General features: G+C 72.0%; 51 protein-coding genes, 1 other RNA gene and 4 pseudogenes (2 of these 56 cut by a window edge). 37 read left to right on the top strand and 19 right to left on the bottom strand.

The genetic code is table 11. The features are described from left to right. Positions 1-506, bottom strand: the 5' portion of a protein-coding gene (gene npdG / locus OHA19_RS28630; protein ID WP_405712064.1) for an NADPH-dependent F420 reductase. It extends 205 nt beyond the left edge of the window; 506 of the gene's 711 nt are visible here — the first part of the coding sequence; its start codon is at positions 504-506; its stop codon lies off the left edge, out of view. A 177-nt stretch (positions 507-683) separates the two neighbouring features. Here npdG and OHA19_RS28625 point away from each other — a divergent pair, with 177 nt between their 5' ends. Together OHA19_RS28625 and OHA19_RS28620 are read left to right on the top strand one after the other, a co-directional pair. After that, the gene (locus tag OHA19_RS28625) at positions 684-1,286 is read left to right on the top strand and encodes a hypothetical protein (RefSeq protein ID WP_405712066.1); all 603 of its coding nucleotides are present in this window, start codon (positions 684-686) and stop codon (positions 1,284-1,286) included. 81 nt (positions 1,287-1,367) lie between these two features. Further along, positions 1,368-2,702, top strand: a complete 1,335-nt coding sequence (locus OHA19_RS28620; RefSeq protein WP_405712068.1) for an MFS transporter — start codon at positions 1,368-1,370, stop codon at positions 2,700-2,702. A gap of 79 nt (positions 2,703-2,781) precedes the next feature. Here OHA19_RS28620 and OHA19_RS28615 read toward each other — a convergent pair whose 3' ends face one another. Next, positions 2,782-3,015 carry a hypothetical protein gene (locus OHA19_RS28615; protein ID WP_405712071.1) on the bottom strand — a complete coding sequence of 78 codons (234 nt, stop codon included), beginning with the start codon at positions 3,013-3,015 and terminating at the stop codon, positions 2,782-2,784. 58 nt (positions 3,016-3,073) lie between these two features. On the opposite strand from OHA19_RS28615, the gene map reads away from it, so the two are divergent. Together map and OHA19_RS28605 are read left to right on the top strand one after the other, a co-directional pair. Next, a complete protein-coding gene (map, locus tag OHA19_RS28610) occupies positions 3,074-3,931 on the top strand; it encodes a type I methionyl aminopeptidase (RefSeq protein WP_405712074.1) in 858 nt (285 codons plus the stop codon). 239 nt (positions 3,932-4,170) lie between these two features. Then, positions 4,171-4,833 (top strand): heme oxygenase (biliverdin-producing), encoded by a 663-nt coding sequence (locus OHA19_RS28605; RefSeq protein ID WP_405712076.1) that lies wholly within the window; start codon positions 4,171-4,173, stop codon positions 4,831-4,833. A gap of 18 nt (positions 4,834-4,851) precedes the next feature. Here OHA19_RS28605 and OHA19_RS28600 read toward each other — a convergent pair whose 3' ends face one another. Continuing rightward, complete coding sequence (locus OHA19_RS28600) at positions 4,852-5,538, bottom strand: PhzF family phenazine biosynthesis protein (RefSeq protein ID WP_405712078.1); 687 nt, start codon at positions 5,536-5,538, stop codon at positions 4,852-4,854. 78 nt (positions 5,539-5,616) lie between these two features. Next, positions 5,617-5,793, bottom strand: a pseudogene (locus tag OHA19_RS28595) (HtaA domain-containing protein); the annotation flags it as partial. 459 nt (positions 5,794-6,252) lie between these two features. Between OHA19_RS28595 and efeO the strand changes: the two are divergent. From efeO to OHA19_RS28575, 4 genes are read left to right on the top strand one after another with little or no spacing between them, the layout of a single operon-like run. Further along, positions 6,253-7,389 (top strand): iron uptake system protein EfeO, encoded by a 1,137-nt coding sequence (gene efeO / locus OHA19_RS28590; protein ID WP_405752117.1) that lies wholly within the window; start codon positions 6,253-6,255, stop codon positions 7,387-7,389. 19 nt (positions 7,390-7,408) lie between these two features. After that, the gene (efeB, locus tag OHA19_RS28585) at positions 7,409-8,683 is read left to right on the top strand and encodes an iron uptake transporter deferrochelatase/peroxidase subunit (protein ID WP_405752114.1); all 1,275 of its coding nucleotides are present in this window, start codon (positions 7,409-7,411) and stop codon (positions 8,681-8,683) included. A gap of 30 nt (positions 8,684-8,713) precedes the next feature. Further along, complete coding sequence (efeU, locus tag OHA19_RS28580) at positions 8,714-9,685, top strand: iron uptake transporter permease EfeU (protein ID WP_405712083.1); 972 nt, start codon at positions 8,714-8,716, stop codon at positions 9,683-9,685. Beyond that, positions 9,618-10,556: a hypothetical protein gene (locus OHA19_RS28575; protein WP_405712084.1), complete on the top strand. Its 939-nt coding sequence runs from the start codon at positions 9,618-9,620 to the stop codon at positions 10,554-10,556. The genes efeU and OHA19_RS28575 overlap by 68 nt, the downstream gene beginning before the upstream one ends. A 60-nt stretch (positions 10,557-10,616) precedes the next feature. Here the strand turns inward: OHA19_RS28575 and OHA19_RS28570 are convergent, their stop codons facing one another. Beyond that, positions 10,617-11,363 (bottom strand): bifunctional DNA primase/polymerase, encoded by a 747-nt coding sequence (locus tag OHA19_RS28570; protein WP_405712086.1) that lies wholly within the window; start codon positions 11,361-11,363, stop codon positions 10,617-10,619. A gap of 408 nt (positions 11,364-11,771) precedes the next feature. Here OHA19_RS28570 and ddaH point away from each other — a divergent pair, with 408 nt between their 5' ends. Next, positions 11,772-12,641, top strand: a complete 870-nt coding sequence (gene ddaH / locus OHA19_RS28565) for a dimethylargininase (RefSeq protein WP_405712088.1) — start codon at positions 11,772-11,774, stop codon at positions 12,639-12,641. A 15-nt stretch (positions 12,642-12,656) separates the two neighbouring features. Here ddaH and OHA19_RS28560 read toward each other — a convergent pair whose 3' ends face one another. Beyond that, positions 12,657-13,658, bottom strand: coding sequence for a small ribosomal subunit Rsm22 family protein (locus tag OHA19_RS28560; protein WP_405712090.1), 1,002 nt, complete (start codon positions 13,656-13,658; stop codon positions 12,657-12,659). A 195-nt stretch (positions 13,659-13,853) separates the two neighbouring features. Between OHA19_RS28560 and OHA19_RS28555 the strand changes: the two genes are divergently transcribed. Continuing rightward, positions 13,854-15,164, top strand: a complete 1,311-nt coding sequence (locus OHA19_RS28555) for a hypothetical protein (protein WP_405712092.1) — start codon at positions 13,854-13,856, stop codon at positions 15,162-15,164. Positions 15,165-15,268: 104 nt separating this feature from the next. Here the strand turns inward: OHA19_RS28555 and OHA19_RS28550 are convergent, their stop codons facing one another. After that, the gene (locus OHA19_RS28550; protein ID WP_405712094.1) at positions 15,269-16,594 is read right to left on the bottom strand and encodes a multidrug effflux MFS transporter; all 1,326 of its coding nucleotides are present in this window, start codon (positions 16,592-16,594) and stop codon (positions 15,269-15,271) included. Positions 16,595-16,680: 86 nt separating this feature from the next. On the opposite strand from OHA19_RS28550, the gene OHA19_RS28545 reads away from it, so the two are divergent. Further along, on the top strand, positions 16,681-17,685 hold the full coding sequence (locus tag OHA19_RS28545; protein ID WP_405721387.1) for a Gfo/Idh/MocA family protein: 1,005 nt from the start codon (positions 16,681-16,683) through the stop codon (positions 17,683-17,685). Positions 17,686-17,698: 13 nt separating this feature from the next. On the opposite strand, the gene OHA19_RS28540 is transcribed toward OHA19_RS28545, so the two are convergent. Next, complete coding sequence (locus tag OHA19_RS28540; RefSeq protein ID WP_405712096.1) at positions 17,699-19,327, bottom strand: alkaline phosphatase D family protein; 1,629 nt, start codon at positions 19,325-19,327, stop codon at positions 17,699-17,701. 261 nt (positions 19,328-19,588) lie between these two features. On the opposite strand from OHA19_RS28540, the gene OHA19_RS28535 reads away from it, so the two are divergent. The 8 genes and pseudogenes from OHA19_RS28535 (at position 19,589) to OHA19_RS28500 (ending at position 29,264) form a co-directional block, all read left to right on the top strand. Continuing rightward, entirely contained in the window at positions 19,589-20,362 is a 774-nt protein-coding gene (locus tag OHA19_RS28535; RefSeq protein WP_405712099.1) for an SDR family oxidoreductase, read from the top strand. 106 nt (positions 20,363-20,468) lie between these two features. Then, a pseudogene (locus OHA19_RS28530) lies at positions 20,469-20,743 on the top strand (lamin tail domain-containing protein); the annotation flags it as partial. Between the two features lie 81 nt (positions 20,744-20,824). Beyond that, positions 20,825-21,721 carry a PhzF family phenazine biosynthesis protein gene (locus OHA19_RS28525; protein ID WP_405712101.1) on the top strand — a complete coding sequence of 299 codons (897 nt, stop codon included), beginning with the start codon at positions 20,825-20,827 and terminating at the stop codon, positions 21,719-21,721. A gap of 59 nt (positions 21,722-21,780) precedes the next feature. Continuing rightward, positions 21,781-22,212 (top strand): MazG-like family protein, encoded by a 432-nt coding sequence (locus OHA19_RS28520; protein WP_405712103.1) that lies wholly within the window; start codon positions 21,781-21,783, stop codon positions 22,210-22,212. A 107-nt stretch (positions 22,213-22,319) separates the two neighbouring features. Further along, a complete protein-coding gene (locus tag OHA19_RS28515) occupies positions 22,320-23,222 on the top strand; it encodes a glycosyltransferase family 2 protein (protein WP_405712105.1) in 903 nt (300 codons plus the stop codon). Between the two features lie 60 nt (positions 23,223-23,282). Further along, positions 23,283-23,648, top strand: a complete 366-nt coding sequence (locus tag OHA19_RS28510; RefSeq protein WP_405712107.1) for a VOC family protein — start codon at positions 23,283-23,285, stop codon at positions 23,646-23,648. Positions 23,649-23,918: 270 nt separating this feature from the next. After that, a complete protein-coding gene (locus tag OHA19_RS28505; protein ID WP_405752111.1) occupies positions 23,919-26,414 on the top strand; it encodes a SpoIIE family protein phosphatase in 2,496 nt (831 codons plus the stop codon). A 411-nt stretch (positions 26,415-26,825) separates the two neighbouring features. After that, positions 26,826-29,264 (top strand): polysaccharide lyase 8 family protein, encoded by a 2,439-nt coding sequence (locus OHA19_RS28500; protein WP_405752109.1) that lies wholly within the window; start codon positions 26,826-26,828, stop codon positions 29,262-29,264. Between the two features lie 191 nt (positions 29,265-29,455). Here OHA19_RS28500 and OHA19_RS28495 read toward each other — a convergent pair whose 3' ends face one another. Further along, positions 29,456-30,070, bottom strand: coding sequence for a TetR/AcrR family transcriptional regulator (locus OHA19_RS28495; protein WP_405712113.1), 615 nt, complete (start codon positions 30,068-30,070; stop codon positions 29,456-29,458). 120 nt (positions 30,071-30,190) lie between these two features. Between OHA19_RS28495 and OHA19_RS28490 the strand changes: the two genes are divergently transcribed. Next, the gene (locus tag OHA19_RS28490; protein ID WP_405712115.1) at positions 30,191-31,033 is read left to right on the top strand and encodes a class I SAM-dependent methyltransferase; all 843 of its coding nucleotides are present in this window, start codon (positions 30,191-30,193) and stop codon (positions 31,031-31,033) included. 89 nt (positions 31,034-31,122) lie between these two features. Here the strand turns inward: OHA19_RS28490 and OHA19_RS28485 are convergent, their stop codons facing one another. Next, on the bottom strand, positions 31,123-32,589 hold the full coding sequence (locus OHA19_RS28485) for an MFS transporter (protein ID WP_405752106.1): 1,467 nt from the start codon (positions 32,587-32,589) through the stop codon (positions 31,123-31,125). Positions 32,590-32,814: 225 nt separating this feature from the next. Here OHA19_RS28485 and OHA19_RS28480 point away from each other — a divergent pair, with 225 nt between their 5' ends. The 6 genes and pseudogenes from OHA19_RS28480 (at position 32,815) to OHA19_RS28455 (ending at position 36,685) form a co-directional block, all read left to right on the top strand. Further along, positions 32,815-33,732 carry an NADP-dependent oxidoreductase gene (locus OHA19_RS28480; protein ID WP_405721389.1) on the top strand — a complete coding sequence of 306 codons (918 nt, stop codon included), beginning with the start codon at positions 32,815-32,817 and terminating at the stop codon, positions 33,730-33,732. Positions 33,733-33,847: 115 nt separating this feature from the next. After that, positions 33,848-34,048 carry a hypothetical protein gene (locus tag OHA19_RS28475; RefSeq protein ID WP_405712119.1) on the top strand — a complete coding sequence of 67 codons (201 nt, stop codon included), beginning with the start codon at positions 33,848-33,850 and terminating at the stop codon, positions 34,046-34,048. 251 nt (positions 34,049-34,299) lie between these two features. Next, the gene (locus tag OHA19_RS28470) at positions 34,300-34,641 is read left to right on the top strand and encodes an ArsR/SmtB family transcription factor (RefSeq protein ID WP_405712121.1); all 342 of its coding nucleotides are present in this window, start codon (positions 34,300-34,302) and stop codon (positions 34,639-34,641) included. Then, a pseudogene (locus OHA19_RS28465) lies at positions 34,638-35,752 on the top strand (SulP family inorganic anion transporter). Before OHA19_RS28470 ends, OHA19_RS28465 begins: the two are co-directional and overlap by 4 nt. A 50-nt stretch (positions 35,753-35,802) precedes the next feature. Further along, positions 35,803-36,186: an ATP-binding protein gene (locus OHA19_RS28460; protein WP_405721392.1), complete on the top strand. Its 384-nt coding sequence runs from the start codon at positions 35,803-35,805 to the stop codon at positions 36,184-36,186. 145 nt (positions 36,187-36,331) lie between these two features. Further along, positions 36,332-36,685 carry a zinc ribbon domain-containing protein YjdM gene (locus tag OHA19_RS28455; protein WP_405721395.1) on the top strand — a complete coding sequence of 118 codons (354 nt, stop codon included), beginning with the start codon at positions 36,332-36,334 and terminating at the stop codon, positions 36,683-36,685. Positions 36,686-36,720: 35 nt separating this feature from the next. On the opposite strand, the gene OHA19_RS28450 is transcribed toward OHA19_RS28455, so the two are convergent. The 3 genes from OHA19_RS28450 to OHA19_RS28440 form a co-directional block, all read right to left on the bottom strand. Next, positions 36,721-37,506: a MerR family transcriptional regulator gene (locus tag OHA19_RS28450; protein ID WP_405712125.1), complete on the bottom strand. Its 786-nt coding sequence runs from the start codon at positions 37,504-37,506 to the stop codon at positions 36,721-36,723. Between the two features lie 159 nt (positions 37,507-37,665). Then, the gene (locus tag OHA19_RS28445) at positions 37,666-38,748 is read right to left on the bottom strand and encodes a serine hydrolase domain-containing protein (protein WP_405753322.1); all 1,083 of its coding nucleotides are present in this window, start codon (positions 38,746-38,748) and stop codon (positions 37,666-37,668) included. 410 nt (positions 38,749-39,158) lie between these two features. Then, complete coding sequence (locus OHA19_RS28440; protein ID WP_405712127.1) at positions 39,159-39,359, bottom strand: SCO3870 family protein; 201 nt, start codon at positions 39,357-39,359, stop codon at positions 39,159-39,161. Between the two features lie 315 nt (positions 39,360-39,674). On the opposite strand from OHA19_RS28440, the gene OHA19_RS28435 reads away from it, so the two are divergent. The 7 genes from OHA19_RS28435 (at position 39,675) to OHA19_RS28405 (ending at position 47,634) form a co-directional block, all read left to right on the top strand. Further along, positions 39,675-40,880: an aminotransferase class V-fold PLP-dependent enzyme gene (locus OHA19_RS28435; RefSeq protein WP_405752104.1), complete on the top strand. Its 1,206-nt coding sequence runs from the start codon at positions 39,675-39,677 to the stop codon at positions 40,878-40,880. Beyond that, entirely contained in the window at positions 40,865-42,196 is a 1,332-nt protein-coding gene (locus OHA19_RS28430; RefSeq protein WP_405712131.1) for an ABC transporter substrate-binding protein, read from the top strand. Before OHA19_RS28435 ends, OHA19_RS28430 begins: the two co-directional genes overlap by 16 nt. A gap of 5 nt (positions 42,197-42,201) precedes the next feature. Then, entirely contained in the window at positions 42,202-43,158 is a 957-nt protein-coding gene (locus OHA19_RS28425; RefSeq protein WP_405752101.1) for a carbohydrate ABC transporter permease, read from the top strand. Further along, complete coding sequence (locus OHA19_RS28420) at positions 43,155-43,973, top strand: carbohydrate ABC transporter permease (protein ID WP_405752099.1); 819 nt, start codon at positions 43,155-43,157, stop codon at positions 43,971-43,973. Before OHA19_RS28425 ends, OHA19_RS28420 begins: the two co-directional genes overlap by 4 nt. 5 nt (positions 43,974-43,978) lie before the next feature. Further along, positions 43,979-45,901 (top strand): glycoside hydrolase family 36 protein, encoded by a 1,923-nt coding sequence (locus tag OHA19_RS28415; protein ID WP_405752096.1) that lies wholly within the window; start codon positions 43,979-43,981, stop codon positions 45,899-45,901. A 58-nt stretch (positions 45,902-45,959) separates the two neighbouring features. Further along, complete coding sequence (locus OHA19_RS28410; protein WP_405712138.1) at positions 45,960-46,988, top strand: LacI family DNA-binding transcriptional regulator; 1,029 nt, start codon at positions 45,960-45,962, stop codon at positions 46,986-46,988. Positions 46,989-47,106: 118 nt separating this feature from the next. Next, positions 47,107-47,634 (top strand): GNAT family N-acetyltransferase, encoded by a 528-nt coding sequence (locus tag OHA19_RS28405; RefSeq protein WP_405752093.1) that lies wholly within the window; start codon positions 47,107-47,109, stop codon positions 47,632-47,634. Positions 47,635-47,878: 244 nt separating this feature from the next. Here OHA19_RS28405 and rnpB read toward each other — a convergent pair. Further along, an RNA gene (rnpB, locus tag OHA19_RS28400) (RNase P RNA component class A) lies at positions 47,879-48,280 on the bottom strand. A gap of 55 nt (positions 48,281-48,335) precedes the next feature. Further along, positions 48,336-48,904 (bottom strand): annotated as a pseudogene (locus tag OHA19_RS28395) (Uma2 family endonuclease). A gap of 179 nt (positions 48,905-49,083) precedes the next feature. Between OHA19_RS28395 and OHA19_RS28390 the strand changes: the two are divergent. Then, positions 49,084-49,827 carry a MerR family transcriptional regulator gene (locus OHA19_RS28390; protein WP_405712142.1) on the top strand — a complete coding sequence of 248 codons (744 nt, stop codon included), beginning with the start codon at positions 49,084-49,086 and terminating at the stop codon, positions 49,825-49,827. Beyond that, on the top strand, positions 49,824-50,447 hold the full coding sequence (locus tag OHA19_RS28385) for a hypothetical protein (RefSeq protein WP_405712144.1): 624 nt from the start codon (positions 49,824-49,826) through the stop codon (positions 50,445-50,447). Before OHA19_RS28390 ends, OHA19_RS28385 begins: the two co-directional genes overlap by 4 nt. Here OHA19_RS28385 and OHA19_RS28380 read toward each other — a convergent pair. Next, positions 50,392-51,834, bottom strand: a complete 1,443-nt coding sequence (locus OHA19_RS28380) for an RNB domain-containing ribonuclease (RefSeq protein WP_405712145.1) — start codon at positions 51,832-51,834, stop codon at positions 50,392-50,394. The two genes, OHA19_RS28385 and OHA19_RS28380, sit on opposite strands and share 56 nt — an antisense overlap. Before the next feature lie 160 nt (positions 51,835-51,994). Here OHA19_RS28380 and yaaA point away from each other — a divergent pair, with 160 nt between their 5' ends. Together yaaA and eda are read left to right on the top strand one after the other, a co-directional pair. Next, positions 51,995-52,795, top strand: coding sequence for a peroxide stress protein YaaA (yaaA, locus tag OHA19_RS28375; protein ID WP_405712147.1), 801 nt, complete (start codon positions 51,995-51,997; stop codon positions 52,793-52,795). Between the two features lie 97 nt (positions 52,796-52,892). Further along, on the top strand, positions 52,893-53,513 hold the full coding sequence (gene eda / locus OHA19_RS28370; protein ID WP_405712149.1) for a bifunctional 4-hydroxy-2-oxoglutarate aldolase/2-dehydro-3-deoxy-phosphogluconate aldolase: 621 nt from the start codon (positions 52,893-52,895) through the stop codon (positions 53,511-53,513). 106 nt (positions 53,514-53,619) lie between these two features. Here the strand turns inward: eda and OHA19_RS28365 are convergent, their stop codons facing one another. The 3 genes in view from OHA19_RS28365 to OHA19_RS28355 are tightly spaced (each overlapping or abutting the next) and all read right to left on the bottom strand, a layout consistent with a single transcriptional unit that may run on beyond the window. Continuing rightward, a complete protein-coding gene (locus OHA19_RS28365) occupies positions 53,620-54,879 on the bottom strand; it encodes a bifunctional RNase H/acid phosphatase (protein ID WP_405712151.1) in 1,260 nt (419 codons plus the stop codon). Beyond that, the gene (locus tag OHA19_RS28360) at positions 54,879-55,622 is read right to left on the bottom strand and encodes a zinc ribbon domain-containing protein (RefSeq protein WP_405721401.1); all 744 of its coding nucleotides are present in this window, start codon (positions 55,620-55,622) and stop codon (positions 54,879-54,881) included. The genes OHA19_RS28365 and OHA19_RS28360 overlap by 1 nt, the downstream gene beginning before the upstream one ends. Continuing rightward, positions 55,619-55,837, bottom strand: partial view of a Nif3-like dinuclear metal center hexameric protein gene (locus OHA19_RS28355; RefSeq protein ID WP_405712153.1) — the final stretch only. It continues 624 nt past the right edge of the window; the window shows 219 of its 843 coding nt (coding positions 625-843); its start codon lies beyond the right edge, outside the window; the stop codon is at positions 55,619-55,621. The genes OHA19_RS28360 and OHA19_RS28355 overlap by 4 nt, the downstream gene beginning before the upstream one ends.

Here is a 55,837-nt window from a genome sequence, read left to right as displayed (position 1 = left end):
TCCTCGACGGCCTCGTCCTGCAGCAGCACCGCCGAGAGGTGGTGGAAGGCGGCGGTGACCCGGGAGTCCGGCAGCAGGGCGGCGGCCTGCTCGGCGGCGCTGCCCTCCTCCGGCTTCAGCGCGTAGGCGCCCTTCTTGTCGAAGCCGAGCGGGTTGACGCAGTCGATGACGAGCTTGCCCGCGAGCTCGTCCCGCAGCGACTCCAGTGTCTTGGCGTGCCCTTCCCACGGCACGGCGACGATCACGACGTCGCTGCGGCGCGCGCACTCCGCGTTGTCCGCGCCCTCGACACCGTGGCCCAGTTCCCCGGCGGCGCTCTTCGCGCGGTCGGCGGCCCTGGAGCCGATGATCACCCGCTGCCCGGCACGGGCGAACCGGTAGGCGAGGCCGCGCCCCTGGGGGCCCGTGCCGCCGAGCACGCCGACGGTCAGCCCGGAGACGTCGGGAAGGTCCCAGGGATCCTTGGCGGGGGGCTTGGCCGCGCTGTCACTGCCATTCGTAGTCATGGCTCCGACATTACTGCCCGCCACGGAGCGGGACTCGGTGTCGTCCCGAGGACTGTCCCGTGATCCCACCGCACGCCCACCAGGGGCAGGGATCACGGGACAGCCCTCGTTCCCGTACGGCTGGTTCGGGGCCGTTCTCCGGTGCCGGGCACCGGTCCTGGGGCAGGATGCCGGGCCATGGATGCCGTACGCGTCGCCCTGCTCCGTGAAGTGCTCGCCGGGACCGAGTGGCCCGCCGCGACCCGGCGGTTCGCCGGAGCGCTGAGGTCGTCCGTCGTGCCGCACGGCGGCGGTCTGCTGCTGGTGGGGACGGCGGCGTACGAGCCGTGGCATCTGGCGGCCCATCTGGTCGACGAGTCCACCTGGTCCGGGCTGCCGGAGCTGGCCCCCACCCTGGTGCGCCACCGGGTGGAGCCGGGCGGCCCCGCGCATCTGGCCGTCGGCCTGGGCCGGATCGAGGCGGCGGGGCGGGGCGAGACGCTGCTCCTGGTGGCTCCGGAGCGGCCGGGCGCGGGGCTGCTGGAGCGGGTGCACGACGCGCGGCGCGCCGGGGCCACGGTGCTCTCGCTGAGCGACGGCGATCCGGAGGTGCGCGGGCTCGCCCACGAGACGCTCGCGGTGACCGGCGCCGACGACATCGACCTCGACACCGTGCAGCATCTGGTGAGCGCGGCGGCCGGGGAGAACAGCGCACCCGTGCCGCGCGGCCGCCGCAGCTTCCGGGACCGGCTGTCCCGGCTGGCCGACCAGCTGACGGCGCCGCCTCCGGCCCGGTGGTGACGGGCTGCCGGTGACGCCCGGTGCCGGCCGCCGCGGATATTCCGTTGCGGCGGTGCCCACGGCGCCGGAGCATGGCCTTCCGTGACCTCTGCTCCATCGGCCTCCGCTCCGTCCCCGGCCGCCCGGCTGGCCGCTCTGCTGCCCGACCTCACCCCTCTTCGCTCCTCCGCCGACTTCCGGCTGTTGTGGTTCCAGGGTGTGGTGACGTACTTCGGCAGCTTCATGGCGATGATCGCGCTGCCGCTCCAGATCAAGGAGCTGACGGGTTCGCCGCTGGCCGTCGGGGTGATGGGCGCGGTCGAGCTGGTGCCGCTGGTCGTCTTCGGCCTGTACGGCGGGGCGCTCGCGGACGCCGTGGACCGCCGCAAGGTGATCCTGGCCACCGAGGCGGGGCTGGGGCTGCTCGCCGTCGTGCTCCTGGTGAACGCGGCGCTGCCCGGACCGATGCTCTGGCCGCTCTATCTGGTCGCGGCCGGGGTCTCCGCGCTCGCCGGGCTCCAGCGGCCCGCGCTGGACTCGCTGATGGCCCGGATCGTGCCGCACGAGCAGCTGACCGCGGCCGCCGCGCTCAACTCGCTGCGCTGGCAGTTCGGCGCGATCACCGGTCCGGCGGTGGCGGGCCTGGTGGTGGCCTACGCCGGGCACGCCACGGCGTACGCGGTCACCGTGGTCACGTTCGCCGTCTCCGTGGTCCTCTGTCTCCGCCTCACTCCCGCGCCGCCCGCCCGGGACAGCCGAAAGCCCTCGCTGCGCGGCATCGCCGAGGGGGCCCGGTACGCCTGGAGCCGGCCGGTGCTGCTGGGAACGTACGCGGTCGACCTGGCGGCGATGTTCTTCGCCTTCCCGAACACGATCTTCCCGTTCCTCGCGGACGAGCTGGACGCCGACTGGTCGCTGGGCCTGATGTACGCGGCCGGGTCGGTCGGATCGCTGGTGCTGGGGCTGACCAGCGGCTGGACGTCGCGGGTGCGGCGCCATGGACTGTTCGTGGTGTTCGGGGCCGCGGTCTGGGGCCTGGCGATCGCGGCGGCCGGCTGGTTCGGCAACGTGTGGCTGGTGCTGGTCTGCCTGGCGGTGGCGGGCGCGGGCGACATGCTCAGCGGTCTGGGCCGCTCCACGATCTGGAACCAGACGATCCCGGAGGAGCTGCGGGGCCGGCTGGCGGGCATCGAGGTGCTCTCGTACAGCGTCGGCCCGCAGCTGGGTCAGGTGCGGGCCGGCGCGATGGCGGGCTGGACGGGAACCCGGTCGGCGATCTGGAGCGGCGGTGTGGCGTGCGTGGCCTCGGTCGCGCTGCTCACGGCGGCGCTGCCGAAGCTGCTCACCTACGACTCCGAGACGGACGAGGACGCGCTGCGCAGGCGGGAGGCCAGGGAGGCCGGCGAGGTCGGCCCCTCCGCTCCCTCCGCCGCCTGAGAGCCCGGCCGGAGGCCATCGGAGGTCACCCGGCAGGTACCGGGAACGGGCCCCGGGGACGGCGCCCCGGCGCCCCCGGTCAGGCCTGCGGACCGGGCGGGGTGGTGCCCCCGTCGTGCCACTTGGGGTCGTTCTCCCACTCCAGGTTCCGCTCCCGCGCGGTGTCCATCGCGTGCTGCGCCTCCTCACGGGAGGCGTACGGCCCGAACCGGTCCTTGGCCGGGCACTCGGGGCCCTCCTCGACCTTGTGGTGTTCCAGGCAGTAGTACCACTCGCCCGGTTTGCCGACCGTGCGCTTCTTGAACAGGGCCATCATCGGCTCCTTCCCTCGGGGCCATGCTGCCCCAAGCGCGCTGGTTAGACTCGCTGACATGTCTGGCCAGTCGCTGCTCGTACCCGGGGAGATCACTCCCATCCGCTCCGTGCCCGGAAACATCCGGCGCCCCGAATACGTGGGCAAGCCGGCCCCCACCCCGTACACCGGTCCGGAGATCCAGGACACCGACACCATCGAGCGCATGCGCATCGCCGGCCGGATCGCCGCGCAGGCGATGGCCGAGGCCGCGAAGCACATCGCCCCGGGTGTCACGACGGACGAACTCGACCGGGTCGCCCATGAGTTCATGTGCGACCACGGTGCCTACCCGTCGACGCTCGGCTACCGCGGGTTCCCCAAGTCGCTCTGCACCTCGCTCAACGAGGTGATCTGCCACGGCATCCCGGACTCCACGGTGCTGCGCGACGGCGACATCGTGAACCTCGACGTCACGGCGTACATCAACGGTGTGCACGGCGACAACAACGCCACATACCTCTGCGGCGACGTGGACGAGGAGTCCCGGCTGCTCGTGGAGCGCACCGAGGAGTCGCTGAACCGGGCCATCAAGGCGGTCCGGCCGGGCCGGCAGGTCAATGTGATCGGGCGGGTCATCGAGTCCTACGCCAAGCGCTTCGGCTACGGCGTGGTGCGGGACTTCACCGGGCACGGGATCAACTCCTCGTTCCACTCCGGCCTGATCATTCCGCACTACGACAGCCCCCGCGCGACCACCGTGATGCAGCCGGGGATGACGTTCACCATCGAGCCGATGCTGACGCTGGGCAGCCACGACTACGACATGTGGGACGACGGCTGGACCGTGGTGACGAAGGACCGCAGGCGCACCGCCCAGTTCGAGCACACGCTGGTGGTGACGGAGGCGGGCGCCGAGATCCTGACGCTCCCGTAACCGCCCGGACAGCTCCTCCACGAAAGCGGCCGCCCTCCCGGGGCGGCCGCTTTCGCGTACCCCGCATGCGGAACCAGGCGTATCGTTTTTACCGACAGACCGTCGGGAAGTTTTTGACTTAGGTAAGCCTAAGCAGGAAGATCGGAGTTGTCGACAGCACCGCCGCTCCATGCGGTCGCTGCCGATATTTCCTTCTCTTTCCGGACCTCCCGCCCCCTCTCGGTCCCAGGAGGCCCGCCTTGGACGCAACCGCCGCCACGCCCTTCTCGACGCTCATCCGTACCGCGTCGCACGAGCAGCACACCGAGGCGGAGACCTCGACCTTCATGAGCGACCTGCTGGGCGAGCGCCTCGGAGTGGCCGCGTACACGCGCTACACGGAGCAGCTGTGGTTCGTGTACCGGGCCCTGGAGGAGGGCGCGCAGGAATTGCGCGGCGATCCGGTCGCCGGTCCGTTCCTCCGGCCCGAGCTGATGCGCACCGCCGAGCTGGAACGCGATCTGGCCCATCTGCGGGGTGCGGACTGGCGCGAGGGCCTGGAGCCGCTGTCGGCCACGGCCGCGTACGCCGCCCGGGTCGCCGAATGCGCACGCGACTGGCCGGCCGGATACGTGGCGCACCACTACACCCGCTACCTCGGCGACCTCTCCGGCGGCCAGATCATCCGTGACCGGGCGGAGAAGGCCTGGGGCTTCGCGCGCAAGGGTGACGGGGTCCGGTTCTACGTCTTCGAGGAGATATCCAACCCCGCCTCGTTCAAGCGGAGTTACCGCGAGCTGCTGGACGCGGTGGAGGCGGACGACCTGGAGAAGCAGCGGATCGTCGACGAGTGCAAGCGCGCGTTCGCGCTGAACACGGCGGTGTTCCGGGAGCTGGGCGAGGCGTTCCCGCTCAGCGCGTAGCAGCGCCCTCGGCCCGGTTCAGCGGCGGGCCCGGACGGCGGCGAGTGCCACCCGGCCGCCGATCTCCACCGCGCCGTCGGGTGCGGGAGCGGTGAGGATCTGGGAGCCGCACCCCTGCGTGATGTTGAGGGCGCGCCCCAGTTCCGCGCTGAGCAGCAACGCCGCCGCCCCGGTCGCCTCGTCCTCCGTGATGTTGTCGTCGCGCCGGGGGAACGCCCGCGCCCTGACCCGGCCTGCCGCCTCGTCCTCCCAGGCCCAGACGTACAGCCAGCCCTCCCCCGGCGGCGGCCCGGTGAGCGCCTCGACCTCGGCGACGGACCCGTACCGCTCCAGCGTGCGCGGGGGTGCCCACTCGGGGCGGGCGGTGATCCAGGTGAACTCACCGTCCTGGCGGGCGAAGATCTCCCCGACCGGAAGCTCCAGGATCTCCAGATCGAGCAGCCAGGCCGTGCCGACGAGCGGATGCCCGGCGAACGGCAGACGGAGTCCCGGGGTGTAGATGTCGACCTGTCCGCGCTCGGGGTCGTCGACGAACACCGTCTCGCTGAAGCCGAGCCGGCCGGCGAGCGCCTGCCGGGACGCCTCGTCCGGGTAGGCGCGGCCGTCGCGCACCACTCCGAGGGCGTTGCCGTGCCGTCCGTCGGGGCCGCAGAACACGCGCAGTACGTCGATGCCCGCGGGTACGCCGAATTCGATGTCGCTCACGTGGGCATTCAAGCACCGCCCGGGCGGCGGCCGTTCGGCCGGTCCACCCGGGCGGTGTCGCCATGGGCCGCGGACGGGTCAGACGGTACGGCGGCGGCGGGCCGCGACCACGACTCCGGCGCCGGCCGCCACGACCACGCCCGAGGCGGCGAACAGAGCGCCCGCGACGGTCAGCGCGTCGAGCCGCTCACCAGCCTCGTACATGCCGCCGAACGCCTTGGTGCCGTCGGCGGTGAGGGTCGCCGGAACGGCCGAAGGGTGCCGTCCTTGATCTCGCCCGGGGCGGCGGCCGGCTCGTCGGTGGCCGTGACCGAGGGGGACGAGGACGCGGGTCCGGTGGGCTTCGCGCCCGGTCCGGCGGACGGCTCGCCGGTGGGCTCCGTGGAGGGGGGTGCCGGCGGGTTCGGTCGCGGGCTCCCCGGTGGGGTCGGTGGCCGGCGCCGCGACCGCCTTGACCGAGAGGGTGGCCGGGACGAGCGCGTCACCCGGGGCGCCCCTCGTCGTACCGACAAGAGGGACTTGACCATCCCTTGACTATTCCGTGGGACACCCATGGGTGGTCCGTGATCAGCTCGTTCCCGCGCCACCGGGATGAGAGCTGAATCACTGCACGGGTGGGTGTCGCTCAGGTAAGCCTCGGTTAAGTTAGGTCCGCCTCACCTGCCTTTGTCCGGATCTTCTCCCGCTTCCCCTTCGTCCTCCTGTGGAGCCCGTATGCGAGCCGTTCGTTTCTCCGTCGTCACCGCTGCCGCCACGGTGGCCGCTCTGACCGCCGTCACGGGCTGCGCACAGAAAAGCGACGGCAAGGGCGACGGCGCCATCCAGGTCGTCGCGAAGGACGACTCCTGCGAGGTGTCGAAGAAGAAACTCCCGGCCGGTCACATCGAACTGGCCGTGGAGAACAAGGGATCCAAGGTCACCGAGGTCTACGTCCTGTTCCCGGACGACCGCATCGTCGCCGAGCGCGAGAACATCGGCCCCGGCACCAAGGCCAACATCACGGCCGAGATCAAGGCCGGTTCGTACGAGATCGCCTGCAAGCCCGGCATGAAGGGCCACGGCATCCGGCAGAAGCTGGAGATCACCGGCGCCTCCGCGGCCAAGCGCAGCCCCGAGATGGACAAGGCCGTCGCGGAGTACCGCACCTACGTCCAGGCCCAGGCCGACGAGACGCTGCCGAAGGCCAAGAAGTTCACGGACGCCGTCGCCGCCGGTGACATCGAGGCCGCCAAGAAGATCTACGCCGACTCCCGCCTCGGCTGGGAGCGCACCGAGCCGGTCGCCGAGTCCTTCGGTGACATCGACCCGAAGGTCGACATCCGCGAGGACGGCCTGGAGGACGGCCAGAAGTGGACCGGCTGGCACCGCCTGGAGAAGGCGCTGTGGCAGGACAAGAAGCTGGGCGCCGAGGAGAAGGCCCTCGCGCCGACCCTCTACAAGGACCTGCTCGACTGGCAGAAGCGGGTCGGCACGGCGGACATCACCCCGACCTCGATGGCCAACGGTGCCAAGGAGCTCCTCGACGAGGTCGCCACCGGCAAGGTCACCGGCGAGGAGGAGCGCTACAGCCACACCGACCTGGTCGACTTCAAGGGCAACGTCGAGGGCGCTGAGAAGTCCTACGAGCTGCTGAAGCCGATCGCCTCGAAGAACGACGCGGCGCTGACCACCACCCTGGACAAGCGGTTCGCGGAGCTCAACACGCTGCTGGACAAGTACCGCGAGGACAAGGGCTCCTACGAGTTCACCTCGTACGAGAAGGTCGGCAAGGCCGACCGCAAGGAGCTTTCGGACGCGGTCAACGCGCTGGCCGAGCCGCTGTCCCGGCTCGCCGCCGCGGTGACGAAGTAACGAGCGGAGGGCTCCGGTCATGTCCGATCAGACGCAGGCCGCCGAAACACCGGCGGAGACTTCCGGCCCCGCCCCGTCCCGCCGGGCGCTGCTCGGCTGGGGCGGCGCGGGTCTCGCGCTCGGCGCCGTCGCGGCCGGTGGCGCGGTCGCCGCGGTGCGCCCGGGGAACGACGCGGTGCCGGCCGCGGACAGCGGTGCGGCCGTGCCGTTCCACGGTGCGCACCAGGCCGGTATCGCCACCGCCGTACAGGACCGGCTGCACTTCGCCGCGTTCGACGTGACGACGAAGGACCGCGCCGAACTGGTCGCGCTGCTCAAGGAGTGGACGCGGGCGGCGGAGCGGATGACGGCCGGTCACGCGGTCGGCGACGGGGCGTACGGCGGTCTCGCCGAGGCACCGCCGGACGACACGGGCGAGGCGCTGGGGCTCAAGCCGTCCCGGCTCACCCTCACCATCGGCTTCGGGCCCTCGCTGTTCGCCAAGGGCCGGTTCGGTCTGGAGGACAAGCGTCCCGAGGCGCTCGTCGACCTGCCGAAGTTCCCCGGCGACAACCTCGACGCGGCGCGCAGCGGCGGCGACCTCTGCGTCCAGGCGTGTGCGGACGACCCGCAGGTCGCGGTGCACGCCATCCGCAACCTCGCCAGGATCGGCATGGGCCGCACCGCGATCCGCTGGTCCCAGCTGGGCTTCGGCAAGACGTCCTCGACGACGCCGGACGCCCAGACCCCGCGCAACATGATGGGCTTCAAGGACGGCACCCGGAACATCTCCGGCACCGACACCGCCGCCCTGGACAAGCATGTGTGGGTCGGCGGGAAGGACGACGCGGGCTGGATGACCGGGGGCTCGTACCTGGTCGCCCGGCGCATCCGGATGCACATCGAGACCTGGGACCGCGCCCCGCTCCAGGAGCAGGAGGACGTCTTCGGCCGCGACAAGGGCGAGGGCGCCCCGGTCGGCAAGTCCAAGGAGCGCGACGAGCCGTTCCTGAAGGCGATGCTGCCGACCGCGCACGTACGGCTCGCCCACCCGGACAGCAACGACGGTGCGACGATCCTGCGCCGCGGCTATTCGTTCACCGACGGTACGGACGGCCTCGGCCGGCTCGACGCCGGGCTGTTCTTCATCGCCTACCAGCGCGATGTCCGCAAGGCATTCATTCCGTTGCAGCGGCGCCTCGCGGCGCACGACGCACTCAACGAGTACATCCAGCACGTGGGTTCGGCGCATTTCGCCGTCCCGCCGGGCGTCCGCGACAAGGACGACTGGTGGGGCCGGGCGCTGTTCTCGTAACGGGACTCGGAACAGAAGGAGAACCGAGACGTGTTCAGCAACTTCCTGATCGGCCTGCGCGAGGGGCTGGAGGCCAGCCTGGTCGTCTGCATCCTCATCGCCTATCTGGTGAAGACCGGCAACAAGAACAAGCTGGTGCCGATCTGGACCGGCGTCGGGATCGCGATCGTCGTCAGCCTGGCGTTCGGCGCCGGGCTCGAATTCGGCTCGCAGGAGATGACGTTCAAGGCCCAGGAGGCGCTCGGCGGTTCGCTGTCGATCGTCTCCGTCGGCCTGGTGACCTGGATGGTCTTCTGGATGCGGCGCACCGCGCGGCACCTGAAGACGGAGCTGCACGGCAAGCTCGACGCGGCGCTCGCGATGGGCACCGGCGCACTGGTCGCCACGGCACTCCTCGCGGTGGGCCGGGAGGGCCTGGAGACCTCGCTGTTCGTGTGGCGTGCGGTGCACGCGGCGGACGACGGCTGGCACCCGATGATCGGTGCGCTCCTCGGGATCGCGGCCGCCGTCGTACTGGGCTGGCTGTTCTACCGGGGCGCGCTGAAGATCAACCTGTCGAAGTTCTTCACCTGGACCGGCGGCATGCTGGTGATCGTCGCCGCGGGCGTGCTCGCGTACGGCGTCCACGACCTCCAGGAGGCGGAGTTCATCGGCGGTCTCCACAACCGGGCGTTCGACATCAGCGCCACGATTCCGCCGGACAGCTGGTACGGAACGCTGCTGAAGGGCACGTTCAACTTCCAGCCCGACCCGACCGTTCTCCAGATCACTGTGTGGGCGCTGTATTTGATCCCCACCCTCGCGCTGTTCCTCGCCCCGGTAGGGTTCGGACGGTCAGTGGGGGCGACGGATCGGAAGGCGCGGAAAGCAGCGGATGAGAAGCCTGAGGCCGGTTCGGCTGGCGACGGGGCTCGCGACGGCGACGGTGCTGTCCTTGACGGCGAGCGGTTGCGTGACGGTGCACGGCGAGCTGGAAGTAGTTCCGGCGGCAACCAGGTCTGAGGCCGCGCAGGCCCTGAAGGCCTTCACCACCGCGTACAACGCGGCGGACAAGGCCTACGACCCGGCCCTGGACGCGGACGTGGTCACCGGGCCGCTCGGTGCGATCAACCAGGCCGGTCTGAAGGCGCGGCAGAAGAACCAGCCGGACGGCAACCCGGACCACTCGCCGCTGGAGCTGACCGACGCCACGTATCTCATTCCGAAGAAGGCCGGCTGGCCGCGGTGGTTCGTCGCGGACACCGACTCCAACCGCGACCAGGACAGCGGGAAGCTGGACACCCGCTGGCTGGTCGTCTTCGTCAAGTCCGGGCCCGGCGCCGGGTGGAAGGCGTCCTACCTGTCGATCGTCGCCCCTTCCCTGCTGCCCGCCCTCGCGAAGGACGACGACGGCCGGGTCAGGCCGGTGGCCGCGGACAGCGCCGAGCCGGCCGTGGCGCCGGAGGACCTGAGCACCCAGTACACCCAGTACCTGGAAAAGGGCACCCCGGACGTCTTCGCCCCCGGCTCCGCCACCTCGGGCTGGCGGGAGGCTCGCCGGACCACCCGGCGGGCGGGTTTCTCGTTCCAGTACATCGACCGGCCGCTGGACAGCGGTACGTTCGGCCCGCTCGGCCTGGAGACGGACGACGGCGGGGCGCTGGTCTTCTTCAGCAGCAAGCACTTCGAGCGGCAGACCGCGGCGAAGGGGCTGCGCCCGCCGCTCAACGCCGATGTGGAGGCGCTTCTGACCGGTGAGGTGCAGTCCACCCTCACCAAGGAGCGGGTCTCCAGCCAACTGGTGTACGTCCCGAAGAAGGGCTCGACGAAGGACGGCGGCAAGGTCGTCCTGCTGAACAGGCTGCCGGGCCTGACGGCGGCGAAGGGCTCGTGACTCGGCCGGGGCCGCCCCTGGGCCGGCCCCGGCCGTCCGCCGGACGGTGTCCCGCAGCCCTCAGCGGCTCAGCGGCCAGGCCACCGAGTCATGGTCGAGATCGCTCTGGTCCGCCGCGTCCGCGTACTGCGCGCACGCGTCGGTGAGCGTCTCCAGCAGGGTCAGCGGATCGGGCAGCGGGTTCTCCGGCCCGCGCACCCATCGCACGTCCAGCTCACCGGGGAGCCGGGCGGGCGGCAGGAGTACATAGCTGCCCCGGCAGTGCCACCGCATCCCCGGATGTTCGTCCATGGTCTCGGGATGGCAGTCGAGCTCGCACGGCCACCATTCGTCCTCGTCCTCGGGCGTACCGCGGGTGGCGGTGAAGAAGAGCATCCGGTCGTCGCCGGAGCGGGCGACGGGGCCGACGTCGATACCGGCGGCGAGGAGCCGTTCCAGCGCCTGGGTGCCCGCGGTCAGCGGCACGTCGAGAACGTCGTGGATCATGCCGGTCGCGGTGATGAAGTTGGCCTGCGGCTGGCTGCGGGCCCAGCGCTCGATCTGGGCCCGGTCGGTGGTGGACTGCGTCTGCCAGGCGAAGGAGATCGGGTGCCGGGCGGGGGTGGGACAGCCGATGCGTTCGCACGAACATCGGTATCCGACCGGATGGGCGGCGGGCGCGATCGGCATTCCGGCCTCGGCGACGGCCAGGAGCAGCGCCTCCCGGGCGGTGTCGTCGACCTCGCTCTGCTGCGGTTTGGGTCGGCGTCGCAGCCATTGGGAAAATTTGCTCTCTGAGCCGCGATAACGGCCGAAATCGGCGCCCATCTATCCCCTTACCTCAGCGTTGCCCCTGCCCATGGTCCCACCATCCTGCGCCTCGGGTGGCCGGACTCCGGAAGCGGGGTACGGGCGGTGACGCCGTGAGCTGGGCACTATCCCACTTCTTGTCATGAAATGACGGGTGCGTCTCGGGGCGGCGACGTGCCCCCGGGCTCGCCTCCCTGGCCGGCACATGAGCGCTCGCCGTGCTACCCGGGCCGCGGGCACCCGGTTCACTACCACGGCGGCCGGTCCGTCAGCGGGACGAGCCGGTGCGCATCGTCTCCCGGTCGCACGGAATCACCCGATCGGATCACTGCGCACCGGCGCCGGAGAGCGGACCATGGGCTCACGCACACACCCGTGCGACGTCCCCATCGGCAGGCGACCCCTGCCTTTCGTGAGGAGCCCTCATTGCCGACCCGTCACCCGTCCCCCGCCCCTCACGGAGGCGCTTCGCGCCAGACCTCCTGCCGTCGGGCCACACCCCGCCGCTACCTGATGTGCGCCCCGACGCATTTCAGGGTGACGTACTCCATCAACCCCTGGATGGACCCCAGCAAGCCCGTGGATCTCCCCCTGGCCCAGACCCAGTGGGAGGACCTGCGCGACCGGTACCGCACCCTCGGGCACACCGTGGAGCTGCTCACCCCCCGCCCCGAGCTGCCCGACATGGTGTTCGCCGCCAACGGCGCCACGGTCATCGACGGCCGGGTGCTGGGCGCCCGCTTCGCGTACCAGGAGCGGTACGAGGAGGCCGGGGCCCACCGCGAGTGGTTCCGGGCCCGCGGCTTCACCGAGATCCATGAACCGGACCACGTCAACGAGGGCGAGGGCGACTTCGCGGTCACCGCGTCGTACGTGCTGGCCGGGCGGGGCTTCCGGTCCAGTCCGCTCTCGCACGGCGAGGCGCAGGAGTTCTTCGGGCGCCCGGTGATCGGGCTCGATCTGGTCGACCCGCGCTACTACCACCTGGACACGGCGCTGTCCGTGCTCGACGACGCGGGCGACGAGATCATGTACTACCCGGGCGCGTTCTCGCCGGGCAGCCGGTCGGTGCTGGCCCGGCTCTTCCCCGACGCGCTGATCGCCGAGGAGGCGGACGCCGCGGCGCTCGGACTGAACGCGGTGAGCGACGGACTCCATGTGCTGCTGCCGCAGGCCGCGACGGGGCTCTTCGATCCGCTGCGGGCACGGGGCTTCGAACCGGTGCCGATGGACCTGGGCGAGCTGCTCAAGGGCGGCGGCAGCGTGAAGTGCTGCACGCAGGAGCTGCGGGGCTGACCCGGCGGGTGGCCCTCAGGCGTTCTCGCCGGGCGGCCACCCGTCGCCCCACGCGATGTCCCGGGCGGCCCGGTACAGCTCCCCGTGCCGCTTGGTGACCGTGGAGCGCTGCAGAGCCTCGTCGCGGGTGCACAGCTCCAGCAGCACCTGCCCCTTGCGGATCTGCGGCTTGCGGGTGACCCGCGCCGCCACGGGCTCCGTCCCGAAGCGGGTCGCCACCACATAGCTGAACTTCTCGTCCTCGTACGGCAGCGAACCTCCCTTGATCTGCCGGTGCAGCGAGGAGCGGCTCACCCGGGCCGAGAAGTGGCACCAGTCCGTGCCCGGCTCGATCGGACAGGCCGCGCTGTGCGGGCAGGGCGCGGCGACCGTCAGCCCGGCGGCGATCAGCCGGTCGCGGGCCTCGATGATCCGGGCGTAGCCGTCGGGGGTGCCCGGTTCGACGACCACGACCGCCTGTGCCGCGGCCGCCGCGCCGTCGACGAGGGCGGCCCGGACGTCCGCGGTCAGCTCGTTGAGCACGTAGGAGACGGTGATCAGGTCCGTGGGGGCGAGTTCGAGGCCCGCGCCGATCCGGGCCCGGCGCCACTCGGCGGCGCGCAGGGCGGGGATGCCGGAGAGCCCGGCCAGCTCACGGCCGAGGGCGAGTGCGGGCTCGGCCCAGTCCAGCACCGTCGTCCGCGGCCCCTCCTCCGCCCAGGCCCCCGCAACGGCCCAGCTCGCCGCTCCGGTGCCGCCGCCCACGTCGGTGTGGGTCGCGGGCGTCCACTCCGGGGCGGCCTCCCGGAGCGCGTCGAGGGCGGACCGTACCGCTTCGAAGGTGGCGGGCATCCGGTACGCGGCGTACGCGGCGACGTCGGAGCGGTCGCGGAGCACCGGTGCGTCGGTCGGGGTGGTCCCGCGGTAGTTGGCGATGAGCCGTTCGACGGCCTGGGCGGCCTGCTTGGGCGGCAGTCCGTCGAGCAGTCCGGCGAGCGTCGCGCGCAGGACTTCCGCGGTGGGGAGGGTGGCGTTCACCGACGAATTGTAGGCAAAGCCGACGGACCAGTCTCCGCCCCGGTATCCGCGCGGAACTGCACGGAATCCGAACTGCCGCGATGCCCGGGCAAGTTGCTACGCTGACCGCCGCTAGGGTCTTTCGTTCGGATCAGGCCGGGGCAGACGGCAGTTCGACGACAGGGCCTGGGTCGGGATTGCCCATCGAGGGGAACCATGAGACAGAAGATCGTGCGCCTGGTTCTGGTCGGCGGAGTGCTCGTGCTGGCCATGCTTCTTCTGCTCGCCACCTGCGGCAGCGGTGAGAAGAACACGGACGGACCGGAGAAGCAGACCAAGAAGAAGAGTCCGGCCGATGTGACACAGCTCACCGTCCCCGCCGCGTACGCGCCCGAGCGCGGCTGGGAGCTCATCGGGACCTCGCCCGACTACGCGATCTCCCGGACCACGGGCCGCCTCGCCTATCTGGTGCGGGAGTCGGGGACCAAGTACCAGCTGCGGACCATCGACTCCAAGACGGGGCAGACCGGCTGGCACGGCGAGAGCTGGCGGCCTCCGTCGCCGCACCAGTTCCCGAGGCTCCAGTCGGTCACCGTCGACGACCACGAGTACTTCGTGACATGGGCGTACGGGAAGGTCGGCGAGAACGCGCTGACGCCTGCCGACACCATCGTCTCGCTGGATGTCTACGACGTGGAGGACGGCTCCCGGCGGCGGGTCGAGGTGCCGTGGAACTCGGTCCCGACGGTCTCCACCACCGGCCCCGGCATCCTCATCAGCGACGGCCGGACGAACAGCGCGGTGGTCGACCCGGTGACCGGCCGGGTGTCCAAGGTCGCGGCCCCCGCGCTCAAGTACCCGAAGGGCTGCAAGACCTGCAAGCAGCTCACCGAGGTGCGCGGGCTGACGCAGAAGGGCCTGCTGGTCAGCGGGTCCAAGGAATTCTGGGTGCAGGGCGGCTGGTTCAGCCGCAATGTCGCCCCCAAGGGCACGGACAAGGTCAGCGGGATCCCGACGTCGGTGGTGCCGGGTCTGATCCTGGCGAAGTGGCAGCTGGACAAGAAGGCCAAGCGCGCCGCCACCCACGACATGTGGGCGGTGCACGACGCGGAGACGGGCAAGCCGCTGGCTTCGGTGGAGTGCAGCAAGCCCGCGATAAAGCCGGGCCAGTACCCGCAGCTCGTCGCCGCGCCCTCGGGTTCCTACCTGGTGGCCGGACCGCTCGCGTTCGACCTGGCCACGAAGCGGGGGTTCTGCTTCGAGGGCGCGGACGGCACGAAGCCGCTGACCCTGGCGTCGGTGAACGACGAGGGCACCGCGTACGGCGCGGCGAGCGCGCGCAACGCGGCCGACGTCCTGGCCGGCGGCGGCGCCCCCGTCGCGGTCGCCGTCCGCAGCGGTTCGACGGGCGCCCTGCCCTCGAACGTACGCGTACCGGGCATGGAGACCGCGGACGGCGTCGGCCTGTTCCGCTGGACGGACGAGAAGAACCGCCCGCACCTGATCGGGTACCCGAGGTCCTCGTAGCGTCGGGGACCCGGGCCGGACCACGGCCCGGGTCCCGCCGCCCCGGGTCCCGCCGCCGCGCGCCACGAAGCCCGCGCCACGGAGCCCCCGTCACGAAACCCGCGTCACGCCGTCCGCTGCCAGGGCCTGCACAGGCCCAGGAAGCAGGCCATCGCGCCCACCGCGCACACCAGCTGCACCAGGGCCATCGGTACGGCCGTGTCCTCGCCCGCGATGCCGACGAGCGGCGATGCGACGGCGCCGATCAGGAACGACGCGGTGCCGAGCAGGGCGGAGGCGGATCCGGCGGCGTGCTTCGTGCGCATCAGGGCCTGCGCGTTGGTGTTCGGCATCGCCAGGCCCATCGCCGACATCAGCACGAACAGGCCGGCCGCGACCGGGGCCAGGCCCACCTTCCCGAAGACCCCGGACGTCATCAGCAGCAGCGCGGCCGCGGCCAGCACGATGACCGAGAGGCCGACCGCGAGCACCTTGTCCAGGCTGAACCGGCCCACCAGCAGCTTGCCGTTGATCTGGCCCACGATGACCAGGCCGACCGAGTTGACGCCGAAGAGCAGGCTGAAGGTCTGCGGCGACGCCCCGTAGATCTCCTGCATGACGAACGGCGAGGCGCTGATGTAGGAGAAGAGGACTGCGAAGGCGAGGCTGCCCGCGATCGTATAGCCGGCGAAGACCCGGTCGGCGAGCAGTCCGCGCATGGTGCGCAGCGCTTCGCCGATCCCACCGGTGTGCCGGTCCTGCGGCGGCAGCGTCTCGTGCAGCCACTTCCAGACGACGAGGGTGAGCACCAGGCCGACGACGGTCAGGACGGCGAAGATGCCCCGCCAGTCGGTGAACCGGAGCACCTGTCCGCCGATCAGGGGGGCGATGACCGGGGCGACCCCGGAGATCAGCATCAGGGTGGAGAAGAACCTGGCCATCTCCAGGCCGTCGTACATGTCGCGCACCACCGCACGCGCGATGACTATGCCCGCCGCACCGGCCAGGCCCTGGAGCAGGCGGAAGCCGATGAGCAGGCCGGTGGTGGGCGCGAAGACGCAGAGCGCGGTGGCGACCACGTAGACGATCATGCCGAGGAGCAGCGGCCTGCGCCTGCCCCACCGGTCGCTCATCGGCCCCACGACGACCTGCCCGAGCGCCATGCCGGTGAGGCAGGCGGTGAGCGTGAGCTGGACCGTCGCGGCCGGGGCGTGCAGCGACTCGGTGACCGCGGGCAGCGCCGGAAGGTACATGTCCATGGAGAGCGGCGGCAGCGCGGTGAGGCCGCCGAGGACGAGGGTGACGAGGAGCCCGGTGCGCCTGGCCGCTTCGGCAGCGGCCGGTTTTCCGGTGGGTGTGCCGGTGGCCGCGGGCTCCGCGGCCCGGGTCCCGGCGGTCGTCGGTATGTCTGCGAGTTCCTGCTGGGCCCGGCTCGCACCGCTCTCCGGCATTTCCATCTCCATGTCGTTGAATCCGCATCTATGCTCTCAGCTCAGCCGGACTGGTCGAGACCTTTTGGGGAGCAGACATGACAGGCATGAGCGGGACCGTGCGCTGGGGCGTGCTGGCGACCGGTGGGATCGCCGCCACGTTCGCCGAGGATCTCCGGTCGCTGCCCGGCTCGGAGGTGGTGGCCGTCGCGTCCCGTACGGATGCCTCGGCACAGGCGTTCGCGCAGCGGTTCCGGATACCCCGGGCCTACGGCAGCTGGGCCGCTCTCGCCGCCGACGACGAGGTCGACGTGGTGTACGTCGCGACGCCGCACTCGGCGCACCGGGAGGCGGCGGCGCTCTGCCTGGAGGCCGGGAAGCACGTGCTGTGCGAGAAGGCGTTCACGCTCAACGCCCGGGAGGCGGACGAGCTGGTGAAGCTCGCCCGGGACCGGGGGCTCTTCCTGATGGAGGCCATGTGGACGTACTGCAACCCGGTGATCCGGCGCATGACGGAGCTGGTGCGGGACGGCGCCATCGGTGATGTCCGCACCGTGCAGGCCGACTTCGGGCTCGCGGGCCCGTTCGGGCCCGAGCACCGGCTGCGCGACCGGGCGCTGGGCGGCGGCGCGCTGCTGGACCTCGGGGTCTATCCGGTGTCGTTCGCGCATCTGCTGCTGGGCGAGCCGGACCGGGTGCAGGCCCACGCGCTGCTCTCCCCCGAGGGCGTCGATCTCCACACCGCGATGCTGCTGGGCTGGTCGGAGACGGGCGCCTCGGCGCTGCTGAACTGCTCGCTCGTCGCGGACACCCCGCAGACCGGCGCGGTCACGGGCACGAAGGGCCGCATCGAGTTCCCGCGCGGCTTCTTCTACCCGGATCGGTTCGTGCTGCACCGGCCGGGACACGAGCCCGAGGAGTTCACCGCCGGGGCCGCGGACGCGGGGCTGCGCGGGATGCAGTTCGAGCAGGCCGAGGTGGTGCGGGCGCTGCGGGCGGGCGAGACGGAGTCGCCGCTGGTGCCGCTGGACGGGTCGCTGGCCGTGATGCGGACGCTCGACGCGGTACGTGAGCGCATCGGCGTCCGCTACGCGGCCGACGACCTCGGCTGACCGGGGCCGGGCGTTACGCGGGCGTGAGGCCCTGGTTGCCCACCTCGGTGACGAACGACGCGGCCGTCGCGAGCGGCGCGCCGGGGGTGGTGACGGCGGACACCGTGCGGTAGTCGGCGCGCGCCTGCTCCTGGCCGAGGGTGACGACGGCGTACCCGCGGCGGCCGTTGAAGAACTTCATGTGCGGGTTGGCCTGCATCTGGTTGTTCCAGCTGCCGGGCTTGTCCGAGCCGTCCTTGCCGCTGGTGACGGAGGTGGCGACGATCTCCGTGCCGAGGGTGCGGGAGGCGGGGTCGTCGAAGTCCTTCTTCAGGTCGAAGCCGTAGCCGACGTGCACATCGCCGGTCAGCACCATCAGGTTGTCGACCCCGGCGGCCTCGGCGCCCTTCAGGATGCGGCTCCGGGAGGCGGGGTAGCCGTCCCACGCGTCCATGGACAGCTTGAAGGCGTCGGTGGGGACGTCGCGCCGCCGGGCGAAGGTGACCTGCTGCGGTACGACGTTCCAGGTGGCCTTCGAGGCGTGCCAGCCGTCGAGCAGCCAGCGTTCCTGGGTGGCGCCGGTCATGGTGCGCGACGGGTCCTCGGACTCCGGTCCGGGCGTCTGCCAGCCGTCGCCGTACGCCTGGTCGCTGCGGTACTGGCGGGTGTCGAGGATGTCGAACTGGGCGAGCCGGCCGAACTGCAGGCGCCGGTAGAGCCTCATGTCGGGGCCGGTGGGCCGCTGCGGGGCGCGCAGCGGCTGGTTCTCCCAGTACGCGCGGTACGCGGCGGCGCGGCGCAGCAGGAACTCCTCCGGCGGGACGTCGTTCTCGGGGGTTTCGCCCGCGTAGTTGTTCTCGGTCTCGTGGTCGTCCCAGGTGACGACGAAGGGGTGTGCGGCGTGGGCGGCGCGCAGGTCGGGGTCGGACTTGTAGAGGCCGTACCGCAGCCGGTAGTCCTCCAGCGTGACCGTCTCCCGGTTGTAGTGGGCGGGGAGCCTGCGGTCGGTGTAGTTGCGGGCGCCGCCGGTCGCGTTGACGGCGTACTCGTAGAGGTAGTCGCCGAGGTGGAAGACGACGTCGACGTCCTCCTGGGCGAGGTGCCGGTAAGCGGTGAAGTAGCCGTCGTGGTACGCCTGGCAGGAGATGGCGGCCAGACTCAGCGAGCTGTTGCGGGCGCCGCGGGCGGGCGCGGTGCGGGTCCGGCCGACGGGGCTGGTCCACGTTCCGGTGCGGAAGCGGTAGTAGAAGACCCGGTCGGCGTCGAGGCCCTTGACCTCGACGTGGACGCTGTGGTCGAACTCCGGGTGGGCGGTGGCCGATCCGCGCCGCACGACGCGGGAGAACCGCTCGTCGCGGGCGAGTTCCCAGCGCACCTGCACCCGGGCCCGGGGCAGTCCGCTGCCGGGCTCGTAGGGGCGCGGTGCGAGTCTCGTCCACAGCAGGACCGAGTCGGGAAGCGGGTCGCCGGAGGCGACGCCGAGGGTGAACGGGTCGTCGCCGATCTTCTTCGCGTCCAGCTCGGCGGCGCTCGCGGTGCCCGCGGCGGGCAGGTTGACCGAGAAGGCGAGCGCGGCGGCCGCGCCGGTGACGGTGAGGAAGCGGCGGCGCCCGACCTGCCTGGCCGCGTCGCGCATCTCCTGCTGGTGCGATGAGTGTGTCATCTGTCCCTCCCCTGGCTGGTGATGTACTGCGGCAGTTCACCGGCTCAGCACATCGGGCGGCTGTCGTGCTCGCGTCGCCCGGGCGTCGGGTGGATGAGGAATGCGGCGGCAATGGGTCCACGAGGACAAAGCACGCATCCACATCGGGACAGTGATCATCTTCACCGGCCGGCCTGGACGTGAACCCGCCGTCCCGCACGCCGTCCTGCCCCCGGGTGGCCTCATGCGACCCCGGGGCGGCGGGGCGTACGCTGCGGCGCCATGAGCAACAAACTGTTGAATTCCGGTCGGAAGACGGCGGTCGTCACGGGCGCGGGCTCCGGCATCGGCCGCGCGGTGGCGCTCGCCCTGGCCGGGGCCGGCTGGTCGGTGGCGCTCGCGGGGCGACGGCCCGAACCGCTCGCCGGGACGGCCGCGCTGGCCGGGGAGCACGCCCGGGTGATCACCGTCCCCGCGGACGTGTCCCGCCCCGAGGACGTGAGCGCGCTCTTCTCCTCGGTGCGGGAGTGCTTCGGCCGCCTCGATCTGCTCTTCAACAACGCCGGTACGTTCGGCCCGCGTTCCGTCCCGGTGGAGGACCTGTCGGTGGCGGACTGGCGCGCGGTGGTGGACGTGAACGTGACGGGCGCGTTCCTGTGCGCGCAGGCGGCGTACCGGCTGATGAAGGAACAGGACCCGCAGGGCGGCCGGATCATCAACAACGGCTCGATCTCCGCCCACGCGCCGCGCCCGCACTCGGTCGCCTACACCACGACCAAGCACGCCATGACGGGGCTGACGAAGTCGTTGTCGCTGGACGGGCGCCCGTACCGGATCGCCTGCGGGCAGATCGACATCGGCAACGCGGCCACGGACATGACCGAGCAGATGCGGACCGGCATCCTCCAGGCCAACGGCGAACTCGCGGTCGAGCCGGTGATGGCGGCGGCGGACGTGGCCCGGACGGTACTGCACATGGCGGAGCTGCCCCTGGAGGCGAACATGCAGTTCGCGACGGTACTGGCGACGGCGATGCCGTACGTGGGGCGCGGCTGACGGGGCGGCTCGCAACGAGCCGCCCGCTGGGGGCGGTTGTCACCGAATGGCCGGACTCCGGGCGGAATGAGCGCCCGCGCGCCGGGGCGCCGAGCGCTGCCCTCGCAACGGCAAGTCGAAGCTCCACCTCAAGGGCTACAAGCTCAAGGACAACACCGGCTACATATACGCCTTCGGCAGCTACACCATCGGCGCGGGCAAGACCGTCAAGGTCCACACCGGCCGGGGCAAGAACGCGTCGGGCAACGTGTACTGGAACCGCGGTCCGTACGTCTGGAACACGACACCGGCGACAAGGCCCGGCTGATCAAGCCGAACGGCAAGCTCCAGGACTCCTGCTCCTGGACGAAGTCCGGCAAGGGCACCAAGAACTGCCACTGAGCCGGGCGACCGCGGCCCGGGGCGATTCCGCTCCGTCCGGGGGCGGGAATGCCCCGGGCCGCGACAGGGTTGACCTTCGGCATGAGCCGTCATTCGGATACCCAGGTCCTGCGCTACACCGCGTTCTCCGCCGACCCCGATGGCGGCAATCCTGCCGGGGTCGTCCTCGACGCGTCCGGTCTCGACGACGCCGCCATGCTCGCCGTCGCGGCGGAACTGGGGTACAGCGAGTCGGCGTTCCTGACCGGGCGGGGAGAGCCGGGCGGTGGTGAACCGGGCGGTGCCGGGACGTCGGCCACCCGGGAGTACACCATCCGCTACTTCAGCCCGAAGGCCGAGGTCCCGTTCTGCGGCCACGCCACCGTCGCGACGGCCCTCGCTCTGGCCGAGCGCGACGGCCCCGGCGACCTGGTGTTCGACACGGCCGCAGGCACGGTCCCGGTCACCGTCACCCGGGAGGGCACCGAGCTCCGCGCCACGCTCACCAGCGTCGAACCGGACGTCATGGACGTCGGCCCCGACGACCTGGCCGAGGCGCTCGCCGCGCTGGACTGGCCGGCCACCGATCTCGACCCGGCCCTGCCGCCCCGGATCGCCTTCGCGGGCGCCCGCCACCTGGTGCTGGCCGCCGCGACCCGTGAACGTCTCGCCGACCTCTCCTACGACTTCGCGCGCCTCGAAGCGCTGATGCACCGGCTGGACCTGACGACCCTGCAACTGGTCTGGCGGGCGGCGCCGGACGTCTTCCACGTCCGCGACCCGTTCCCGGTCGGCGGCGTGGTCGAGGACCCCGCCACGGGTGCCGCGGCGGCCGCCTTCGGCGCCTATCTCCGCGATCGGGGCCTCGTTCCCGGCGCCGCGGTCCTCACCCTCCACCAGGGCGAGGACATGGGCCGCCCCGGCACACTCACGGTCGAACTGCGGGCGGACGACACCCGGGTGCGGGTCAGCGGGACCGGAACCCGCATCGAGGGCTGACGGGGCCACGCCGACGCGCGCCGGCCTGTCGGCCGGTCGTGACTGGCAGGCTGGGCGCCATGGACCAGCAGAGCACCGACGCCCATGAGGACGATGGCCACGAGGGCCGGGACCGCGACGACCGGGACCACGAGGGCCCGGACCACGGCACCTGGCGGACGATCGACGAGCTGCACGGCTGGCTCGACGCGGAGACCGGCATCCCGCCCGAGCAGGATCTGCTGCTGCGGATGCTGAAGCTGTCGGAGGAGGTGGGCGAGGTCGCCCAGGCCGTCATCGGGGCGACCGGCCAGAACCCGCGCAAGGGCGCCAGCCATTCCTGGCAGGACGTGGAGGCCGAGCTCTGCGACGTCATCGTGACGGCCATGGTGGCGCTCCGCACCCTCACCCCCGACGCGGCAGCCGTCTTCGACCGGCATGTGCGACGCGTCGCGGCACGTCCGCGCTCACCGCTCGCCCCGCCCCGGCACACCCCCGGCACCACGCCCTGACCGAGGATCACGGGGCATGTCGGGGCGGCGACAGGTGGCTGAACAACGGGCGACCAGCTCTTGGGGCTACGATCGCGGGCACCGAAGCGAGACCAGGAGTGACGACCGTGCCCGAACCGCGCATCGCCGTATCCATCATCACCATGGGCGATCGCCCGCAGGAGGTCGAGGCCCTGCTGGCCTCGGTGGCCGGGCAGGACGTCCGTCCGGACCGGCTCGTCGTGGTGGGCAACGGATCGCCCCTCCCCGACTTCAGCACCTTCCCCGGCCTGTCCGATCTGTCCGGCGGCGTGACCACGATCGAGCTGGCCGAGAACCTGGGCTGCCCCGGCGGCCGCAACGTCGCCCTGCAGAAGCTGGCGGAGTTCGGCGACGTGGATGTCGTCATCGAGCTCGACGACGACGGACTCCTCGTCGACAACGGGGTGTTCCGCAAGGTCCGGGAGCTGTTCGCCGCCGACCCCCGGCTCGGCATCGTCGGCTTCCGGATCGCCGACGAGCACGGTGAGACCCAGCGCCGCCATGTGCCGCGGCTGCGCGCCACCGACCCGATGCGGGGCGGACCGGTCACCGCGTTCCTGGGCGGCGGCCACGCGTTCTCCATGAAGATGCTCGCCCAGACGGGGCCCTGGCCTGCGGAGTTCTTCTTCACGCACGAGGAGACGGACCTGTCCTGGCGGGCGCTCGACGCGGGCTGGAAGATCCTCTACGAGCCCGATCTGCTGCTCCAGCACCCCAGGACCTCCCCGGCCAGGCACTCCGTCTACTACCGGATGACGGCACGCAACCGGGTCTGGCTGGCCCGCCGGAACCTGCCCCTCCCCCTGGTCCCGGCCTACCTGGGCACCTGGACCCTCCTCACCGTGGCCCGCACCCGCTCGGCGACGGGTCTGCGCGCCTGGGCCGGCGGCTTCGCCGAAGGTGTCCGTACCCCGTGCGGACGAAGGCAGCCGATGCGGTGGCGCACGGTCTGGCAGATGACGAAACTGGGACGGCCGCCGGTCATCTGATCCGCGTCGGCTCCGCCGGTGCCGGGCGGCACGGAGTCAGTCCCGCGACAGGAGTTGCCGATGTCCGTCCGCAGAATCGTCCCCAACATCCGGACCGCCGGTGGCCCGGCCGCCCGAGGGATGGAGCGGAGCGCGGAGTTCTACGGTCTGCTGGGCCTGCGCGAAGTCATGGACCACGGCTGGATCATGACGCTCGCCTCCACGTCCCACCCCACGGTCCAGCTCAGCATCATGGGGGCCGACGCGACCGCCCCGGTCACACCGGACCTGAGCATCGAGGTGGCTGACGTGGACGCGGCGCACGCAGCCATGCGGGAGAGCGGCGCGGAGATCGTGTACCCGTTGCGCGACGAGGAGTGGGGCGTACGCCGCTTCTTCGTCCGCGACCCGAACGGCCGGGTCGTCAACGTGCTGGGCCACCGTTGACGGACGCCTGCCCGGTGACGCCGCCGCCGCGGTCGTCGCCGGGGCCGTCGTGCGGGAGGATCCGCAGCAGGCCCCTGGGGCGGCCACGCCCGCGTCATTTCCCCGGGTGTCCGGTGCGGTTGTCCGCCATGCCCACGTGCGGGTCGCTCACCGGCGGCGGAGCGCCGGGACTGGCGGCCGGAACGAGCGGAGGGATGATGGAGACGTCCGTGGACCCGGCGCGGGGCCGCCGGCAGGCCGGGAGAGGGAGCTGAGAACGAGGTGGACGGCATGACCCTCCCGGGCGCACCCGGGCACAACGGGCTCCCGTTCGCGGACAGCGCGGCCGGGGCCCTGCTCGATGCGGACGGACTGATCATCGGCTGGACACCCGCGGCGGAGGAGCTGTTCTCGCTCCCCGCCGACCGGGCCTGCGGCCGGCCCGCCCGGGAGCTGCTCGCCGACCCGGACTCCTGGCCAGGACCGCCCGCCGAGTACCGGATGGGCGCCTGGTACGGCGAGACCGTGGTGCGTACCGGCCGCGGCGAGGAGCTGGGCATCGCCTTCCAGGTGCTCCCGCTGTCGGACACCGGCACCGGGACGTCCGCGGACCCGGCCCGGTTCTTCGTGCTGTGGGCACCCGCCGGGACGGTCGCCCGGTGGCGGCAGGACCAGGCGTTCACCCGGGAGCTCTTCCTGCAGGACCGGCTGGGGCTCGCGGTGTTCGACGCGGAACTGCGGCTGGTCAGGACCAACACCCATCTGCTGCCCTACACCGGTCTCCTGCCGGATCTGCGCAACCGGCGCCTCGGGGACTTCCTCCAGGCGCCGGGCGCCGCGGCGATCGAGCGACGGCTGCGCGAGGTACTGCGGACCGGACAGCCGCTGATCCTGGCGGAGGAGACCGTACGGACCGTCGAGGATCCCGGCGGCGGGGTGGTGATGGCCGTCTCGGCGTTCCGCCTCCAGGCGCCGGACGGGCAGGTCTTCGGCGTCACCGTGCTGTTCACGGACGTCACCGAGCAGCGCCGCTCCGACGAGCGCCTGGCGATCCTGCACCGCGCCACCGCGGCCGTCGGCGGATCGCTGTCCGTCGCCGGCACCGGCGAGGAGCTGGCCGCCGTACTGGTGCCCGGACTGGCCGACCACGCCGTGGTGGAGATCGCCCGGGTGGTGTTCGCGGGCGAGGAGCCGGTTCCCGGCGAGGACGGGACGGTGCCGCTCCGGCTGACCGCGGCGGCCGGGGAACGGGCGGAGGAGGCGCCGACCGGCACCGTGGTCCCGGTCGGTGCCGACTGCGCCCCGGCCGTCGGTGAGTCCCCCGCGTCGATGACCGCCCCGCTGCGGGCCCGGGGCAGCTTCCTCGGCCGGGTGACCGTACGGCGCGGCCCCGACTGGCACGGCTACGCACCGGCCGACCTGGACCTCCTGTGCGAGATCGCCGCCCGCGCGGCCCTCGCCCTGGACAACGCCCGCCGCTACACCCGGGAACACCGGGCCGCCGTCGGCCTGCAGCGCAGCCTGCTGCCGCCCGCGCAGGCCGAGACCGTCGCCGTGACCACCTCCGGCTTCTACCTGCCGGCCGATACCGCCACCGGCGTCGGCGGCGACTGGTTCGACGTGATCCCGCTGTCCTCCGCCCGGGTCGCCCTGGTCGCCGGGGACGTGGTCGGCCACGGGCTGGGGGCCACCGCCACCATGGGACGGCTCCGTACCGCCGTCCGCACCCTCGCCGACCTCGATCTGGAGCCGGACGAGCTGATGGTGCACCTCGACGACCTGGTCTCCCAGCTCCGCGACGAGCCCAACCAACCCGACGGGCCGGACGGCCCGGACGAGCCCGACGGACGGGACGGACCGGTCGGGCCCGCCGGGCCCGGCGGGTACGACGGACCCGATCGGCCCAGCTCGTTCACCCGGCCGGACGAGGACGGGTCGCACGGCGGTCTCCGGGCCGACCCGGTCGGCGCCACCTGCCTGTACGCCGTCTACGACCCGGTGTCACGGCGCTGCGCGATGGTCTCCGCCGGACACCCCCCGCCCGCCGTCGTGGATCCGGACGGGACCGTCTCGTACGTGCCCCTCAACCCCGGGCCGCCGCTGGGCGTCAACGGTCTGCCCTTCGAGATGACCGAGGTGGAGCTGACGCCCGGCAGCCTGCTCGTGCTCTACACCGACGGGCTGATCGAGGGACGCGACAGCGATCTCGACGAGGGCATGGCCGAACTGAGCCGTCGGCTGGCCCGCCCCGGCGCCGCCACCGCACCGTTGCGCGAACTCGGCCAGGAGATCATCTCCGCCCGGCCCGCACACCAACTCGCCGACGACGTGACCCTGTTGCTCGCCCGTACGCATGCGGTGCCGCCGGGCAACACGTCCGTCTGGCCCGTGGCCGCCGACCCGGCCGCCGTCGCCCGGGTCCGGCAGGACGCGGCGCGGCAGCTGCGCGCCTGGGGACTGGAGGAGCTCGTCTTCACCACCGAGCTGGTGCTGAGCGAGCTGGTCACCAACGCCATCCGCCACGCCGGTGGCCCGGTCGAGGTGCGGCTGATCCGCGCGGGGCAGCTGACCTGCGAGGTCTCCGACCCCAGCGCCACGCAGCCCCGCATGCGCCGGGCCCTGCTCACCGACGAGGGCGGCCGCGGCCTGTACCTGGTCGCGCAGCTCACCACGCGCTGGGGCAGCCGCTACACCCGGCACGGCAAGACGATCTGGGCCGAGCAGCCGATCCCGGACGCCTTGGACCCCCTGGGCGCCCTGGACGCCCTGGACACCGAGACCACCTGATCCGTCCGCACCCCGGGACGGCTGCCCGTCCGTACGCCCGAACCATCTGATCCGCCCGCACATCCGGAGCAGCCGCCCCATCCGCACACCCGAACCAGATGTCACTTCCGCACACCCGGAGCGGCTGTTCCACCAGCGCGCCCGAGGCGGCTGAACACCCGTCGTCGCGCCGGCCCGCCACCTCCGTACCGGCTCACCGAACTCCCGTGCACCGGCGGCCGGTTACCGGCATCCGGTGCCCCGGTCCACCCGGCTGACGGCTTCCACCGGCACGGACGCCGCGGGGTGCACCCGTCCGCTCCGGACCGTACGGCGACCCGGGCGACCTCTTGAGTACCCCAACGCCCCCATGCTAGAAAACGCTTACCACGCTGGCATTCCCGCACTGGCTCACTCTCCCCCGGAGCTTCGATGACAACTGCCTGGTCCCGTCGTGCCCTGCTGGCCACGGGCGGCGGTGCGGCGCTCGCCCTCGGCCTGCCGACCGCCGCGTCCGCCTCCGGCTCCGCCGCCCTCCCCGCTTCCGCCGCCTCCACCGACGCGGCCGACGCCGCCGACGATTTCGCCGCTCTGCGTGCGAAGTGGCGCGATCTGTACCTGGGAACCGGTTTCAGCCCGACCGCCGAGCCCTTCAAGTCCAAGCTCGCCGACCTCGGCGCCCAGGCAAGCGGTTTCCGTTCCACGATGGCCCCCGCGCGCGGCTCCCTCTGGCCGGACCTGGTCTATCTCGACCCCGAACCGGACACCGACACCGAGTCGTTCAACTTCTCCGCCAACATGAACACCGGCTACAACCGGCTGCGCACCATGGCGGAGGCGTACTCCCAGCCCGGCACCGGGGTCACCGGCGACACCGGCCTCAGGGACGCGGTCATCACCGGCCTCGACCACCTCCACGCCGACGTCTTCAACAAGACCACCACCCGCTACGGGAACTGGTGGAACTGGCAGATCGGCGCACCCCAGGCCCTCATGGACACCTGCGTGCTGCTGTACGACGCCCTGTCGGAGACTCAGAAGGCGGACTACTGCGGGGCCGTCGACAAGTTCCTGCCCGACTCCGCCGTCGACGACTACACCGGCACCAGCACCGGCGCCAACCGCGTCGACCTGTGCCGGGGCATGATCCTGCGCGGCATCGTCGGCGCCGACGCGGCCAAGATCGCGCACGCGGTCGCCGCGCTGTCGCCGGTCTTCCCGTACGTCACGACCGGCGACGGCTTCTACCCGGACGGCTCCTTCGTCCAGCACACCTCCATCCCGTACATCGGTGGCTACGGCGCGGTCCTCAACGACGGGCTGGGCCGGCTCTTCGCCCTGCTGCGCGGTTCCGCCTGGGAGATCACCGATCCGGGCAGCCGGCAGTTCCTCGACACCATCGACGCGGCCATCGCCCCGTTCATCTACGACGGCCTGATGATGGACAACGTCTCGGGCCGCGGCATCACCCGCGCCGGCTCCAGCGACCACACCCGCGCCCACGGCGTGATGGCCTCCATCGTGCTGCTGGGCATGGGCGCCGGCCCCGAGGAGAACGCCCGCTGGCGCGCCATGGTCAAGGGCTGGCTGCAGCGCGACTACTACGCCCCGGCACTCAGGGCCGGGTCCCTGAGCCTGGTCAACACCGCCCGGTTGCAGACCCTGTTGGACGACACGACCGTCACCGCGTCGCCGGAGCCGGCCGCGCACCGGGCCTTCCACAACATGGACCGGGTCACCCACCGCCGCCGCGGCTGGGGCGCCGGTCTCTCGATGGCCTCCGAGCGGATCGCCCACTACGAGTTCGGCAACGGCGAGAACAAGCGCGGCTGGCACACCGGCGCGGGCTGGCTGCAGTGGTGGGGCGACGGCGCGGGTCTCGAACAGTACTCGGACGCGTACTGGCCGACCGTCGACCCGTACCGGCTGCCCGGCATCACCGTCTCCCGGAAGAAGCTCGCCGACGGGCAGGGCGGCGCCTGGGCCAACCCGAAGCCGGGCACGAAATGGGTCGGCGGCACCGGTGACGGCGAGTTCGGCACCACCGGCCAGCACCTCCAGGGCCTGGCGAGCACGATGCGAGCCCGCAAGTCGTGGTTCTGGCTCGACGACTGCGTGGTCTGCCTCGGCTCCGGCATCACCTCCGCCGACGGCGCGGGCGTCGAGACGGTCGTCGACAACCGCTGCCTCGGCGCCGGCGGCACCCAGCGGCTGCTGCTCGACGGCGAGGCCCAGCCCGCCACCCAGGGCTGGACCACCACCCGCACCACCACCTGGGCCCACCTCGACCGGCACGCCGGATACGTCTTCCCCGGCGGCACCGAGCTGCACGCGCTGCGCGAGGAGCGCACCGGTGCCTGGAAGGACATCAACGACGGCGGCACCGCCACGCCCGACACCCGCCGATACCTGACCCTCTGGCAGGACCACGGCACCGACCCGGCGGGCGGCTCGTACGCGTACATCCTGCTGCCGGGCGCGAGCAGCAAGCGCACCGCCGACCGCGCCGCGGACACCGGCTGGCTGCAGATCCTCGCCAATGACGCCGGGCGCACCGGCGTCAGCGTTCCCTCCCTCGGCTTCACCGGCGTCAACTTCTGGGCGGCGGGCACGGCGGGCAAGGTCACGGCGAGCGCGCCGGTCTGCGTGCAGATCCACGAGAAGCGCGACGGCACCGCCACGATCTGCGTCTCCGACCCGTCCCGCACCGTCACCGGCCTCACCCTCACCTGGCGGCGGCCCGTCAAGTCCGTCCTGTCCAGGGCGGAGAGCGTCACCGACGTCCGGACCGGATCCTCGGTGACCGTGACCTTCGGCGACCTGAGCCGGAGCCGCGGCGCCACGCACACGGTGCGTGTCCGGGTGCGGTGATCGCGGGCCTCGTGCGTGACCCCGGGCCGTGATCGCGGGCCGCGTGCGGTGACCCCGGGAAGGCCCGGCGTGCCCTTCGGGTGCCGCCGGGCCTTCCCGGGCTCCGGGGTTGCGGTTCGCCCCGGCCCACCCGGCGACGCCACCCGGCGGCTTCACCCGCTGACGTCACTCGGCGGCTTCGCCCCGCGATGTCACCCAGCCGCTTCGCCCGGCCCGTGCCGGAGGGCGGTGTCGAGCAGGGCCACCAGCTGCCCGGCCCGCTCCCGCGCCTGTTGCCGGTCGTGCGCGCCGGTCATCAGCAGATGGTGGACGGTCCCGACCAGGGCCAGGGCCGCGGCGGCGGTGTCGGCCCGTTCCGCGACCCGGCCGCCCTGCCGTTCCGCGTCCAGGTAGTCGGTGATCGCGTCCTGGACCATGTCGAAGCCCGGCGCACCGCCCGCCAGGGCCTCGCGGATGCGCGAGGACGCCTCGGGGCGGGTGAGCGCCAGCCCGGCGACGGTGGGGCCGGCCGAGGACAGCAGCGCGAGAGCGATGCCGTGGAGGTTCTCCGCGACCGTGTCCTGCCCCACCCGCCCCCGGAGCTCCTCGGCGTGCCGGGCCACTCGGGCGAACCGGTCCAGGACCAACTCCGCGACGAACTGGTCGAGTCCGCGGAAGTGGGCGTGCAGCAGGCCCTTCGCGCAGTCGGCCTCACCGGTGATCGCCCTGCTCGTCAGAGCCCCCGGCCCGTCCCGTTCCAGCACCCGCTCCGCAGCGCTGAACAGTCGCTCGCGGACATCCGGAGTCGTCACACCACGCGGTGACACGGCGTCCCTCCCTCTCACCCTGTTTACAGTATGGGCGATTGCCCATACCTTGAATGGGCGCTCGCCCATACTAGTTGTTCCAACGTCCGCGGGCGCCTGCATCCACGGGGAGACATCCGCATGCGCCACATCGTCAACAGGGACCAGGACCAGGCATGGAACGGTTACGAGGGGACGTACTGGGCCGAAAACCAGGACCGTTGGGATGGGGTGAACGGAGGATTCGACGAGCCCCTGCTCTCCGCCGCGGCCATCACCGAACGGGACCGCGTCCTCGACATCGGCTGCGGGGCGGGGCGCACCACCCGTCTCGCCGCGCGACGGGCCGGTGATGGCCAGGCACTGGGCCTGGATCTGTCGGCCCCGATGCTGGCCCGTGCGCGGGAGTCCGCGCGGCATGAGGGGATCGGGAATGTGACGTTCGAGCAGACGGACGTGCAGGTCCATCCGTTCGGGCCGGCACTCTTCGACGTCGCGATCAGCCGCTTCGGGGTGATGTTCTTCGCCGACCCCGTCGCCGCCTTCGCCAACATCGGGCGGGCGCTGCGCCCCGGCGGCCGTATCGCCTTCGTCTGCACCGCGCGGGCCGACCGGAACGAATGGCTCCAGGCCATCCAGGGACTGGGCGACCTCCTGCCCGTCGGCGGACTGGGCGCCCCGGGCCCCGGCATGTTCTCGCTGGCGGACCCGGAGGCCGTGCGTGACGCGCTGTCCCGCGCCGGGTACGAGGCCGTCACCACGACGCCGGTCGAGGCGTACGGGACCTGGGGCCGGGACGCCGCCGACGCCGCCGCCTTCCTGCTGGGCTCCGGCCCCGGCCGGCACCTGATGGGCCAGGCCGGGGAGGACGACCGGGATCGGGCCCGGCAGCGGCTCGTCGACCTCCTGCGGCCGCACGAGCGGGAAGGCGCACTCCGACTGCGCAGTGCCGCCCGGTTGGTCACCGCCCGACGGCCCGGGTGAACGAGGGGCGGCGTCCGCTGCCGGGGCGGGCATCCGCCCCGGCAGCGGACGCCGCCCGGCCGCAGCCGTCGAGGAACACCCGCCCCCTTTCAGGCCGCGGCCTTTTCCGGCCGGTCGCCACTGTCCACACCCTCGCCCTCGCCCCCGGCGGCGGGTGCGGTGCGCAGGGTCAGCAGGGCGGCGAGGCCGCCGACCACCGCGAGGGCCGCGGCGCCGAGGAAGGCGGCGGAGAAGCCGTTGGTGAGCGCCACCGGGTCCCCCGGCTCACGGGCGCCGTGCGCGGCGGCCAGTGCCGTCATGGCGGCGAGGCCCAGTGCGGAGCCGACCTGGTAGCTGGTGTTGACGATCCCCGAGGCGAGACCGCTCTCCTCCGGCCGGGCGCTGGAGAGCGCGGTGCCGAGCGACGGAATGAACGCCAGCGACATGCCCACCGCCGAGAGCAGGGAGGCAGGCAGCACGTCGACGAGGAAGTTACCGTCCGGGCGGGCGAGCGAGAGCCAGAACATGCCCACGCCGAGCGCGAACAGCCCGACGACGATGAGGGGCTTGGGTCCGAACCGGGAGTTCAGGCGCGGCGCCAGGACGATCATCATGATCATGATGGCACCGGTCATCGGCAGCAGCGCGGAGCCGGAGGCGAAGGCGCCGAGTCCCAGGACCTGCTGGAGGTAGAGGTTGAGGAAGAACCACATGGGGATCCACGCGGCGGCCATGAGCAGCTGAGCGATGTTGGCACCGGCCAGGTTGGGCGACCGCCAGATGCCCAGCCGCATCAGCGGTTCGCGCCGCTTGGCCTGGATCGCGACGAACGCGGCGATCAGCGCCGCACCGGCCAGGAGGACCAGCCAGGTCTCGGCCGAACCCCAACCGGTCTCGGGAGCACGGACGATGGCGTAGACGGCGGCGGCGAGACCCGCCGTGACGGTGACCGCGCCGGCCAGGTCGATCGAGCCGCGTCGCCCCGCGCCCGAAGGCATGACGGCGGGCGTGGCGATCAGGACGACGAGGGCGACGGGGATGTTGATGTAGAACACCCAGGGCCAGCTGGCGTACTGCGTGATGACCCCGCCGAGGAAGACTCCGGCGGTACCACCGGCCGGGGCGGCCGCGCCGTACAGCGCGAAGGCCTTCCCCAGTTCCTGGGGCCGTGAGCCGAACAGGGTCATCAGCAGGGTGAGGGCGGACGGCGCGATCAGCGCGGCACCCACGCCCTGCAGGGCCCGCCCGGTCAGCTCGACCCAGACCTCACCCGCGAGGCCCGCGGTCAGGGACCCCGCGGCGAGGACGACCCATCCGGCGCTGAACAGGCGCCTGGCGCCGAGCAGGTCCGACAGCCGCCCGCCGAGCAGCAGCAGCCCTCCGAAGGCGACGACATAGGCGTTGAACACCCACGACAGGTTCTCCTGGGAGAACCCCAGGTCGGCCTGCATCTTGGGCAGGGCCACGCCGATGATCGACGTATCCATGATGACGATGAACTGAGCCAGGGCGATCAGCCCGAGCGCGGACCATCTCCGCGAATCGGTTGACGCGGTTGGTGAAGCCGACACGGCCATAGCAAGCACTCCTATACGGGAGGGGGGTATCTACGCATCGCGAATATACCCCCTAGGGGTATCTATGGCCAGCGCCCGGCGACACGAGACGGCCAACGAGATCCATCCGGAGCCGGATGCCCCGCCGATCCTCCGTTCGATAGCTTGGACACCGGAGTTGACAGACCGTCATAGACGGCGATCAAACATATGAAACACATCCGGAAGAGGGCGAAGATGACAAAGATGTATCGCGCTGTGGAGTTCTCGGAGTACGGGGGTCCCGAGGTCTTACGCGTGGTGGACCGCGAGGTACCCCACCCGGGTCCCGGGCAGGTGCTGGTGGAGGTCCGCGCCGCCGGGGTGAATCCGCTGGACTGGCAGCTGCGCAGCGGGGCCGTCGCGGAGATGATGCCGGTGGAGTTCCCCTCGGTGCCCGGCGGCGATGTCGCCGGTGTCGTCGCGGAGGCCGGCGCGGACGTGACCGGCCTCGCCGTGGGCGACGAGGTCTTCGGCTCGATCGGCTCCGGCGGCTACGCCGAGTTCGCACTCGCGCCCGCGGCGCAGCTCGCGCGGAAGCCCGAAGGCGTGCCCTGGGAGGTCGCGGCCGGGCTGCCGGTGGCCGTCAACACGGCGTACCAGGTACTCACGGACCTCGGGCTGAAGTCCGGGGAGACCCTGGTCGTGGACGGGGCCGCCGGTGGCGTCGGGTCCGTGGCCGTGCAGCTCGCCAGGCATCTCGGCGCGACCGTGATCGGTACGGCGAGCGAGCGCAACCACGCGTATCTGCGCTCGCTCGGCGCCGAACCCGTGACGTACGGCGAGGGGTTCGCCGAGCGGGTCCGCGCCGTCGCCGGGAAGGGTGTGGACGCGGCGTTCGACGCCGCCGGGAAGGGCTCGCTGCCGGTCCTCGTCGAGCTGACCGGCGGCCCGGACCGCGTGGTCACCATCGCCGATCACCGGGCGGCGGAGCACGGCGTGCGCTTCGCGTTCGCCGGCCCCGACGCGATCCGTGAGCGCCTTGAGCAGGCGGCCGCACTGGTCGTGAGCGGCGAACTCGCCCTGTCCGTGGCCCGGACGTACCCCCTCTCCCGAGCCGCCGACGCCCACCGGGAGAGCGCGGGCGGCCATGTGCGCGGCAAGCTGATCATCACGCCGAACTGACGCCGGGACGCCACGCGGCGGGATCGAAGCCGGAGAGTGCGTGCGCGTGCACGCGCCCTGCCTCCGGTCCCTGTCTCCGGTCTCCTTCTGCGGCCATCGCGCCTACGGTTAAAAGATGAGCAAAGCCGAGCATGAGACCGGTCCCCAAGGGGCGCTTGTCTGCCCGGTCTGCAAGCAGCCCGTGACCGCGGCTGTGAAGAGACGGCACAAGAGTCTCGGAATCTTCGTACCCGTGTGGCACCCCGGCCCCTGCCACAACCCCGAATGCCCCGAATACCTGGAGGACCCGGAACGACCCGACCACCAGGACACCTGACACGGCCGCGCCCGGGGAGTCGCTCACCTCTCGGTGCGCGACTCCCCGGGCGCGCCGGGAATCCCGGGGGACGGCGGTACGCGCCCCTCTCCCCACAGCGGAACCCTCCACGAATCCGCCATTCCACCAATCCACTAATTGCGAAATTCTGCAATTCACTACATGCTGTATTGGCCGTGTCCGCAGGTAGCCGCGGGCACGGCCGACAGAGCGCCCCGGGGCAACGGGGTGGTGAAGGGAGGCCGAAGACCGTGCCGGTTCCGCTGTACCAGGCCAAGGCCGAGTTCTTCCGGATGCTCGGGCACCCGGTCCGCATTCGCGTACTGGAGCTGCTGCAGGACGGGCCGATGCCGGTACGGGATCTGCTGGCCTCGATCGAGGTGGAGCCGTCGGCGCTGTCCCAGCAGCTGGCCGTGCTGCGCCGCTCCGGCATCGTCACCTCGGCGAGGGAGGGCTCGACCGTCGTGTACGAGCTGGCCGGCGGGGATGTGGCTGAGCTGATGCGGGCCGCGCGCCGGATCCTTACCGAGATGCTGGCCGGGCGGAACGAGCTCCTGGCCGAGCTGCGGGAAGCCGAGGTCGCGGCGGAGTGAGCAGCGTGCTCGCCCGGTCCTGGAGCCGGGTCATTTCCCTGCTGCCTGCCCGCGCCGACTTCGTGGTCATGGGCCGCAACCCGCGTCGCGATCTGCTCGCCGGTCTGACCGTCGCGATCGTCGCGCTGCCGCTCGCGCTGGGTTTCGGCGTCTCCTCCGGGCTCGGTGCCGAGGCCGGACTGGCGACCGCCGTGGTGGCGGGGGCGCTGGCGGCGTTGTTCGGCGGCTCCAACCTCCAGGTGTCCGGGCCGACCGGAGCGATGACGGTGGTGCTGGTACCGATCGTCGCCCGGTACGGACCGGGCGGTGTGCTGACGGTCGGGCTGATGGCCGGCGTGCTGCTGATCGTGCTCGCCCTGCTGAAGGCCGGCCGCTACATGCGCTACATCCCGGCGCCGGTGGTGGAGGGCTTCACGCTCGGTATCGCGTGCGTCATCGGTCTCCAGCAGGTGCCGAACACGCTGGGAGGGTGGAGGTCGGCGCGCTGCGGGCGATGGCCCGTGCGACCCGCTCCGACGCGGTCGTGCTGGTGCTGACCTCCGTTGCCACGCTCGTGCTCGACCTGGTCTACGCGGTGATCATCGGCCTGGTCGTGGCGGGCGCCCTGGCGCTGCGGGCGGTCGCCGTTCAGGCACGGTTGGATCAAGTCGACTTCAGGGCCGACCTGCCCGGCGAGCACAGCGAGGAGGAACACGCGCTGCTGGCCGAGCACATCGTCGCGTACCGGATCGACGGGCCGCTGTTCTTCGCCGGCGCCCACCGCTTCCTCCTGGAGCTGAGCGAGGTCGCCGACGTCCGGGTGGTGATCCTGCGCATGTCGCGGGTGTCGACGATGGACGCCACCGGCGCCCTGGTCCTCAAGGACGCCGTGGAGAAGCTGAACCGCCGCGGCATCGCCGTGATGACCTCCGGTGTCCGTCCCGGCCAGCGCCAGGCCCTGGAGTCGGTCGGCGCGCTGGAACTGCTTCGGCTGGAGGGCCGGGAGTACGCCACGACACCCGAGGCCATCGCCGGAGCCCGTGCCCATCTGCGCCGGGCCGGAGTCCTGCCCGGCGCCCCCGAAGCTCCCGAAGCCTCCGCGGCCTCCGAAGCCTCCGCGGCCGTCCGGTGAGCGCCCGGCTCGACGCCCTGCCCCTGCGGCACGTCCTGACCCTGCCCACGATGGGCTCGGCCGTGCGGATCGCCCGCGAGACCACCGAACAGGTCCTCTCGGAGTGGGGGATCAGCCGGCGTCATCCCGCCGTCGATCCGGCGCTGCTGATCCTCTCCGAGCTGGTGACCAACAGCGTCCGGCACGCGGCCCTGCTGTCCCCTGACGTCACCGTGATCTACGCGGCCGGCCAGGACACGTTCGCGTTCGCCGTCCACGACCGCCACCCGTACCGGCCCCCGCTCTTCTCGACGGTCACCGGGACCGGCGGCGGGCTGGGAACCGTCATGGAACTCACCCTCGGCCTGGGCGGCACCGCGGTCGTCCGGGGCGACTCGGACGGCCAGGGCAAGAGCATCTGGATCACCCTTCCCCTGCGGAAGGACCCCGCGTGAGGACCCGGGCGGCCGTCACACCGGTGCGGCCGTCGTACCGGGCGGCCGTCACACCGGTGCGGCCGTCGTACCGCGGCAATATGAAGCCTGCTGTAACCGATGCACAGGAACGACCGAACGAGGCGAGGAAAGACCGATGAGCGATGTGACCGAGGCGCTGCCGCCGTGCCCCGCGTGCTCCGGCGTGTACACCTACGAGATGGGCGCGCTCCTGATCTGTCCCGAGTGCGGCCATGAGTGGTCGCCCACCTCCGCCGAGCCCGCGGGCGAGGGTGCGGCCGGAGGGATCAGGGACGCGGTCGGCAACGTGCTCTCGGACGGAGACACCGTCACCGTGATCAAGACCCTGAAGGTCAAGGGCAGTCCGAGCGGCATCAAGGCCGGCACCAAGGTGCGCAACATCCGTCTGGTGGACGGCGTGGACGGCCACGACATCGACTGCAAGGTCGACGGGTTCGGCTCCATGCAGCTCAAGTCCAGCGTGGTCAAGAAGGCCTGACCGGCCGGGGCCTCAGGCCTCCCGGCGCGGCGCGGTCAGCGGGAGTCCGGTCTGGGGATACGGACACCGGCGGCGCGGAGCTCGGACTCGACGAGCTCGGCCAGCCGGGCAGCGGCCGGTGCCTCTTCCTCGCCGTGGCGGGCGATCAGCTTGTACCGGGTCGCGGCCTCGGTACGGGCTTGCAGGCCGGTCACGATCTTGAGCTGTGCGGGGTTGGCGAGGTAGTGGCCGGCCATCGCGGTGGCGAGTTCCGCGATGCGGGGGTCGTCGGGTTCCCAGGCCGCGGACTCGGCGGCGCGTTTGCTCAGGGCGACGAACCGGGCGTCCAGCAGGGCGAGCTCGACATGGGCGAGGTGCTCGTCGAAGCCTTCGGGAACCAGGGCCCTGGCGAGCACCAAGCCCTCCCGGGCGGCCGCCACTTCGTCCGCGGTGAAGCCGAGTCCGGGCATCCGCTCCAGCAGCGCCACGGCCCGGTCGGGCAGCAGCGCCCGGTTGCCGTCGGCGAGCCGGTGCAGCGTGTCGCGCCGGGTGGCCAGCTCCTCGATCCGTTCGGTGAGCTGCCGCTCGACATCGGCGAGTGCGGCGGCGAACCGCGCCGCGTCCACGTCGAGCAGGGGCCCGATCTCGGCCAGCGGAACCCCGGCAGCGGCCAGCGTGCGGGCCTGCACCAGCCGCAACAAGTCGGCCGATCCGTACCGCCGATAGCCGGAGCTGTCGCGTTCGGGCTCCTCGACCAGGCCGAGCTTGTGGTAGTGCCGAACCGTCTTCACCGTGACGCCGACGAACGCCGCCGCCTGCCCGATCGTGACACCGTTGCTCATCCGCCAAGCCTGCCTCGTGCTCGTGCTCGGCCACCGATGCGTGCACCACGGCCGGGCATGTGGACGGGCCACGCCGGTCCCGGCGTGGCCCCCGGTTCGTCTACTGCCTGATGTGCTGCCGGAGGGGAAAGCCCCTCCGGGCGTACGCGGCACATGTGTTCAGTCCGCCTGCCGAGCAGGATCGGCCTGCCCGCCGCAGAACACCTCGTCGACGAGCCGCTGCGTCGCCTGCTGGAACGGCACGGCCAGGGACAACGCCGCGTCGTCCACGTAGTTCAGCGTGGCGGTCAGGGTCCTGCTGCCGTCGGGTGTGCTGTACATCAGCGCCGCGTGGCCGGCGGCGCCGCCGTTGTGGGTGATGACGGTGCCACCCCGGCCGGTGTCCTGCACGAACACCCCCAGGCCGTAGCCCATGCCGGGAATGGGCGTCGGGTGCGGTGTGCACATCTCGGCCAGCAGTTCGGCCGGCAGGAGCTTGCCGCTCACCAGCGCGTAGATGAACGTGTGCAGGTCCCGGGAGGTCGAGATCATGTCACCACCGCTGGAGATCCAGGACGGGTTGAGACTGGTGACGTCGACCGTCTTCTCCTCGCCGGCGTCCTCGTACCGGAAGTAGGCGTGGGCGTGCGGCTCGGCGATCTCCGTCTCGGTGGTGGGCGCCACGGTGCCGGACAGCCCGAGCGGCCCCAGGATCAGCCGCTGCATCTCCTCGGTGACCGAGCGGCCGGTGACCTGCTCGATCAGCAGCCTGGCCAGCACGTAGTTGGTGTTGGAATAGCTCCAGCCCGTCCCCGGCTCGAACCGTGCCGGCCTGGACAGCGCCAGCCGCGCCAGTTCCGCCGGCCGATAGGTCTTGAAGCGGTTGTCCACCCACTCCTTGCCCGCGGTGGTGGCGGGGATCCCCGCCACCACCGTCCCGTCCTCGTAGTACTCACCGGTGAAATTGAAGACCCCGCTGGTGTGCTGCAACAGCATCCGCACCGTGATCCGCCGGTCCGGCCCGAACTCGGGCAGGCAGTCGGCCACCGGGGTGTCCAGCCCGATCCTGCCCTCGGCCACCAGTTGCAGCACCAGGGTCGCGGTGAAGGTCTTGGTGTTGCTGCCGATCCGGACGTGCCCGTCCGTCGGCGGCTTCGCGGCCTCACCCAACTTGCTCACCCCGGCGCTGCCGACCCACTCGCCGCGCTCGTCGTGCACGCGCAGCGTGATCCCGGTGAGACCGGAATCGACGATCTCTTCCATGGCCTTCTGGAGTTCCGGTCGATCCTGCCCGGCAGCAGCAGCAGCAACAGCAGCCGCCGCCGGCGCTGCACCGTACGCCGCGGTCCGCAGCATGCTCTTGTCCTGGTCGGAAGTGTTGATGGACATGGTGGTTGCTCCCTTGAATCCGTTGTGCCCGGATCGGCGTCCGCCTTGACGTGCCGACGTGAGGAGCGTCCACCCTGACCCAGGGTCAACCTCAACAGTGATCCAGCTCACTTCCGCCTTCCCGGGGGAGGCGGCTTCGCAAGGGGCAGTCACATCACTTACGGATTCGCGACGTTCAATATGACGATCCGTCAACAGAACGTCACGACACGGCGATTCCTCTTGCCGACCACAAGTACCGTGCGGGCGCCGGGACATCAACCTGGCGCCTGTCCGCGAAGAAATCAGTTCGAGTGCGGCCGACCGTCCCGGACCCACGTCACCACAACCAGAGCCGCGGTGACGTACATCAGGACGCCGAACGTGGCCACGGATTCGACGTACTGCTCATGACCGGCCGAGCGCAGCTGAGGCGCGAGGGAGCCGAGCGCGGTTCCGAGCGCCGCGGTGGCGGCGGCCATGGCGACGAATGGGCCCTTCGTCATCGGCGCTTCCCCCAGGCGCTTCCTCCAAGCAGAGAGGCGGTTGATCAAGAGCCGAGACTACGTGCACGGCCATGCCACGGCCGGATGCGGCCGTGGGCGGTCGACCGAGCACCAAACCCCGCTCCACATCGGCCGGTTGAACTCGCTTCGGCAGGACGATCCAACGGTCCGGACCTCACCCGAAGGCGAATCCCGCAGATTGATCACGCCGGAAAGCAGTTGCGTCGCACCTCTTGCCGGGTCGCCCCGAGCTCCCTAATGTGAACCTTCAAATTCCTGGAAAGTGCATGCAGTAAGCCCCGTTAGGAACATTTTTTGAACGATCAACCTCACCGGGCGCCCGAAGCCGCCACCCCCGCGGCCCCCGGTCCGACTCCCGCCCGCGGTCCGATGGCGGGCTACCTCGACTACGCCAGGATCGGCCCGCTCTCCCGCCCGGCCGCCGCCGCGCTCGCCGACGCGACCGCGCTCGCCACCCGCGTCGACCCTGCCGACCTCGACCGGCTGTTCGCCCTCGGCGACGCCGCCCTGACCTCGGCGGCCCGGCTGCTCGACGCCCGTCCGCACGAGATCGCCCTCGCCCCGTCCACCAGCAACGGCCTGTTCACCGTGGCCGCCGCGCTCCAGGGTCCCGGCACCGTCCTGGTGCCCCGTGGCGAGTTCCCCGCCAACCTCTACCCCTGGCTCCGCTTCGCCGGCCGCGGCGGCCCCGCCGTCCGTCTCGTCGAACCGGCCGGGCAGCGGCACATCACCCCGGACCTCCTGCGCCGCCGGCTCACTCCCGATGTCACCGCCCTCGCCGTCAGCGCCGTTGACTCGCTCACCGGTCACCTGGCACCGCTCGCCGCTCTCAAGGAGATCCTCGGGCCCGGCCGGCTGCTGATCGTCGACGCCATCCAGGGCCTGGGCGCCGTCGCCCTCGAAGCGGATGCCGCGGACATCCTCGTCAGCGGCGGCCAGAAGTGGCTGCGGGCCGGCTGGGGCGCCGCGCTGCTGCTGATCCGCGACCGGTGCGCCGAGCGCCTGGCTCCCGGGCTGGGCGGCTGGGCCGGCGTCGCGGAGCCCTTCGCGCCGCGGCATCCGGCGCCACCGCTGCCCGGGGCCGCCGCCCACCTCGCCACCAACCCGGACTTCCCGGCCGCCGCGGCCATCGGCGCAGCCATCGACGACCTGTTCGACCAGGGCGGCCCCGCCGCTGTCGGCCCCCGAATCCGCGCCACCCTCGCCGGCCTGCTCGACCGCGCACGGCGCGCCGGCGCCGACGTCCTGCTGGACGGACTCGGCCCGCACGAGCGCGCCGGCATCGGCACCTTCCGCCTGCCCGGCCACGACCCCGCCACCGTCCACCGCACCCTCGAAGCGGCCGGCCTGGTCACCACCCGCCGCGACGAGTGGATCCGGCTGTCCCCGCACACCTCCACCCCGAGCGCCGCGGCCGACCTGTTCGCCGAGGCGCTGCGCACCCTCACCCACCCCACCACCACCCACTACGCCCAGGAGCCGACATGTCCCACCAACTGAGCCGCCGCAGACTGCTCCAGCTCGCCACCGCCTCCGCAGCCGGACTCGGCCTGACCGCCTGCGGCGGCAACGGATCGGGCGGCGACAGCGGCGCCGACGGCGACAAGGGCCGGATCACCGTCTGGAGCTGGACCACCGCGGCCAAGGCCCTGCGCGGCGTCGTCCCCTCCTTCGAACGGGACAACCCCGGTATCGAGGTCGACATCCAGGACGTCGGCAACCCGGCCATCTGGGACAAGATCACTGTCGGCCTCGCATCGGGCGGCAAGGGCCTCGCCGACGTCCTGCACATCGGCGTCGACTACCTGCCCGGCTACCTGGAGAAGTTCCCCGACGGCCTCGCCAACCTGTCCAGGCTCGGGGCCGACCGGTACCGGAGCGAATTCGCCAAGGGGCTGTGGCCGACCGTCATAGGCAAGGACAAGGCCGCCCACGCCCTCCCGTGGGAGGTCAACCCGCTCGGCCTGTTCTACCGGCAGGACTACTTCGACAAGGCCGGTATCGACCCCGCGGACATCGGCGACTGGAACGACCTGATCGCCGCCGGACCGAAGATCCTCGCCGCCACCGGTGCCCAGCTGCTCGGGCTCGACAAGCCGGGCACCACCCCGGACATGGACTTCTTCCAGAACCTGATGCAGCTCCAGGGCGCCTTCTACTTCGACCAGCAGGGCAAGATCACGCTCGCCTCCCAGGAAGCCGTCCAGGCCCTCACCATCATCAAGCGGCTCAACGACGACGGCCTGCTAGCCGACACCGCGGGCCAGGGCACCCAGAATCGCCTGCTCGGCCAGGGGAAGCTCGCCACCTCCCCCGATCCCGCCTGGGCCGTCGAGTACCTGGCCACCAAGTTCCCCGGCCAGAAGGGGAAATGGCGTGTCATGCAGCCTCCGGCCGCCGTTCCCGGGGGCAGTCGCAGCGCCATCGTCAACTCCACCTATCTGGCCGTCTCCGCGTCGAGCAAGCGCCGCCGGGCCGCCTGGCGGTTCATCGAGTACGCGCTCACCAAGCCCGCCGAGATCAACCGGATGTTCACCTCCGGCGGAGTCTTCCCCGCCCTCGGCGCGGCGTACGACGACCCGATGTTCAGTGCGCCCCACCCCTACTACGGCGGCCAGAAGGTGCTGGAGACCTTCGTCGACTCGCTCTCCTTCGGCTCCGAGGCCACCAACTTCACCGGCGACTACACCCGCGCCCTCAAGCTCGCCAGCGACGCCCAGAGCCAGGTGCTGGTCAAGGGCGCCGACCCGGCCCGTGCCCTCAGGGACGCCGCCGAACGGCTCGCCCAGCAGACCGGTCGGCAGCAGGCGGCCTGACCACCATGTCCCCCGCCCTGCCCGAACGGGCTCCCGCCATCGCCCGGCCGGCCGGCCGCGGCACCCCCGCGCGCACCGGCCGCGCCCGCCCGCGCCGACGCGGGCTGCTGACCCGCGGCTCCGTCCCGTACCTGCTGATCATGCCCGCCGTCCTGGGCTTCGCGATCTTCAAGGCGTACCCCATCGTCTCCTCGCTGTGGATCAGCCTCACCACCGGCAGCGGCAACGACCGGACCTTCGCCGGACTCGCCAACTACCGGCGCCTGCTGAACGATCCGTTGTTCTGGACCGCGCTGAAGAACACCGCACTGATCCTGGTCGTCCAGGTACCGCTGATGCTGTGCCTGGCCCTGCTCGTCGCCCTCGCCCTCAACTCCGCCAAGGTCTGGCTGCGCCCGCTCTGGCGACTCGGCGTCTTCGTCCCCTCGCTGACCGGCCTGGTCGCCGCGGGCGTGATGTTCTCCGTGATCCTCAACCGCGACGCCGGGCTGCTGAACTGGGTCCTCTCCCTGTTCGGCGTCGACCGGGTGAACTGGCTCGGCAGCCCCTCCTGGGCCCGCGTGGGCGTCGTCCTCGTCATCACCTGGCACCACACCGGCTACAACGCGGTGATGTACCTCGCCGGTCTGCAGGGCATTCCCAAGGAGTTGTACGAGGCCGCGATGGTCGACGGCGCGGGGCCGGTCCGCCGCTTCTTCTCCATCACCCTGCCCCAGCTGCGGCCGATCCTGCTCCTCACCGTGGTGCTCTCCACCATCGGCACCCTGCAGCTCTTCGACGAGCCGTACGTCCTCACCGGCGGCGGCCCCGACAACGCCACCCTGACGGTCACCATGTACCTCTACAACAACGGCTTCAGGTACTTCGACTTCGGCTACGCATCGGCCATCGCCTATGTGCTCGCGCTGATCGTGTCCGTACTCGGCGTCCTGCAGGTCCGCCTGATGGGAGAGCGCCGATGAAGTCCCGTCGAGGTCCCCTGCTCACGCTGCTGCTCGCGGGCGCCTTCGCGCTCTGCGTCGGTCCGTTCTACTGGCTCGCCATCGCCGCGACGCAGGAGGACAAGGACGTGTTCTCCTGGCCGCCGAAACTGCTGCCCGGCGGCCACCTCATGGAGAACCTCCGCGGACTCGAGGAGTCCATCGGACTCACCCGGGTCCTGCTCAACACCCTGGTGGTGGCCGGCGTCCAGACGATCGGTGCCGTCGTCGTCTCGGTGCTGGCCGGATACGCCTTCGCCAAGTTCGAGTTCCGCGGGCGCAACCTGTTCTTCGTCCTGCTGCTCAGCACCCTGGTCATCCCCGACACAGTCATGCTGATCCCGGTCTTCCAGATGATGATGGACCTGGGCCTGATCGACTCCTACCAGTCCGTCGTCCTGCCCGGCCTGGTCACCCCGTTCGGCATCTTCCTGATGCGGCAGGCCCTGCGCTCCATGCCCGACGAACTCCTCGACGCGGCCCGTGTCGACGGCGCCGGCGAACTACGGGTGCTGTGGCGGATCGTCATCCCGGTCAACCGGCCGATCATCGCGGCGCTCGCGCTGTTCGTCTTCCTCGGCAGCTGGAACCAGTTCGTCTGGCCGCTGATCGCGCTGCGCAGCCCCGAGATGTACACGCTGCCCGTGGCCACCGCCACCCTCCAGGGGCTGTCGACCACCAACTACGCGCAGGTCCTGCTCGCCGCGGGCATCGCCGCCATCCCCGTGATGGCCCTCTTCCTCGTCCTGCAACGCCAGTTCATCTCCGGCCTGCTGGCCGGGGCCACCAAGGAGTGACCACCGTGACCACCGAACCGCGTCCCGCCGACGAGCGCGCCGAGAACCCGCAGGCGCTCACCGAGCCGGGTACCACCCCCCAGCAGCCGGTCGATGCCGCCCCACAGCAGCCCGTACCGGTCTGGCGCCCGAACACACCGGCCGCGGCGATCGCCGGCACCGTCGTCCACCGACGGCTCGCCACCGGGCTGCACCACTCCGCCGGCGCCCCGCTCACCGTCCACCTCACCGGGTTCGGCTGCGACCGGCTGGAGACCACCGTCACCCCGACCGGCGACGGCGTGGCCCTCATCGAGGTCACGGCGTCGGCCTCGGCCACCGTCCACGCCGAATGGCGGATCCCCTGCGTCGGGGCCACCGCGTACTGGACCCCGGACAACGCCTCCCGCTGGCTGCCGCCGTCCTGGCTCGCCCCGCGGACCGTGTCGCTCGCCCTGGGCGCCCCCGTCGCCAGTCTGATCGGTACCGGGGACCGCGCTCTGTGCACCGCCGCCGCCGGCGAGACCTCCGCACCCGTGCGGGTGGGCGCCGGCGTGGTGGAGGAGAGCGGAGAGTTCACCTTCTCCGTCGAACAGGACCTCACCCCGGACGGGCCGCCGCTGCGGCTGCGGATCGACCTCAGCGGCCGCCACTTCGCCGCCACCCTGCGGGCCGTCACCGCCTGGTGGGCCGAAGGCCTGGACCACCCCGGCACCGCCCCCGCCGCCCGGATGCCCGCCTACTCCACCTGGTACAGCCTCCACCAGAACGTCGACACCGCCGCCGTCGAACGCCAGGCCGCCCTCGCCGCGGCCGTCGGCTGCGAGAGCATCATCGTCGACGACGGCTGGCAGACCACCGACCGCGCCCGCGGCTACGGCCACTGCGGCGACTGGGAACCCAACCCGGCGGCCTTCCCCGACCCCGCGGCCCACGTCGCCGAGGTCCACCGGCTCGGCCTCGCCTACCTCCTCTGGTACGCCCTGCCGTTCATCGGCCGGCACAACGACGCCTGGGACCGCTTCCAGGGCATGATCCTGCGCGAGGAGCCCCAGCTGGACGCGGCCGTGCTCGACCCCCGCCACCCCGAGGTCCGCGCCTACCTGGTCGAGAAGGTCTCCCGCGCCGTCGAGCAGTGGGACATGGACGGTCTGAAGCTCGACTTCATCGAACGCTTCGCGGTCACCGACCCTCCGCCCGCCCCGGCCGGCGCCGACCGCACCGCCGTCCACGAGGGCGTGCTCCAGCTGCTCGCCGACCTCGACGCCCGCCTGCGCCGCACCCGGCCGGACGTGATCGTCGAGCACCGCCAGCCGTACGTCGGCCCGGGGCTGTGGCCGTACGCCAGCATGGTCCGCGCCACCGACTGCCCGCTCAGCCCCGCCGAGAACCGCCAGCGCACCATCGACTGCCGGCTCACCGCGGGCCCGCTCGCCGTCCACGCCGACATGATCATGTGGCACTCCGCCGAGACGCCCGAGTCCGTCGCCGTCCACCTCGTCAACGCCCTGTTCTCGGTGCCCCAGATCTCCGTCGACCTAGCCGCCCAGAGCCCTGACCAGCTCGCCACCCTGCGCTTCTGGCTCGGCGTCTTCCGCCGGTACGCCGATGTTCTCCAGTTCGGCGTCCTGGAACCCGTGCGCCCGGACCTCGGCTACCCGCTGGCCGTCGCCCGCGACCACCGCACCACCGTGGTCGCACGCTACGCACCGCTGCCCGTCGCCCTCCCGGACCGGCACACCGCGGACGGCCCGCAGACCCTGCTCGTCGCCAACGCGGACGGCGACCCCGTGGTGCTCCTGACCGCCACCCGGCCGGAACGGACCCTCGCCCGCGTCCAGGACTGCCGTGGTGAGATCCTGTCCGATACCGTGCTCGACCTCGTCGCCGGGGTGAACCCGGTGACTGTGCCGACCGGTGGCCTGCTCACCCTGACCCGCGAGCACTGACAAGCGGGGGCCGGGGGCGGCCACCCGCCGCCCCCGGCCCGCCGACCACAGAGGAACGATGACCGCTCGACAGGTGACCATCGAGGACGTCGCACTCGCGGCCGGCGTCTCCCGCCAGACCGTCTCGAACGCCCTCAACGCACCCCAGCGGCTGCGCGCCACCACCCTCGCCCGGGTCACCGCCGCCATCGACGAACTCGGTTACCAGCCCGACCAGTCCGCCCGCAGCCTGCGCACCGGCACCCGTAAGGTCATCGGCTATCCCGCCCCCGCCGACAACCCCGCCGACCCCAACCCCCTGATGGGCGGCTTCCTCCAGGCGCTGGTGACCGCCGCCGACGCCGTCGGCCACCGCATCCTGGTGTTCCGCTCCGACCCCCGGCAGGGCGCCGGAGCAGTCGCCAGGTCCTTCAACGGCCTGATCGCGGCCCGCCAGGTCGACGGGTTCGTCCTCTCCGACGTCGTCCACGACGACCCTCGCGTCGATGTGCTCGCCGAGGCCGGCTTCCCGTTCACCGCCTTCGGCCGCACCGCCCCCGGCCGCCCGCAGAACTGGGTGGACATCGACTCCACCGCCGCCACCGCCGCCCTGACCGGACTCCTGCTCGACCAGGGCCACCGCCGGATCTGCTACCTCAACTCCGCCGCGTCCCTGCCCTGGCTCGCCGACCGCAGGGCCGGCTTCCTGCAAGCCGCGGCCGCCGCCCCGGACGGCGCCTTCGAGGTCGGCGCCCCCGACGACGACCCGGTCGCACTTTCCCACGCCGTCCAGCGCCTGCTCACCGGTCCCGACCGCCCGACCGCCCTGGTCTGCGCAAGCGACTGGCTCGCCCTGACCGCCTACCAGGCCGTCCGCGCCGCCGGCCTCGTCGTCGGCGACGACGTCGCCGTAACCGGCTTCAACGACATCCCGCTGTGCACGCTGCTCCAGCCCGCGCTCACCAGCGCGCGCCTGCCCCTGGCCGCCATCGCCCACGCCCTCGTCGACCGGCTGATCACCGCCGTCGAGGACCCCGCCGCCGCCCCCGCGAGCGGGCTGCTGCTTCCTGCGGAGCCGGTCGTGCGCGGCAGCACGCCGGGCCGGTAGCGGCGGCCGTCGGCCGTCACACCGGCCCGGCAGCCCTGCGCGGTAGGACGGCCGACCTCTCGCTGAGACCGTTCGGAGCCGTGCGAGGTGCTCGCGGGCATTGTCGAGGAAGGCCGTCATGACCCATGTGATCGAAATCCCCCACGCCGAGGACGCCGAGTCCCTGGGGCCTGTGCAGTTGAGGGCCTGGCTGCAGACGTATCCCAACGAGGAGGCGGGGATAGACGAGAGATGGATACGTGAGCACCGGGGCTCCTCCGCCGCCGTGGAAGGAATCACTCAGTGGCGTGAGTTCATAGCGGCGGCGAAGCAACGGCCGGACCTGCTGTTCTGCCGTGTCGTCCGCTGCGATACGAAGATCGTCGGTTTCCTTTGCGGCCGCCGGGACGATGTGGTCACCCTCGGGCCGATGTATCTGCTGAACGAGGCCCAGGGCGAAGGTGTCGGGGGGCGACTGATGAGCGAATTCCTGGCCTGGGCAGGAAACGCGTCCATGCGCCTCTGGGTCACCGAGTACAACGAGCGCGCGGTCCGCTTCTACGAGCGCTACGGATTCAAGGCCACAGGTGAACGAGAGATCTGGCGAGGAAGGCTGCCCAACGTGCGCATGATCCGCAACTCCACGTCGAGGGACAACCTCGGCTGAGCCGGGACCCCGCGAGTCGGTGCGCGCCAAGTGTCGGGGCCGACGGCGCCCGTCCCGTCGGCGCGGGTGGTCTCCCGCACCACCCCCGCAACTGAAGGAGCGAGCGGTTGATGGTGTGACACGGGGGTCGGCACTGCTCCTGGCACGGTGGTGGGGGCAGTTCCGAAGCGAGAGCGATCAACGCGCGGAAAGGGCCTCCGACACCGGTCGGAGGCCCTCTCCATGGCGAAGCCGAAGCCAGCGGCAGACGAGTCGGGCTGTACGCCGGGTTCTGTCGCCCGGTCGCCTCGCGGCGGCCGGGGAGACGGCCATCCATCTAGGACCGGCATTGCTGCCGGTCTCGTGCGGTCTACCCGCGAACTCGGGCGGGCAGCCCTCGATCGTTCGCGCAGGGCCGTCTCGCGACGGCCCCTCTTGACCTTGCTCCGGGTGGGGTTTACCTAGCCGCCTGAGTCACCTCAGGCGCTGGTGGTCTCTTACACCACCGTTTCACCCTTACCGAGGACCGGAGTCCTTGGCGGTCTGTTTTCTGTGGCACTGTCCCGCGGGTCACCCCGGGTGGCCGTTAGCCATCACCCTGCCCTGTGGAGCCCGGACGTTCCTCGGGGAGATCCGAGGATCCCCACGCGGCCGTCCGCCCGGCTCGTCTGCCGTGCCGACCATGCTACCCGCCCGGCGCGGGCAGCCGATCGGGGCCGGGTTCAGATGAATTCCTCGGTCTCCAGGTCGAAGGCGAACGGTGCCGGGAGCGCGAGCTGCTTGCCGAACGGGATCGTGCAGTGCTGGCGGTAGTCGTCGCCCTCCGGGTCGCTGAACAGCTCAGCGAGGACTGCTCCCGGTCGACCAGAAGGTAGAGCGGGATGGGTCCGCGGGCGTAACAGTGACGCCTGTCCGTGCGGTCCGCCCTGGGCTTGGTCGAGGTGACCTCGACGACGAGGGACACCCCCTCGCACGGCATCCAGGGGTCGGCTCCCTGGTACAGGCGCAGCTTGGTGGGGGCGAAGGTGCCGTCGGGAATGACGTGGTTCTTGGGGCAGCGCCCGCCACTCGTCAGTTTCAACCCTTTATTTCCGGAAAAGTCCATATCGGTCCGGGCCAGTCTGATCACCTGCTTCATGATCAGGCTGATGTAGTCCTCGTGGTCCCCGTCCGGCGGCGGCGTCACGACGATTTCCCCCTCGATCAGCTCGGCGCGGAAGCCCTCCGGCGTATCCAGCGCCAGGAAGCCCTCCAGCAGGACGTCCGCCTGCGTGAGCGGTTCATGCGGCATGGCAGTCATGTCACGCCCCTTCCTCGGTCGCTCGCCAGATTGGGACATCGCTGGACCCGCCGTCCGTGAGATGGGAGTAGGTCCCTCGATCGTGGCACAGGCGGGTGCGGAGTCGTCGGATACGGAGGGGTGCGGTGAGCGCTTGACCTTGCCGCAGCGTCAAGGTTTCTACTGGGTCCATGCGCATCGGAGAGATAGCCGCGCTCGTCGGGGTCACCTCGCGGGCGGTCCGGCACTACCACCACATCGGGCTGCTTCCCGAGCCCGTCCGCCGGGCCAACGGCTACCGCGTCTACAGCGTGCGGGACGCCGTGGTGCTGGCGCGGATCCGGCGGCTCACCGAGCTCGGGCTCGGGCTGGACGAGGTGCGGGACGTGCTCGCCGACACGGAGGGGCGCGAGCTCATGGAGGTGCTGGCGGGGCTGGACGCGGATCTGGCCCGGCAGGAGAACGAGATCCGGGAGCGGCGGCGTCGGCTGGCCCGGCTGCTGGACGGGCCGGTCTCCGCCGATGAGCCCGTGTCGCCGGCCCTTGCCGAGCTGCTGGGCGCGGTCCCGACGACCGGTTCCCCCATGGCCGCCAAGGACCGCGAGCATCTCGTGCTGCTGGACACCACGGGCGTCGGCGGCGAGATCTACGCCGCGCTGGCGCCGCTGGCCGGGGATCCGGCCCTGCACGTGCTGTACGAGCGGCTGGACGCGCTGGCCGGGGCGGCCGTGGACGATCCCCGGATTCCCCCGCTCGCCGCCGAACTGGCGGATGCGGTGCCGGACGGGGTGCTGGCCGCGATCCCCTCGGACGGGCCGGTCATGACGGGGCTCGGCGAGGCGCTGCTCGACGACTACGCGCCCGCGCAGGCCGAGGTGGTGCGCCGGGTGATGGCGGCCATGGCGGCTCGCGTGGCGGAGAGGCGGGCAAAATGAGTGTGCGCCGGCTCGTCGGGCACGAGATGCGTGCCCTGCACAGTCTCGGGCTGTGGGTACGGGGGCGGCGGCACGGCGTGCCCGAGGGTGCCGTCGCGGTCCCGTACACGGGGCCGCAGACGGCGATGATGTATGGCCTGCTCTTCGTCGCCGTGGTCGAGACGGTGATGCTGGCACTGCTGGTCCCCTGGCCGGTCGTGCACGGTGTGCTGCTCGTACTCGATGTGTACGGGGTGGTGTTCGTCCTGGCCCTGCATGCCTCCTGCGTGACCCGGCCGCATGTGGTGGACGCCGACGGCTCACTGCGGATCCGCTACGGCGGGCGGTTCGACCTGCGGATTCCCGCCGACGCGGTCGCCGGGGCACGGATCGAGCGGCGTTTTCCCGAGGGCGGGCCGGTGCTGCTGGGCACGGACGGGGTGCTCGACCTGGTCGTGGGTGGTCAGACGACGGTGACCGTGGAGCTGGCCGGTCCGGTGGAGTTCGTGCGGCCGATGGGGAGGCGGGGGCTCGCGCGGACCGTCCGGTTCCACGCGGATGATCCGGGGGCCGCCGTGGCCGCGCTCACGCGGGGGCGAAGAGCGCCTTCGCCGAACCAGGATCCGCCCGCGCCAGCCTGACCTGCAGCCGTTCCCCCAGCGGGAGCTTCGCGTCGTCGCTCTCGATCCGGGCGACGACGGCCGGTTCCTCGATGTGGACGGTGCCGGTGGTGGGTTCCTGCTCCGACACGTCGACCACGTACGCGTCGAAGACCTCGCCGATCCGGTCCTTGAGCAGCGCGGCCTCGACCAGGTCGACGCACTCGCGCTCGACGGTGTTGGCGCGCCTGGTTCCGTCCGCCATCTCCTTCGGCAGGCCGGGCAGCGCGGTGCGGACCCACTCGGGCGGGTCCTGTTCCGCGACGGCGGCGAGGCACAGCTCGGCCGCGTACCGGTCGACGAGGCGGCGCAGCGGGGCGGTGCAGTGCGTGTAGTGGTCGGCGACGGCGGCGTGAACGGCGGGGGTGGGGAGTTCGCCGTGGTCGAAGACGGTGTACCCGGCGCCGCGCAGCAGGGTGGTGCACTCCTGGAGGAACGCGGCGTGGCCGGCCTTCCTCGGGTCGAGCGAGCGGACGACCTGGGCGTACGGAACGTGGTGCGGCCAGTCGATGTGCAGCGCCTCGGCGGAGCGGCGGAGCCGGGCCACGGCGCCGTCCGGGGCGACCGGCAGGGTGCGCAGGATGCCGGTTCCGGTCTCGGCCATGAGGTGGGCGGCGGCCATACCGGTCAGCAGGGAGATCTGGGCGTTCCAGCCGTCCGCCGGCAGCGGGGCGCGGAATTCGAGGCCGTAGCCGCCGTCGCGCCCGACGATCTCCTGCTCGGGCACGTTGAGAGAGATGCCGCCGCGGGCGACCTCCTGCTCCTCGCGGAGCCGTCCGATGTCGCGGAGCAGGGCCAGGGACTCCTCGGCGGTGCCGGTGTCGATCTGCCGCTGGACGCCCGCGTAGTCGAGCTTGGCGCGGCTGCGGACGAGGGCCCGGCGCACCGAGGTCGCCACGACCCCGCCCTCGGCGTCGAGGTCGATCCGCCAGAGCGCGGCGGGGCGGGTCTGCCCCGGCAGGAGGCTGGCGGCGCCCTCGGAGAGCAGGGTGGGGTGGAGCGGCACCCTGCCGTCGGGGAAGTAGAGGGTCGCCACCCGGCGGTGGGCCTCGGCATCGAGCGCTCCACCGGGGCGTACGAAGGCCGCGACGTCGGCGATGGCGTAATGCACCCGGTAGCCGTGTCGGCGGCGTTCGAGGTGCATGGCCTGGTCGAGGTCGGTCGAGTCGGGCGGGTCGATGGTGAGGAACGGCAGGTCCGTCGCATCCTCGTGGGCCGATACCACCGGGTCCTTCGCCGCCTGTACCGCTTCGGCGAGGACCTCGGCCGGGAAGTCGTCGGGAAGGTCGAGCTCGGTGCGCAGTTTGCGCAGGGACGCCCCCAGCGGGGTGTCGGCCGGCCCGGTCATGCGGAGGTGGCGGCGGGGCATGGACCGAGCGTAGGTCGGGGCGGGGCGGGCGGCATCCCGGGGAACGGCCCGGACGGTCCTGGTCTACCCGGGTGGCGGCCCGGACGGCTCCGCCGTCCCCGTACGCTGGCGCGGGGGCCTGACCCCGTCGCCCCGACCGTGTGTACGAAGGAGAACCGCCGTGCTCGTGCTGTTGCCGCCCTCCGAAGGAAAGGCCGCTTCGGGGCGCGGTGCTCCCCTGAAGCCGGAGTCGCTGTCGCTGCCGGGCCTGGCGCGGGCGCGGGCAGCGGTGCTCGACGAGCTGGTCGAGCTGTGCACGGCGGACGAGGAGAAGGCCCGCGAGGTGCTCGGGCTGAGCGAGGGGCTGCGCGGCGAGATCGCGAAGAACGTGGAGCTGCGGACAGCCGGAACGCGTCCGGCCGGGGAGGTCTACACGGGCGTGCTGTACGACGCGCTGGACCTGGCCTCCCTGGACGCGGCGGCCAAGCGGCGGGCCGGGAAGTCGCTGCTGGTCTTCTCCGGGCTGTGGGGCGCCGTGCGGGTGGGCGACCGGATTCCGTCGTACCGCTGCTCGATGGGCGTGAGGCTGCCGGGTCTGGGCGCGCTCGGGGCGTACTGGCGCGACCCCATGGCGCAGGTGATGCCTGAGGCGGCCGGGGACGGGCTCGTCCTGGACCTGCGGTCATCCGCCTACACCGCGGCCTGGAAGCCGAAGGGCGAGGTGGCGGAGCGCACGGCGAGTGTGCGGGTGCTGCACTCCCAGCTGGTGGACGGGGTCGAGAAGCGGTCGGTGGTCAGCCACTTCAACAAGGCGACGAAGGGGCGGATGGTCCGCGATCTGCTGGTCTCCGGTGCGCGGCCGAAGGGGCCCTCGGAGCTGGTGGAGACCCTGCGCGGGCTCGGGTACGTGGTGGAGGCCGAGGCTCCGGCGCGGGCCGGGCGGGCGTGGTCGCTCGATGTCGTGGTGACGGAGATCCACTGAGACCGCGGTCGGCCGGGGTGTGCGTCACCGAGCACCGAGCGTTGCACCATGCGCAACACTCGTTGCGTACAGTGTGGTCGTCGCGCAAGATGAGCGCATGACCTCCTCTGTGCTGGACCTTGCCCCCGTCGTGCCCGTAGTCGTCCTGGAGGACGCCGCCGACGCGGTGCCGCTCGCGCGGGCCCTGGTCGCGGGCGGACTCCCGGCCATCGAGGTGACGCTGCGCACCGCCGCGGCACTGGACGCGATCAGGGCGATCGCGGCCGAGGTGCCGGACGCGGTGGTCGGGGCCGGCACGGTGATCTCCGTGCGGAATGTCGCCGACACCGTCGCCGCGGGGGCCCGGTTCCTGGTCAGCCCCGGCTGGACGGAGCAGCTGCTGGACGCGATGAAGGCCTCGGGGGTGCCGTTCCTGCCGGGCGTCTCCACGACGTCCGAGGTGGTCGCGCTGCTGGAGCGCGGGGTCACCGAGATGAAGTTCTTCCCGGCCGAGGCGGCCGGCGGCACGGCGTATCTGAAGGCGCTCTCCGCTCCGCTGCCGCAGGCCCGGTTCTGCCCGACCGGCGGCATCTCGCTCGCCTCTGCGCCGTCGTATCTGGCGCTGCCCAACGTCGGCTGCGTGGGCGGCAGTTGGATGGTCCCGGCGGACGCTGTCGCGGCGAAGGACTGGGCTCGGGTGGAGCGGCTGGCGAGCGAGGCGTCGGCGCTGCGCGGCTGATCCCCCCTACCCGCCCCTTCCCGGAACCGGGGCTCCGCCCCGGACCCCGGCGGGCACTGCTGTCCCGCCGGGACCAAGACCGGGCGACGCTCACCCCGCCCCCGCCTCACCGCAAGTGCGATGTGTCGTTCACCAGCCGGACCGACGCGTTCCCGTCCGCGTAGTACGCCACCGCCGAGACCGAGGCCGCCGAGAGCTCCATCCGGAACATGGCCTCCGGCGGGGCGCCGAGCGCCAGGCGGACCAGGGTCTTGATCGGTGTCACATGGGTGACCAGGAGGACCGTGCGGCCCGCGTAGCGGGTGGTGAGGCGGTCGCGGACGGCCGACACCCGGCGGGTGACCTCGGCGAAGCTCTCGCCGCCACCGGTGGGGGCCGCCCTCGCGGAACCCAGCCAGGCGTCCAGGTCGGGGCCGTAGCGCTCACGTACCTCGGCGAAGGTCAGGCCCTCCCAGTCGCCGAAGTCCGTCTCGCGCAGGCCCTCCTCGATCCGGACCTCCAGACCGAGCCGGGCGGCCACCGCGGCCGCCGTTTCGCGGCAGCGGCGCAGCGGGGAGCTGACGATCTCCTCGACCGTGCCGCGGGCGGCCAGTGACCGGGCGATGCACTCGGCCTGGTGGCGGCCGGCCGCCGACAGCTCGGGGTCGCTGCCGCCGCTGCCCGAGAACCGCTTCTCGGGGGTGAGGGCGGTCTCGCCGTGCCGGAGCAGCACGAAGGTGGCGGGCGCCCCCAGATCGGGTGCCGCCGCCCAGCCGACCTGGGGGGCCGACGGGGAGGCCGTGGCCGGCCGGGAGGCCAGGGCCGCGCGGGCCTTCGCCGCGCCCGCCGCCGCGTCACCGGGCGGGCCCGAGACCGGCGGCAGAGCGGAGGCCACCGAGGGCCGGGAGGTGTCGAGGGCGGCCGTCGACGCCGACGGCTCCCACTGCTTGCCGCGCTTGCCCGCGTCCATCGCCTCGTTGGCGAGCCGGTCGGCGTGCTTGTTCTTCTCGCGCGGGATCCACTCGTACGTGACGGCGGAGGCCGGCAGGATCCTGGCGGCCTCCGCCGCGAGCGGCTTCATGTCGTGGTGCTTGATCTTCCAGCGGCCCGACATCTGTTCCACGACCAGCTTGGAGTCCATCCGGACCCGCACCCGGACCGCGCCGTCCGCCGAGGCGTCCGGCACCAGCGCCTTCGCCGCCTTCAGGCCCGCGATGAGGCCCTTGTACTCGGCGACGTTGTTCGTCGCGACACCGATGTACTCGGCGGCCTCGGCGAGGGTCTCCCCCGTCACCGGATCGATGACGACCGCTCCGTAACCGGCGGGCCCGGGGTTGCCCCGGGATCCGCCGTCGGCCTCGATGACGAACTGGCGCGGCTGGGTCATTACAGGCCCGACTCCGCCGTACGGACCAGGATGCGGTGGCAGTTCTCGCAGCGCAGGACGGTGTCCGGGGAGGCCGCCTTCACGTCGTTGACCTCGGTGATGTTCAGTTCGAGGCGGCAGCCCTCGCAGCGGCGCTGGTAGAGGCGGGCGGCGCCGACCCCGCCCTGCTGGGCGCGGAGCTTGTCGTACAGCTTCATCAGGTCCGCGGGGACGGAACCGGCGACGACCTCGCGCTCCTTGGTGACGGTCGCGGCCTCCTCGTCGAGCTCCTTGGTCGCGGCGTCGCGGCGGGCGGTCGCGTCGTCGGTCTTGGCCTGGACGGCGGAGACCCGGTCGGACAGCTCGGTGACGCGCTCCTGGGCGGACTCGCGGCGCTCCATCACTTCGAGGACGACGTCCTCCAGGTCGCCCTGGCGCTTGGCGAGCGAGGCGATCTCGCGCTGGAGGCTCTCCAGGTCCTTCGGCGAGGTGATCGCGCCGGAGTCGAGACGCTGCTGGTCGCGGGCGGCGCGCTGGCGCACCTGGTCGACGTCCTGCTCGGCCTTGGTCTGCTCGCGGGCGGTGTCGCTCTCCTCGGTCTGCGAGGCGACCAGCAGGTCGCGCAGTTGCGAGAGGTCGCTGGTGAGCGACTCGATCTCGGCGTGCTCGGGCAGCGACTTGCGCCGGTGCGCGAGCTGCGACAGGCGTACGTCGAGGGCCTGGACGTCGAGGAGTCGGATCTGGTCGGCGGGCGCGGCGTTCAGTTGGGGGCTCCAGAAGAGTGGTGGGTGGTGGTGGTCCAGGGGTCGGTGACCTGCTTCGAGACGTGGACCCGCAGGTCCCATCCGTGGCGGTCGGAAATCGCGTCGAGCTGTGCCGCGGCCTGCTCGCACCAGGGCCATTCGGTGGCCCAGTGGGCGGCGTCGATCAGGCCGAGCGGGGAGTGCTGGACGGCTTCGGAGGCCGGGTGGTGGCGCAG

The sequence above is a fragment of the Streptomyces sp. NBC_00012 genome (assembly GCF_045040875.1).
Taxonomy (GTDB): Bacteria; Actinomycetota; Actinomycetes; order Streptomycetales; family Streptomycetaceae; genus Streptomyces.
The sequence above is the reverse complement of the archived record's forward strand: the minus strand, read 5'-3'. Positions and strand labels throughout refer to the sequence as shown.

Bases quoted from the DNA above. Each gene is read 5' to 3' on its own strand.
- OHA19_RS28510 (WP_405712107.1), top strand. From the start codon at position 23,283: ATGTCCGTCCGCAGAATCGTCCCCAACATCCGGACCGCCGGTGGCCCG.
- OHA19_RS28450 (WP_405712125.1), bottom strand. From the start codon at position 37,506: ATGAGCAACGGTGTCACGATCGGGCAGGCGGCGGCGTTCGTCGGCGTC.
- map (WP_405712074.1), top strand. From the start codon at position 3,074: ATGTCTGGCCAGTCGCTGCTCGTACCCGGGGAGATCACTCCCATCCGC.
- OHA19_RS28525 (WP_405712101.1), top strand. From the start codon at position 20,825: ATGAGCCGTCATTCGGATACCCAGGTCCTGCGCTACACCGCGTTCTCC.
- OHA19_RS28445 (WP_405753322.1), bottom strand. From the start codon at position 38,748: ATGGAAGAGATCGTCGATTCCGGTCTCACCGGGATCACGCTGCGCGTG.
- OHA19_RS28380 (WP_405712145.1), bottom strand. From the start codon at position 51,834: ATGCCCCGCCGCCACCTCCGCATGACCGGGCCGGCCGACACCCCGCTG.
- OHA19_RS28420 (WP_405752099.1), top strand. From the start codon at position 43,155: ATGAAGTCCCGTCGAGGTCCCCTGCTCACGCTGCTGCTCGCGGGCGCC.
- OHA19_RS28365 (WP_405712151.1), bottom strand. From the start codon at position 54,879: ATGACCCAGCCGCGCCAGTTCGTCATCGAGGCCGACGGCGGATCCCGG.
- OHA19_RS28440 (WP_405712127.1), bottom strand. From the start codon at position 39,359: ATGACGAAGGGCCCATTCGTCGCCATGGCCGCCGCCACCGCGGCGCTC.
- OHA19_RS28475 (WP_405712119.1), top strand. From the start codon at position 33,848: ATGAGCAAAGCCGAGCATGAGACCGGTCCCCAAGGGGCGCTTGTCTGC.
- eda (WP_405712149.1), top strand. From the start codon at position 52,893: ATGACCTCCTCTGTGCTGGACCTTGCCCCCGTCGTGCCCGTAGTCGTC.
- efeO (WP_405752117.1), top strand. From the start codon at position 6,253: ATGCGAGCCGTTCGTTTCTCCGTCGTCACCGCTGCCGCCACGGTGGCC.
- OHA19_RS28535 (WP_405712099.1), top strand. From the start codon at position 19,589: ATGAGCAACAAACTGTTGAATTCCGGTCGGAAGACGGCGGTCGTCACG.
- OHA19_RS28405 (WP_405752093.1), top strand. From the start codon at position 47,107: ATGACCCATGTGATCGAAATCCCCCACGCCGAGGACGCCGAGTCCCTG.
- OHA19_RS28540 (WP_405712096.1), bottom strand. From the start codon at position 19,327: ATGACACACTCATCGCACCAGCAGGAGATGCGCGACGCGGCCAGGCAG.
- OHA19_RS28505 (WP_405752111.1), top strand. From the start codon at position 23,919: ATGACCCTCCCGGGCGCACCCGGGCACAACGGGCTCCCGTTCGCGGAC.
- OHA19_RS28550 (WP_405712094.1), bottom strand. From the start codon at position 16,594: ATGCCGGAGAGCGGTGCGAGCCGGGCCCAGCAGGAACTCGCAGACATA.
- OHA19_RS28460 (WP_405721392.1), top strand. From the start codon at position 35,803: ATGGGCTCGGCCGTGCGGATCGCCCGCGAGACCACCGAACAGGTCCTC.
- OHA19_RS28500 (WP_405752109.1), top strand. From the start codon at position 26,826: ATGACAACTGCCTGGTCCCGTCGTGCCCTGCTGGCCACGGGCGGCGGT.
- efeB (WP_405752114.1), top strand. From the start codon at position 7,409: ATGTCCGATCAGACGCAGGCCGCCGAAACACCGGCGGAGACTTCCGGC.
- OHA19_RS28485 (WP_405752106.1), bottom strand. From the start codon at position 32,589: ATGGCCGTGTCGGCTTCACCAACCGCGTCAACCGATTCGCGGAGATGG.
- OHA19_RS28490 (WP_405712115.1), top strand. From the start codon at position 30,191: ATGCGCCACATCGTCAACAGGGACCAGGACCAGGCATGGAACGGTTAC.
- OHA19_RS28555 (WP_405712092.1), top strand. From the start codon at position 13,854: ATGAGACAGAAGATCGTGCGCCTGGTTCTGGTCGGCGGAGTGCTCGTG.
- OHA19_RS28615 (WP_405712071.1), bottom strand. From the start codon at position 3,015: ATGGCCCTGTTCAAGAAGCGCACGGTCGGCAAACCGGGCGAGTGGTAC.
- OHA19_RS28625 (WP_405712066.1), top strand. From the start codon at position 684: ATGGATGCCGTACGCGTCGCCCTGCTCCGTGAAGTGCTCGCCGGGACC.
- OHA19_RS28430 (WP_405712131.1), top strand. From the start codon at position 40,865: ATGTCCCACCAACTGAGCCGCCGCAGACTGCTCCAGCTCGCCACCGCC.
- OHA19_RS28570 (WP_405712086.1), bottom strand. From the start codon at position 11,363: ATGGGCGCCGATTTCGGCCGTTATCGCGGCTCAGAGAGCAAATTTTCC.
- OHA19_RS28520 (WP_405712103.1), top strand. From the start codon at position 21,781: ATGGACCAGCAGAGCACCGACGCCCATGAGGACGATGGCCACGAGGGC.
- OHA19_RS28410 (WP_405712138.1), top strand. From the start codon at position 45,960: ATGACCGCTCGACAGGTGACCATCGAGGACGTCGCACTCGCGGCCGGC.
- OHA19_RS28480 (WP_405721389.1), top strand. From the start codon at position 32,815: ATGTATCGCGCTGTGGAGTTCTCGGAGTACGGGGGTCCCGAGGTCTTA.
- OHA19_RS28390 (WP_405712142.1), top strand. From the start codon at position 49,084: ATGCGCATCGGAGAGATAGCCGCGCTCGTCGGGGTCACCTCGCGGGCG.
- OHA19_RS28425 (WP_405752101.1), top strand. From the start codon at position 42,202: ATGTCCCCCGCCCTGCCCGAACGGGCTCCCGCCATCGCCCGGCCGGCC.
- OHA19_RS28385 (WP_405712144.1), top strand. From the start codon at position 49,824: ATGAGTGTGCGCCGGCTCGTCGGGCACGAGATGCGTGCCCTGCACAGT.
- OHA19_RS28545 (WP_405721387.1), top strand. From the start codon at position 16,681: ATGAGCGGGACCGTGCGCTGGGGCGTGCTGGCGACCGGTGGGATCGCC.